This is a genomic window from Tyzzerella sp. An114 (assembly GCF_002161055.1).
GTDB classification, from domain to species: domain Bacteria; phylum Bacillota; class Clostridia; order Lachnospirales; family Anaerotignaceae; genus Fimicola; species Fimicola cottocaccae.
Window position 1 is genome coordinate 173,015 of the sequence record NZ_NFLT01000005.1, and the last position, 57,671, is coordinate 230,685.

Genomic DNA, 57,671 nt, shown 5'->3' on the forward strand with positions numbered 1-57,671 from the left:
GGTAATACTTGATGAGATTATAAATGTTTTTTCACAGAAAAATATTAATATAGATGATATACTCACAGAAAAAATGCTTTCTGATACAGTTAAAAAATATAGTTTAAATAAAGATATAATACTTACAGGTAGAGGCTGTCCAAAATCTATAATTGATATAGCTGATACAGTAACTGAAATGGTTAATATAAAACATGGATATGAAAAGGGCATAAAAGCCTGTAAGGGTGTAGAGTTTTAGGAGGAATTATGAAAGTACCAAGATTTGTTATAGCTGGTACAAACAGTGGTTGCGGAAAAACCACAATTACATCAGCACTTATTTCAGCACTTAAAAAAAGAGGTATGCAGGTACAACCCTTTAAAATGGGACCTGATTATATAGATACAATGTTTCATAGTTTTATAGCAGAGTGTGACGGAAGGAATATAGACTCATTTCTTTTTGATGATGATACATTTAGATATATTTTTCAAAAAAATAGCGAGGAAGCCGATATAGCTGTATGTGAAGGTGTTATGGGAATGTATGACGGAATAGGAAAAACATCTAATTCCAGTACAGCCGAAATGTCAAAGATTATAGATGCTCCCGTTATAATGGTTGTAAATGCAAAGGGAATGGCTGTAAGTGCTGCGGCTATGGTTAAAGGGTTTATTGAATTTGATAAAACTGTAAATGTTTGTGGTGTTATACTCAATAATGTTAAATCTGAAACACAGTATGTATTTTTAAAAAGCATAATAGAGGAACACACAGACACAGAAGTTTTAGGATATTTACAGGAAAATGAAAAAATTAAAATAGGAAGTAGACATTTAGGTCTTATTACAGCTAGAGAAGTATCAAGACTTGAAAAGAAAATGGATATTTTAGCTGATGAAGCTGAAAGAACTATTGATATTGATAGAATACTTGAAATTGCAGAAAATGCATCTGATTTAAAATTTAAAAATATACTTTCAAAGGATTTGAAAGATAAATTTAAGGGGCTTAGAGTAGGAATTGCCTATGATATGGCTTTCAATTTCTATTATCGTGATAATATAGATTTTCTTAATTATCTTGGAATTGAGACAGAATTTTTCTCACCTTTAAAAGATTACAGAATACCTAAAAATATTGATGCTCTTTATATAGGTGGAGGGTATCCCGAACTTTTCCCTGTGGAGCTTACGAACAATATTTCAATGAGAAATTCAATAAAACAGTTTGCCGAAAAAGGCGGATATATATATGCAGAGTGTGGCGGTCTTATATATATGAGTGAGAAAATAAAAACTTTTGACGGAAATGAATACAGTATGACAGGAGTTTTAAAGGGTAGCTGTAAAATGGGAGATAAGCTCCGTCATTTTGGATATGTTGAGCTTAAAGATAGAGAAACAGAAATGGAAATTAAAGGTCATGAGTTCCACTATTCTATTGAAAATATAAGAAATAGAACACTTTTTGAGGTTTCAAAAACACGAGGAAATAGGAAAACTGTTTGGAGAAGTGGCTATAATTATAAAAATGTTATAGCTTCTTATCCACATATACATTTTTATTCTAATATGGATTTTGTTATAAAATTTATAGAGAAAGCTATTAAGGAGGTAAAGAATGCTTGAAAAAATAGAAATGATATCACCTTCAGATATTGAAAATAGAAGTTTTCAGATAATATCAGAGGAGCTTGGAGATAAAAAATTTCCGCCTTTCTGTGAAAATATAGTAAAAAGAGTTATACATACAACAGCAGACTTTGATTATGCCGAAAATCTTTATATAAGTGAAAATGCTGTGGGAAAAGGTCTCAAAGCATTACAATCCGGTTGTACAATAGTTACAGACACAACAATGGCTCTTTCTGGCATAAATAAAAGAGTTTTATCATCTCTTGGAGGAAGTGTTAAGTGTTTTATAGCTGATGAAGATGTAAAGGAAGAAGCTAAAAAAAGAGGAATAACTCGTTCTGCTGTGGCTGTTGAGAAGGCTTCTAAAGACAAAAATATAAAAATATATGTTGTTGGAAATGCTCCAACAGCTTTAATAAGTCTTTATGACCTTATAAAAGAGGGAAAAATGGAAGTTCCAGACCTTGTTGTTGGAGTTCCTGTGGGATTTGTAAATGTTGTAGAGAGCAAGGAGCTTTTTGTAAACAGCGAGATACCTTGTATAATTGCCAGAGGAAGAAAAGGCGGAAGTAATGTGGCGGCAGCTATAATAAATGCCCTTCTTTATATTGTTTCAGAAAACAGGAGGGACTGATTTGTTAAAATCTTTGTATACAGAGATAGCCGGCAAAAAATACAGATTAGGCTATACAACAGGTACTTGCAGTGCAGCGGCAGCTATGGCAGCTGTAATGCTTTTTGAAGGCAAAAAAAGTGAAAGTGTTGTAATAAATACTCCTTATGGAATTGATGTTGAAATAGATATAATATACAGTGAAAAAAATAATAATTATGCTGTCTGTGGTGTTGTTAAAGATGGCGGCGATGATTACGATGTTACAAGTGGTATAAAAATATATGCAAAAGCCCAATTGACAGAGGGTGAAACCTTTGTGACAGGCGGAGAGGGAATAGGTATTGTAACAAAAAAAGGTCTTAAATGTAATGTGGGAGAATATGCAATAAATCCTGAACCTATAAAAATGATTAAAAAAGCTGTGTCTAGTGTATCAGATAAAAATTATAAAATAACTATATATGCCCCTGAAGGTGTTGATATAGCTAAAAAAACATTTAATCCACGTTTAGGCATTCAGGGAGGTATATCTATAATAGGAACAACTGGCATAGTTACTCCTATGTCTGAGGAGGCTTGGAAAGAGTCCTGTTCCTATGAACTTTCTGTCAAAAAAGCCAGTGGCAAAAAAAGTGTTTGTTTTGTATTTGGAAATTATGGTGAAGTTTTTGCTACAAAATATTTAGGAATAAATAAGGATTGTATCGTATCTATAAGTAATTTTGTTGGTTATATGCTTGATACTGCTTTAAATATGGCTTTTGATAATGTTCTCATTGTAGGACATACAGGAAAACTTATTAAAGTTGCAGCAGGTATATTTCATACCCATAGTAAAGTTGCTGACGGCAGAATGGAAACATTATGTACTCTTGTAGCTTTAGAGGGTGGAGATTATGAAGTCATAGAAAAAATATATAACTGTAATACCACAGATATGGCAGAAAAAATACTTAAAGATAGTAATTTGTCTCATATATGGCAGAAAGCCTGTGAAATAGCCAAAAAGAAGTGTTGTGACAGAATTTTTAATAAAATGAATGTAGGCTGTATTATGTTTAATAATGAAAATGAGATACTTGGAAAAAGTAAAAACTGGTCTTATATTATAAATGAACTGAGGTAGAATATGAATAAAGTTTATATAATAGGAATGGGCACAGGTGACGAAAGTCTTTTGACTTTTAAAGCTGTAAAAGTCATTGAAGATTGTGATGTTTTGATAGGCGGAAAACGTCATATTGAAAACTTTAAAAATAAAGAAAAAATTGAAATTAAAAATAATCTTTCTGATATTGTAAAATACATAAATGAAAATAAAGATACAAAAAAAATTGCAGTTCTTGCCAGTGGAGACCCTTTTATGTATGGTATAGGTTCTTATATAATTAAAAATGTTAAAAATGCAGTTTTTGAAAATATAAGTGGTATATCATCTGTACAGTATATGGCAGGAAAATGTGGTATACCATGGCAAGATATGTATATTGGAAGTGTTCATGGAAGAAATGAAAATATTTCTTCTCTTATATCAAACCATAAAAAATTGGCTCTTTTGACTGCTAAAAACACAAAAGAAGTTATAAAAGAAATTTATGACAATGGTTTTGATGATGTGTACATATATGTTGGTGAAAATCTTTCTTATGATAATGAGAGAATAACAGCAGGCTTTGCAGAGGATTTGATTTATAATGAATTTTCAGACCTTTCAGTTATGATTATATTAAATAATAATGAAAAGCCTTATAAATTCATATCCGGCGGAATACCTGATGAAATGTTTAAAAGAGGGAATGTTCCTATGACAAAAGAGGAAGTTCGCTCTGTATCGTTGTCAAAATTAAAACTTTTGGAAGATAGTATTGTTTTTGATATAGGTTCTGGAACAGGCTCTGTAACTGTTGAGTGTGGTTTAATGGCGAAGTTTGGAAAAGTTTATGGCTTTGAAAAAAATAGTGAGGCTGTTGAACTTACAAAATCAAATATAAAAAGATTTGGTGTTTATAACTGTGAAGTTATAGAGGGAGATGCTCTTGAAAGTATAAAAAATATTGATGTAGTGCCTTCAAGAGTTTTTATAGGTGGCACAGGTGGAAATATGAATGATATTTTGAATGTTATTTACGATAAATGCCAAAATGTAAAAGTTGTTATAAATTGCATAGCTGTTGAGAGTATTTATGAGGCTTTGAAAGGTCTTGAAAATATAGGATATAACAACATTGAGTGTGTTTCTGTTTCAGTTTCAAGAAATAAAAAAGCTGGAAGCAAAAATATGATGATAGGACAGAATACCGTATATATTATAAGCGGTGAGAAGGGAGACATAAGTGAAAGGTAAATTTTATGGTGTGGGAGTAGGTCCGGGAGACCCTGAACTTATAACACTTAAAGCAATTAATGTACTTAAAAAATGTGATTGTGTTGTAATTCCAAAGGCTGAAGGTCGTGACAGCACAGTTTTTAAAATAGCGAAGGAATATATAAACAAAGATACTGAAATCTGTGAAGTTTCATTTTCAATGGTAAAAGATAGTGAAAAAAGACAGAAAAGTCGTGAGGAAGCAGCTTACACTATATCAAAACATATTGATATGGGAAAAAATGTTGTTTTTATAACTCTTGGCGATATTTCTGTTTATAGCACTTGTATGTATGTATATAAAATATTAGTTGAAAAAGGTTATGATTGTGAGCTTATTCCGGGAGTTCCTTCATTCTGTGCCGTTGCCTCAAAGGTTGGAGAAAGTTTGGGAGAAGATGGAGAAAGTTTTGGAATAGTTCCTTCAGCATTGGGAATAGAAAAGCTTTCTAAAGCTGCTAAAAATTTTGATACAGTTGTAATTATGAAATCAGCTAAAAATATTGATACAGTTAAAGAGATACTTAAAGAAGAAGGTTTTGATAATGTAAAAGGTGTTATGAACTGTGGTCTTGAAAATGAAAGAGTTTTTATGAACAATGATGATATAGAAGGCGACCTTGGATATTTTACAACACTTATAGCAAAAAGAGGTGGAAAATAATGGTTTATATAGTAGGTGCAGGACCAGGAGATACAGAGCTTATAACTGTTAAGGGACTTAAAAGAGTTGAAAGTGCTGATATTATAATATATGCAGGTTCTCTTGTTAATCCTGAAATATTAAAATATGCAAAAAAAGACTGTGAGATACATAACAGTGCATATATGAACCTTGAAGAAGTTATTGATGTTATAAAAAAAGGTCATAGTGAGGGAAAAGACATTGTGAGACTTCACACAGGTGACCCTTCAATATATGGAGCTGTTCGTGAGCAGATGGATATTTTAAAAGAAAATAATATACCTTTTGAAAACATACCAGGAGTAAGTTCTTTTTGTGGTGCTGCCTCAGCTTTACAAGCAGAATACACATTGCCTAGTGTATCACAGACAGTAATATTGACAAGAATGGAAGGAAGAACAGCTGTACCAGAAAAAGAGAGTATTGAAAGTTTATCTAAACATAATGCTACTATGATTATATTTTTAAGTGTTGGAATGATTAGCGAACTTTCAAAAAAACTTATGGAAGGCTATTCAAAGGATACACCAGCAGCAGTTGTATATAAAGCTACATGGGAAGATGAAAAAATTGTAAGAGGAACACTTGCTGATATAGCAGAAAAAACAGAGAAAGCCGGCATTAAAAAAACAGCCCTTGTTATAGTTGGAAATTGTCTTGGAAATGATTACGAGCTTTCAAAACTCTATGACAAGAATTTTAAAACAGAATTTAGGGGATAATATGAATACAGCAGTTTTTTATATTACTGATAATGGCAAAAAAACAGCTCTTAAAATTTCTGAAAAAATAGAATGTGATGTTTTTGATAAAGAAAGTCTTAAAAATATTAAATTCTATTTTGATAATTATGACTCTTTAATTTTTATTATGGCAACGGGAATTGTTGTTAGAAAAATTGCTGAGTTTTTGAAAAGTAAAAAGACAGACCCCGCAGTTATTGTTTGCGATGATAAAGGAAAATTTGCTATAAGCCTTCTTTCCGGTCATATAGGGGGAGCTAACGAAATAGCTATAAAAATTGCTGAAATACTTGGTGGAACTCCTGTTATAACAACATCAACTGATGTAAATGAAAAAATAGCCTTTGATGTGTTTGCTAAAAAAAATAATCTTTATATAAAAAATATAGAGAATATAAAATATGTAAGTGGTGACATTGTAAATGGAAAAAATGTTGGGCTTTTTTCTGATGTTGATATAAAAGGGAATATTCCTAAATATATTATTGAAAATAAAAAATGTGAAAGTAATGTTTTTATAACAGCTTTAAAAAAGGATATAGACAAAAGAGATGTTTGTCTTGTGCCTAAAAAATATATTTTAGGTATAGGTTGTAAAAAAAATACACCTTTTTGTAACATAAATAATGCTGTCTATGATTTTTTGAAAAATATTGATGTTAAATCAATAAAAGCTGTAACATCAATAGATTTAAAAAAGAACGAAAAGGGTATAATTGATTTTTGTAATAATGAAAATATTGATTTTATAACATTTACATCAAAAGAACTTGAAAAAGTAGAGGGAGAATTTTCAAAATCGGATTTTGTACTTAAAACAACAGGGGTTTCAAACGTATGTGAGAGAAGTATAAAATGTTTTGATGAAAATGCTGTCATTATAAAAAATAAAACTATATATAAAGGTATTACTCTTGCATTGGGAGAGATTGACTTTGTATGTAGATTTTAAAGGAATGATTTTATGGTATATAATGAAACTGTTAAGGCGGTATTTAAAAGCCGCCCTAATAGATTTATAGCGAATGTTATATTAAATGGCAAAGATGAAACTGTTCATGTTAAAAATACAGGAAGATGTAAAGAGCTTCTTTTGGAGGGAGCTACTGTTATACTAGAAAAGAGCAATAATCCCAACAGAAAAACAGCCTATTCACTTATAGCTGTATATAAAGGCGATAATATTGTCAATATGGACTCTCAAGCTCCCAATGAGATTTTTGCTGACGCTATTTCTTCTGGAAAAATTGAAGAAATAGGAGAAGTTGATTTTGTCAAGAGAGAAGTAAAATATAAAAATTCAAGATTTGATATATATTACGAAAAAAATGGCAAAAAAGGATTTGTTGAAGTTAAGGGAGTTACCCTTGAAGAAAATGGATTGGCGAAATTTCCAGATGCACCAACGGAGAGGGGCACAAAGCATATTTTAGAGCTTATGGAGGCTAAAAAAGAAGGTTATGAAACTTCTATTGCCTTTGTTGTGCAGATGAAAGGCGTTAAATCTTTTACACCTCATAAGGAGAGAGACAAAAAGTTTTATGATGCTCTTTATAAGGCTTATAATGAGGGTGTAAATATACTCTTATATGATTGTAATGTTTCTGAAAATTCCATTGATATAGATAAAAAATATATGGCGGTGTTATATTTTAATATCCTTAAAAATATATTATAACAATAATATATATGAGGGGACTTTGATTTGAAGGATATTTTAAAAAAAACAACTGCCTTTTTTATTGCTATTATTTTGATGTTATCAAATATCTCCTGTGTTTTTGCTGAAGATAATGCAAATTTGGGACTTACTTCAAAAAGCTATGTTCTTATGGAAGAAAGCACAGGAAATGTTCTTGTTGAAGGTAACAGCCATGAAAAATTGCCTCCTGCCAGTGTTACAAAGGTTATGACTTTACTTTTGATATTTGAGGCTTTGGAACAAGGGAAAATTAAATATGATGACATGGTTACAGTGAGTAGTCATGCAGCCAGTATGGGAGGAAGTCAAGTTTTTTTGGAAGAAGGGGAAACTCAAACTGTAAAAGATATGATAAAATGTATATCAATAGCCTCTGCCAATGATGCTTCTGTTGCTATGGCTGAGTTTTTGGGAGGTAGTGAGGAAGGCTTTGTTCAGATGATGAATGATAGGGCTAAGGAATTAGGAATGAATGACACAAATTTTGTAAATGCCTGTGGTCTTGACGTCGACGGTCATGTTACATCAGCCTATGATATAGCTGTTATGTCGAGAGAGCTTATTAAAAATCATCCTGAAATAAAAGAGTATTCCACAACATGGCAGGACACAATAGTACATAAAACAAGAAAAGGTGAAAATGAGTTTGGGCTTACAAATACAAATAAACTCATAAAACAGTACAGCAAAGCCACAGGACTTAAAACAGGAAGTACGGGAAAGGCTTTGTACTGCCTTTCTGCCACTGCTGAAAATGAAAACATAAAACTTATAGCTGTAATAATGGCAGCTCCAGACCCTACAACGAGATTTAATGAAGCGGTTAAACTTCTTGATTATGGTTTTGCAAATTATGGCATAGAACAGGCAGGAAAAAAAGGTGATATTGTGGCGGAAGTTCCTATTTATAAGGGAAGTGAAAAAACTGTAAGAGGAAAGACTGCTGAAGATGTAAGTATACTTATTAAAAAAGGTGAAGATGCCAAAATAGAGACAAAAACAGAGACTATTCCAAATATTACAGCTCCTATAAATGAAGGAGATAAAATAGGTGAGATTGTATATATTGCAGATGGAAAAGAACAGGGAAGATGTGATATAGTAGCGGAAAACTCTGTTGATAAAATAAATATCAGTGAAATGATGATGAGATTGCTTTCAATATGGTGTAGATAAAATAGATATATTAAAAAGGCGTGAAGATTTCTTCACGCTTTTTTTATAACATATTCTCTATAAATATACCATAGCCCTTTGAAGGGTCGTTTACAAATACATGGGTGACAGCACCTATAATGTGATTATCCTGTATAATAGGGCTTCCGCTCATACCTTGAACTATACCTCCAGTTTCTTTTAAAAGATTTTCATTAGTAATTCTTATAACCATACCCTTTGAAGGATTTGAACTATTTCTGTCTATATCTTCAATGTTTATCTCATATTTCTTAACTTCATTTCCTGATATATTTGATAATATATAGGCTTTTCCTTCTTTTATATCATCTTTAAAAGCTATGGGAATAGCTTCTGTTCCTGTAAAATCTTCTTTTCCTTCAAATATTTTACCGTAAAGTCCACACTCTGTATTTTGATATATTTCACCTATTAAATTTTTGTTGTTAGTTTCACCTATAAGTTCTCCAGGTTTTCCTTTTTCACTTTTGTTTACTCCTGAAATTGATGTTTCTGTTATTTTACCGTTTTTTATTGATAAAAGGCTTTTGGTATCTATGTCATAAACTCCATGACCTAATGCACCAAATCCGCCGGTTTGTGGGTTATAGTATGTCAAAGTTCCTATACCTTGAGTACAGTCTCTTACCCATGCACCTATTTTTTGTTTTCCGTCATCAATAGATTTTGCGGGAGTTATAGTTTCTGTTTTTTCTTCTCCATTTCTAACTATGTTAAGCTTTAAAGCTCCTGTTGTATTTTCTACAATATCTATAAGTTCTTCTTTTTCTGTTATTTTTTGACCATTTACATGGGTTATAAGGTCTCCTGTTTTTAATATTCCTTTTGCGGGTTCACATACTTCATTTGTATTGTTATTTACAAATCCTGTTCCTAAAACAAGTATGCCGTCTGTATCAACAGAAACACCTACTGCCTTTCCAACAGGTACAAGTTTTGTTTCTGGTACAACATCAACATTTACACTTTTTACAGGTATTATTCCCAAAAGAGATATGTCTATTTTTCCTGTACCTGTCTGTATAGAGTTTATTGACACACTTCCTATGTCGGTTTTTATATTTTCCGTCAAAGGTTTGTTTGAAATACTTAAAACTTCTACACTTTCATCATCAACAGATACTTTTGCTGGTATTCCAACGAATAACTTTTCTTCCTGTCCTTCAACAATGCTTATGTTTGATGGTATTGCAAAATACATAAATATGAATGAAAGAAGGGTGAGAAGTGATAAAACTGCAAAGCCTTTTCTTAAAAATCTTTTCTTTTTCTTTAAAAACATTTATATTCACCCCATAACTTTTAATTTTGGTTTCATATATAAGTTTCCCCTATAAAAAAGGCTTATACAGTAAATTTATTAAATAATTTCAAATTTTTTCAGTATGTTTTCAAAAAGTGTGTCTCCGCTTCTTTGCCAAATATCAAATATTTTTTTTGATGAATTATAAATGTCGTTTCTCTGGGCATTTTCAGATGTCTTTATATTTATTTCTTTTTCTTTTTTGCCATTTATTATTATTTCTGCTTTTCCTATAATTGTGTCTTTTTTAATAGGTGCTTCAATACTATCAGGAAGAAGTATATTAATCATTATGTTTTCTTTTTCACTGTCATTTAAAGGCAATGAAAGATTTTCACACATTTCTGTTGATATAAATTCACTTTTTGACATTGTTACAGGAACATTTCCTGTAAAATCTCCAGATTTAACTATATCAACATTTGAAAAATTTTCAAAACCATAATTTAAAATATTTTTAGTGTCAATCCACTTTTGTTCTTTTCCAGTTGTTCCCCAGCCACTTCCCAAAACAACAGAAATAAGTGTCATTCCATTTCTTTTAGCAGCACCTACAAAACAGTGACCAGCTTTTCCTGTAAATCCTGTTTTAACACCTATTGCTCCTTCATATTCTGTCAAAAGACGGTCTTTATTTGTCACATCAAAAGTCCTTGTTCCTTTTACAGTGTAGGCAAGTGTTTTTATAACTTCTCTAAATATATCATTTTTTAGAGCGTAAGCTGTTATTATAGCCATGTCTTTTGCTGTTGAATGGTGATTTTCAAGGTCAAGACCGTTGGGTGTTTTAAAAACTGTGTCAGTGCAACCTAAATCTTTTGCTTTCTCTGTCATAGTTTCACAGAAATTTTCAACAGTTCCACCTAAATGTTCAGAAATGGCAACTGCTGTATCATTGTAAGATGAAAGCATCATAGCATATAATAAGTCTTTTAATGTGTATTGTTCTCCTTCTTTTATACCCATTTTTACTTCCGGTGCAGACTGGGCACGTTTGCTTACAGTTATTGTTTCATCTAGTTTTCCACTTTCTATGGCAATTATTGCTGTCATTATTTTTGTTGTGCTTGCCATTGCTAAAGGTTCATTTTCATTCTTTCCCCAAAGTATTCTACCTGTATCCATATCCATTAAAACAGCACCTAGAGCCTTTACTTCTGCTTGTTCTTTAGCTTTTATATTTAATGAAAATGAAAACATTAATATAAATGATAATATTATTGATACTGTTTTTTTCATAAAAAAACTCCTATCTAAATTTTGATAGGAGTATTTTTTGTAATAATTAAGTTAATATGTATTTTTTAATTTTTTTCTGTATTTTCCAAAGATATTTTTTCATCAAGGGGAGGAAGTTCCTTTACTGATGTAAAACCGAAATATCTTAAAAATTCCTTTGTTGTTCCAAAAAGAATAGGTTTTCCCGGTGTGTCAAGTCTTCCTTTTTCACATACAAGTTTTTTTTCAACAAGTTTGTTTACTGCATGGTCAGAGTTTACACCTCGTATTTCTTCTATTTGAGTTTTTGTTATAGGCTGTTTGTAGGCTATTATTGCCAATGTTTCAAGTAAAGCCTGAGTTAAACCCTGTCTCTGAGGGGATTTATACATATTTCTTATATATTCAAAACAGTTTGGTGAAGTACACATTTGATATGAATTTTCATATTCTACAATCTGTATTCCTCTTTTTTCTGTTGAGTATTTATCAGACAGAGAACGTACAATGGCTTTTGTTGTGGCTTTGTCCATATCTATTGTTTGAGCAAGAACTGATATAGGTACAGCTTCACCAGATATAAAAAGTAATGCTTCTATTACCGCCTCAAGTTCGCTAAGTTTCAATATAAATCACCTCCGTTATTTTTTGTTATTGTTATATCTCCAAAGGCTTTTTCCTGTGTAATAATAACGTCTTTCATTTTTATAAGTTCTAAGAGGGCGAGAAATGTTACAACTATCTCCATTTTTTTTGCACCACTCCTAAATATTGATTTAAAGATAATTTTTGGAGTTATAAAAAGCATATCACGAATATAGTTTATTTTTTCATCTATTGTGTAAAGGTCTCTCTCAACAGATTTGAAAGAACTTCTCACTTTATCCACCTTTGTCTCTTTTCTCTGCATAACTTCCTGAAAGGTATTAAATATATCTTTTAATGTGACACCATTAAAAAAACTGTCTAAATCATCATTTTTTTCAATGTCATCAAAAAGTTTTTCAAATTCTTCATTTTTTTTATAAAGAACTTGGGAGGCTTCCTCCTCATATTTTTTGAAATCTTCAGTTATATTTTTGAATTTTTTATATTCAATAAGTTTTTTAACAAGTTCTTCTCTTGGGTCTTCTCCTTCTTCCTCTGTTTTATCGTTTTTTTGTGAAGGAATAAGCATTTTTGATTTTATTTCAAGAAGGGTGGAAGCCATTATTAAAAATTCGCTCATACTTTCCATGTTTTTGTTTTGAGCCTTTTCTATGTATTCTATGTATTGGTCTGCAAGAGAAGATATTGGTATATCATATATATCTATTTCATTTTTTTCTATAAGATGATAAAGAAGGTCCAAAGGACCTTCAAAAGCATCAAGATGAACTGTTATTTTTTCCACAGAATTTACTCTCCTTTATCATAAACCGGCAAGAAGGCTTAAAATACTCATTAAACCGTTTATTACAGGTGTAAATATAAAGTCTGTTGTTCCTATAAATAAGAAAAGTAAGAATACAGCCTGTATAACTTTTTCATACTGTATATATTGGAAATATTTGTTTGAAGGTATTATGTGAGCTAAAACCTTAAGTCCGTCCATAGGTGAAACAGGCACAATATTATATACAGCAAGACTTATATTATATACAGCAATTTTTGAGAAAAGTGAAAACACAACTACATTTCCTGTTTTTATAAATAAATTTGCCAATATAAGACTTATATAGGCTACAATTATATTTGCTATATCAGGCATAATTGCTGTTAAAAGAGTATCTCTCTTTCTATTTTTATAGTATAAAGATGTTGTGTCAACAGGTTTTCCCCAACCGAAACCACCAGTTGCCAGCATAAGTATAAATCCTATTGGTTCAAAATGTTTAATTGGATTTAATGTTAAACGTCCTTTTTGTTTTGGCAGAGTGTCGCCTAAAATTGTTGATGTTAAAGCCCTTGTAAATTCGTGTACTGTTGTTGCAATTATAATTGCTATTAGTGCAAATAATATAAAAAGAAAACTGTTTATATTTACCATAAATTCAACTCCGTAATATTATTTTTTAAACTTAGACTGTAATAAATATAATATCAAAGTTATCATATTTAGTCTATACCTGTGATTTTAATTATATGTATATACGCATTATTATTAGTTAAATACTAAAAATTTTTATAATAAATTATATCAAAGTATTAAATATTAAAAAATTATGTATTTTATTCTATAATTAGATGATAAAACTATTTTATCATTTATAAGTATTATTTTCTACAATATACTTTCAATAAAAATGGTGTCTGTGTCGATATAGATGTTATATGTGCCGTATATATGGAATTTTGTATTTCTCATGCTTATAATATCTTTTGTAAAATATTTCGCCAAAAAAATAAGAGGAGAGTGGTGTATTAAGGGGGCGTTTTAAAAGGATAAGTTATGTGAAATATTTTATTAATATAGTGTACTTTTTATTTAGGGGGGCTTATAAAATGATTTCTGATAGGTTGATTAAGGTGCTTATTGCCGATAACAATGAGGTTTTTAGAAAAACCATAATTAACTGTCTGGAAAAAGAAAATGATATTAAGGTTTTAGGAGAAGTTTCTGATGGGGAGGAAGCTTTTAAATTTGTACTTAATAATGAAGTTGATATTGTAATACTGGATGTTGTATTACCTAAAAAAGACGGTTTATGGTTTCTTGAAGAACTTGAAAAGTTTGATGGCAAAAAACCAGAATGTATTGTTGTTTCAGCAATGAATTGTGATATTGTTGTAAAAAGAGCTGTTGAAACTGGAGCATCATATTTTTTAAGTAAACCTTTTGAGAGTGGTTTACTTATAAAAAGAATAAGACAGATTTGTCAAAGAGAGGAAGTTGTTTCCGATAGAATGTATTTCAAAGAGTATACAGGAGAAAAAACTCTTGAAATGAGAATAACAGAAGTTTTGAACAGTTTTGGCATATCTCCAAGTATAATGGGATTTCATTATATAAGAACAGCAATAGAAATGGCTGTAGATAATAGAGAGCTTTTGATAGGTATAACAAAAGGAATATATCCGGATATTGCTAAGAAATATAATACAAGTGGAAGTAAGGTTGAAAGGGCAATAAGACACGCTATTGAATGTATTTGGAGGAATGGTTACAGTGATGTCTACTGTCGCACAATAGGAATGTATAGTGTCAAAAAGCCTACTAACAGTCAATTTATATCAATACTTACAGAATATTTTAGACTTGGAATGATAAATGATAAAACAGCATAATAATTTTTTAATAATAAAAGGTGCAGAAATATTCTGCACCTTTTATTTATTCGCCTATTTGAAGTTTTTTGGCTTTTGTCTCGTCAGGATTTATATATACAGACCAATTTTGTTCATATATAACCATACCTGGTTTTGAACCGTTAGGTTTTTTAATATTTCTTCTGAATGTATAGTCAACAGGAACTAAAGTACCGTCTTTGGCTTTACTGTTTAAAACAGCAAGATTTGCCGCTTCAATGAGTGTATTGTCTGGAAGGTCATTTATATCATTACATTTTCCTTCTGTCTTTATTATTACATGGGAGCCGGGTATATTTTTTGTGTGAAGCCATAAATCCCCCGGACCTGCAAAATGGAGTGTAAGGTCATCATTTTGAATATTGCTCTTTCCAACAAATATATCAAATCCCTCTGATGATATATAATGCATAGGTTTTGATTTTTTAATTTTTTGTCCTTTACCTTTTTTAAATGATTTTCTTTTCATATATCCTGCATCAACAAGTTCTTCTCTTATCTCTAAAAGGTCGGAATCGCTGTTTGATGACTCAAGGGAGTTTAATATACTTTCAAGATATATAAGTTCCTCATCATTCTGTTTTTTCTGTATGTCTAAGGCTGCAAGAGTTCTTTTTGCTTTATTGTATTTTGCAAAATATTTTTGAGCATTTTCAGCAGGAGTTTTTACAGGGTCAATTGCTATTTCTATTTCTGGCATATTTTCATCATAGAAATTTATTGTCTTAAATACTGTCATTCCCTTTTCAACAGCATATATATTTGCTGTCAGAAGTTCTCCTTTTACTCGCCAATCCTCTCGATTTTCTATACTTTTTAATGTTTTTTGCTGTATTTCAGATTTTTTAACACAACGCTCAATGTTTGTCAGAATTATTCTTCTCATATCATGGGCTTTTTGCTGTATATGATACATATTGTCTCTCTCAGCATAAAATTCCTCAAGTAAAGCTGATATTGACTCAAAACTTTGCTTTTTAAAGCCTTTTTCAAATTGCGTCATTGGTAAAGATGAAAACTCTGTTATTTTATCTGTATCCTCTGTGTATATTATTTCAGGTGAATAATTTTCTGATTTTATATCATCAAAAACATCACAAAAAGCTTTGTAAAGTCTCTCAATAGAGTTTTCGGCAATTTCACCACAATAAGATGAAGGGTCAAAACCTCCTCTGAAACATATTTCACTTGCCATAACAGGGCTTATTCCTGTGTAGTTTTTATATATAAATCCCTGTAATTTTTGTCCTTCTGTCATTTTTAATAGAGATGTAAATTCATCTATATTTGTGTTTAAAGGATTTTTTTTGTCTTGAGAAGGTGGGAGCATATATTGTTTTCCTGGAAGTACCTCTCTTACAGAGCTTTTATCGTGGGATACTCTTTTTATAGAGTCTAATATAGTTCCGTTTTCATCTATTAATATTATATTACTGTGTTTTCCCATAATTTCTATTATGAGAGTTTTTATACCAATGTCTCCCATCTCGTTTATGCCTTCGATTTTTATATTTATAATTCTCTCAAAATCTGGCTGTTCTATTGATACTATTTTTCCTCCAGCTATATGTTTTCTTAAAACCATACAAAACATAGGAGCTTGTGGTGGATTATCTTTTTGTATTTCTGTTATGTGTATTCTTGGGTGACTTGAATTTGCTGTGGCTAAAACTTTTAAGTTTTTTCCAAGACTTCTAACTGAAAATATTATCTCATCATGAAGGGGTTGATATACTTTGTCTATTCTTCCGCCTAAAAGTTTTTTGTTAAGTTCTGATACTATATTTGAAACGGCTATTCCGTCAAGTGCCATGGATTGTTACCTCCCTTTGTACTTTTTAAGAGTAGTATATCATTTTATAAAAAAATTTAAAAGTGTGTCTTTTCTTCTTGATAAATAGAAGGTGTCTAATATATAATAAAATATAATGCATATTAGAATTCAGATAAAAAAAGGAATGAAACAGTTATGATAAAAAGTATGACAGGTTACGGAAGAGGTGAAAATACAGCGGAAGACAGAAAGTTTACCGTTGAAATAAAATCCGTTAACCATAGGTATAATGACATTTCAATAAAACTTCCACGTTCAATGATATTTCTTGAGGACAAAATAAGAAAGACTGTTGCTAAAAGTATTTCAAGAGGAAAAACTGATGTTTATATTGGTTTTGAAACTCTTTCAACAGATGATGTCTGTGTAAAATTAAATGAGGCTCTTGCAGAAGCTTATGTTGAAAAACTTAATATTTTAAAAGATAAGTTTGATATTGAAAGTAAAGATACTCTCTCATTAGTTGCAAGATTTCCTGATGTTATAACAGTTGAAAAAGTTCAGAGTGAGGAGGATGTTATTTGGGACTCTTTATATCCTGCATTGGAGGAAGCTTTGACAAAATTCATTGATATGAGAACTGTTGAGGGCGAGGCTTTAAAAGTTGATATACTTAAAAAAGCTGAAAATATAAAAGCTCTTATGGAGTCTGTAAAAGAGAGAGCTCCTCTTGTTGTTCTCGAATATAAAGATAAATTGACAGCTAGACTTTCTGAGCTTATGGGAATGGTTGACATTGATGAACAGAGAATTGCCACAGAAGTTGCTGTTTTTGCTGACAGAGGTTGTATTGACGAGGAGATTACAAGACTTGAAAGCCATATTGTTCAGCTTAATAATATATTAGAAGAAGGCGGACTTGTGGGAAGAAAACTTGATTTCCTTGTTCAGGAGATGAACAGAGAGTCAAATACAATAGCTTCAAAATCAAACGATATTAAGATAACACAGGCTACAATAGAACTTAAAAGTGAGATAGAAAAAATCCGTGAACAAATTCAAAATATTGAATAAAGTAGGTGATATTATGGACAGCATAAGATTTATCAATATAGGATACGGAAACCTTGTATCAGCAAACAGGGTTATAGCTGTTGTTAGTCCAGACTCTGCTCCTATAAAAAGAATTATACAGGAGGCGAGAGAAGAAGGGCGTGTAATAGATGCTACTTACGGAAGAAAAACAAGAGCTGTTATTGTTATGGATAGCGGTCATGTTGTGCTTTCTACAATAATGCCTGAAACTGTGGGAAGCAGACTTTCTTTAAAAGATACGGAATAAAAGGGGTAATATAATTATGAAAAAAGAGGGCATACTTCTTATAATTTCAGGGCCTTCCGGTTCGGGGAAAGGTACTGTTGTTTCAAAACTTATTGAAAAGGGAGATTTTTGTCTTTCTATATCAGCAACTACAAGACAGCCAAGGGATTATGAGACTGATGGAGTTCACTATTTCTTCCACACAAAAGAAGAATTTGAAGATATGAGAGATAAAGGAGAACTTCTTGAATGGGCAAGTTTTTGTGATAACTATTATGGAACTCCTAAGGCTTATGTTGAAAAATGCCTTAAAGAGGGAAAAAATGTTATACTTGAAATAGAAGTACAGGGTGCTTTCCAAGTTAAAAAACTTATGCCTGAAAGTGTTCTTGTTTTCCTTATGGCACCTAATGTTACAGAGCTTAGAAATCGTCTTAACGGACGAGGAACAGAGGCTAGTGACGTTATAGAAAAACGTGTTGCAAGAGCTATGGAAGAAATGGAGCTTGTAAGTGAGTACGATTATGTTATAATAAATGATACCGTTGAAAAAGCTGAGAAAGCTGTAAGGACAATTGTTTCAGCGGAGAGTATGAAAACTTCACGTAACCGTGATATAAATAAAGTTTTTAAAGGAGAGATATAAATGTTACGTCCATCATATTCAGATTTATTAGAAGTTTTAAATAAAGATGCCAGCAAGGTAGACGCTATTAACAGTAGATATACAATAGTTATTGCTGCCGCTAAAAGAGCTAGACAGCTTATTGATAAAGCTGAACCTCTTACAATGAATTACACTGTTGATAAACCAGTTTCAATAGCTGTAAATGAACTTTTTGAAAACAAAATCAAAATTATTCAGAATTCTGAAAAAGCTGCTGATGCTGAAACTTCAGAACAGGAAGAATTTACAGAAGAATAATTAATATTTTGGGTATCGGAAAATTTTTTCAGATACCCTTTTTATTTTGTAAAAGGGGGTGATTTTGTTTGGAAAAATTCGCTAATATTATAATTAATATAAATCATAGTGATGTTGACCGTATATTTGATTATAAAATACCTAAAGCCCTTGAAAATAGAATTAAAAAAGGTATGAGAGTTATTGTACCTTTTGGAAATGGGAATAAAAAAATAGAAGGCTATGTTATAGATATATGTGAAAATACAGATGTGCCCAGTGATAAAATTAAAAGTATAATAAAAGAGTGTGATGATTTCCCTATATTTTCTGATAGTATGTTAAAGCTTGCTTTTTGGCTTAAAGAAAAATATTATACAACTCTTTCATCTTGTTTAAAAACTATAATGCCTTCCGGTATAGGTATAAAATCTAAGTGGCTTGTTGTACTTTTAGATTATGATGAAAATATTGATGTCACCGAAAGAGAAAAAGAAATTATTGAATTTATATTTGAAAATAATAATGTAGTTTATAAAAGTGATATTGAAACTTATTTCGGAAAAAATATATCTAATATATTAAATAGCCTTAAAAATAAAAAAATAATTGCCATTAGACAGAGTGTTACAGGTAAGAGCTTTGAAAAAAAAATAAGATGTGTAAAGCTTAATTTAGATGAGTCTTTTGATGAAAAATATAAATCGCTTTGCAAAAATAAAAGATGTGAAAAACAGAAAGAAATTGTAAATTTCTTGATTGATTATGATTATATAAAAGTGTCTGAATTGAAAAATCATTTTGATGACTGTAATTATTCTATAAAATCTCTTAAGAAAAAAGGCATAGTTACTGTTTTTTATGAAGTTGAAAAAAGAGATGTTTTTGACAGTGAAAATTTTAATAAAACCTATTTTCCCAATTATACAGATGAACAGTTAAAAGCTATTGAAATATTGGAAAATATGAGAAAATCTCATAATAAAAAGCCTGTTTTGCTTTTTGGTGTAACGGGAAGTGGAAAAACGGAAGTTTATATGTCTATTATAGAGAGTATTATAAATGAGGGAAAACAGGCAATAGTTCTTGTTCCTGAAATATCACTAACTCCACAGATTGTAGGAAGATTTATATCAAGATTTGGAGATAAAGTTTCATTTACCCATAGTAGAATGAACCAAGGAGAAAGATTTGACCAGTGGAAAAAGGCAAGAGAGGGAGAAATATGTATTATGATAGGTCCTAGGTCAGCTCTTTTTACACCTTTTTCAAATATTGGTGTTATAATAATAGATGAGGAACATGAAAGTTCTTATAAATCAGACACAAGCCCTAAATATGACACTGTGGAGACAGCAAAGAAACTTTCAGAGATAACAGACTCACTTCTTGTACTTGGAAGTGCTACACCTGATATATGTACTTATTATAAATGTATGACAGGTGAATATGATATGGCAGAGCTTAAACATAGAGCTAATGACAGTAATTTGCCACAAACTTTTATAAAAGATATGCGTTTGGAACTTGAAATGGGAAACCGTTCAATTTTTAGTAGAGACCTTTACCAAGAAATAAAATTAAACCTTGAAAAAGGTGAACAGACAATGCTTTTTATAAACCGCAGAGGTTTTTCTACATTTGTGTCATGTAGAAAATGCGGTCATGTTATGATGTGTGATAATTGTAATGTTTCCTACACATATCATTCAAAATCACAAAGTCTAATGTGTCACTATTGTGGTAAAACTATTAAAAATCCTACTGTCTGTCCAGAGTGTGGTTCTAGATATATAAAATATTTTGGTACAGGCACACAAAAGGTTGAAGATGAAGTTAAAAAATATTTTCCCAATGCTAGAGTTTTGAGAATGGATATGGATACTACTACAAAAAAGAATAGCCATGAAAAAATATTAAGCTCTTTTGGTAAGGGTGAGGCTGATATATTAATAGGAACTCAAATGATAGCAAAGGGACATGACTTTCCAAACGTAACTCTTGTAGGTATAATTGCCGCTGATATTTCACTTAATTCAGGGAGTTATAAGGCGGCTGAAAATACATTCCAGCTTTTGACACAGGTTTCTGGTCGTGCCGGAAGAAGTGAAAGGGAAGGTAGAGTTTATATACAAACTTATAATTCTGATAACTATGTTATAAGACTTTCAGCGAAACAGGATTATAAAGGTTTTTACGATGAAGAAATAGCAGTTAGACGTATTTTAGACTATCCTCCTTTTGGTTGTTTTTTCAATATTATGATTAGTGGGGAAAAGGAAAGAGAGGTTATAGAGTCATCACAAAGGATAAAAGATGTTATGAGTTATTTCAATAAAAATAATGACTTTATAATACTTGGTCCTGTTCCAGCTTTTATATCTAAAATTAAAAATGAATATAGATTTACAATTACTGTTAAATATTCTGATGAGTATAGACTTAAAAAATTTGTTCTCTATTGTATAGATAAATTTAAAGAGAGAAATGGAAAAACAGGTATATATATAAATATTACAATGAATAGAGTAGTGTTTTAAATTGTTGTTTAAATCAATGTTTTATTGTATACTGAAATACAGTTATTAAATTATTAAAAAATTTTGGAGGAAATATATTATGGCTATAAGACAGATAAGATTAAGTACTGATGAAATACTTAGAAAAAAATCAAAAGAAGTTAAAGAGATAACACCTTCTGTATTAACACTTCTTGATGATATGGCAGAGACAATGTATGAAGCTAATGGTGTTGGACTTGCTGCTCCACAGGTTGGTATATTAAAAAGAATAGTTGTTATTGATATTGGGGAAGGACTTATTGAGCTTATAAATCCTGTTGTTGTTGAAACAAAGGGTTCTCAGATTGGTTCTGAAGGTTGTTTAAGTATACCGGGGGCAAGTGCTGAGGTTGATAGACCTGAATATGTAAAGGTTGAGGCACTTAATAGAAATGGAGAAAAAATAGTTGTTGAAGGTACAGAGCTTATGGCTGTTGCTTTATGCCATGAGACAGACCACCTTGACGGAGTTCTTTATATTGATAAAGCTATTGGAGAAATTGAAGGACTTTAATTTTTGGAGGTAGTGTTTTTATGAGAATAATTTTTATGGGTACTCCTGATTTTGCAGTGCCATGTCTTGATATGCTTGTAAAAGAAGGACATGACGTGTGTCTTGTTGTGACACAGCCTGATAAACCTAAGGGCAGAGGTAAAAAAATGCTTTTCCCTCCTGTTAAGGAGAAAGCTTTGGAATATGAAATTGAAGTTTTTCAGCCTGTTAAAGTTAGAGAGACTGAGGCTGTTGAAAAACTCAAAGAGTATAATGCTGATATTATAGTTGTTGTTGCCTTTGGTCAGATACTTCCTGAAAGTATATTAAATATGCCTAAATATGGCTGTGTTAATGTTCATGGTTCACTCCTTCCTAAATATAGAGGAGCTGCTCCTATACAGTGGTCTGTTATAAATGGAGATAAAGAGACAGGCGTAACAACAATGTACATGGAAAAAGGTCTTGATACAGGGGATATGCTTTTAAAAGCATCTTTTGAGATAACAGAAGATGACACTTATGGCAGTGTTCATGATAAAATGTGTGTTTTAGGTGCTGATGTTTTAAAAGAAACTCTTATTAAAATAGAAAATGGAACAATAGAGAGAGAAAAACAGAACGACGCTCTTTCTAACTATGCACCTATGATTTCAAAAGACACAGGTCATATTGATTGGAATAAAACTTCCGATGAAATCATAAATCTTATAAGAGGTCTTGACCCTGTTCCTGCTGCATGGACTGTATATAATGGTGAAGTATTAAAAATATGGAAAGCTGTAAAATATTACAGTGATAATGAAAGTGGAAAATGTGGTGAGATTTCATATATAACTAAAAAAGGCTTTGTTGTAAAAACAGGTGATGGCTTTGTTCTTGTAACTGAAATTCAGGCAAGAGGTGGAAAGAGAATGGCAACAGATGCCTATATGAGAGGTCATGCTATTGAAAAAGGAATAGTTTTGGAATAAATAATATATTTCAGACTAAGAATAATTTAAAACGTACATCTATTTAAAATAAAGTAATATAACTATACTAATTATATATGTATGTTTTAAATAGGAGGTAAAATATATGTTTATGTATCCATATTCTTTTTCTTATTTCTACGTTCTAATTCCGGCTATGATACTTGCTGTTTATGCCCAGTCAAAAGTCGGAAGTACATTTAATAAGTATTCAAGAGTTTCAAACAGTAGAGGATTTACCGGTGCGGAAGTTGCAAGACAGCTTTTAAGTGCAGCGGGAATACATGATGTAACTGTTGAAAGAGTTGGAGGAAACCTTACAGACCATTATGACCCAAGAACAAAAACCCTTAGACTTTCAGACTCTGTATATGGAAGTACATCAATTGCAGCAATAGGTGTTGCTGCCCATGAGACAGGTCACGCTATACAGCATGATGAAGGCTATGTTTTTCTTAAACTTAGAAGTGCCATGGTACCTATGACAAATATAGGTTCAAATCTTGCTATGCCACTTATAGTTATTGGTGTTTTAATTGGTGGTATGGCTGGTTCTTCTTTCGGTTATACAATAATACAGTTTGGTATAGTTCTTTTTTCTTTGGCAGTTGCCTTTTCACTTATAACACTTCCTGTTGAGTTTGACGCTTCAAAGCGTGCTATTGAAACATTGGGAATGTATAACTTCTTAAGTGATGACGAGTTAAAGCCTGCCAAAAAAGTTCTCAGTGCTGCGGCTTTAACATACGTTGCTTCAGCTGCTGTTGCTATATCCAACCTTTTGAGACTTGTTCTTATGTTTGGAAGAAGAGATGATTAAAAATTTAAAAATATTATGGTGGGGCGATTTTGTCCTACCATTTTTTTTGCCAATATTATAAAAATATTTGCGGTATTTTGTTATTTAAGTTAATATAAGATATGAAAATATTCTGGAAAGGCTTGAAAAATATGATTGAAATTAATCCCAGAGAAGTTGCATCAGAGGGACTTTATAGAATTTTTGAGGAACAGTCCTTTAATAATATGGTGCTTAAAACTTTATTAAAACAAAACGGTGCAATGGCTAAAAATGATAAGGCTTTTGTAACTGAAATTGTAAATGGTACACTTAGGAATATATATTACATTGACTATGTAATAAATGAGTTTTCAAAAACTAAAACTGAAAAAATGAAACCATGGCTTTTGGCTGTAATAAGAACAGCTGTATATCAGATAATATTTATGGATAAAGTTCCAGCTTCAGCAGCTTGTAATGAGGCTGTTAAATTGGCTAAGTTGAGAGGTTATGGAAAACTTTCGGGTTTTGTTAATGGTGTTTTAAGAAATATTGCAAGAAATGTTGAAAATATAAAGCTACCTGATTATGGCACAGCTGAATATTTAAGTGTGAAATATTCTCACCCATTATGGCTTATTAAAATGTGGCTTCATGAGTATGAATATGATTTTGTAAAAGAGTTGTGTGAAAGCAATAATACAGCTCCAGACGTTACAATAGCTGTAAATACTCTTAAAACAGACAGAGAAAGTCTTAAAAAATACCTTGGAAGTAAAGGTGTTTCTGTTGAATATGGAAAGTATCATAAAAATGCTTTACATATAAGAAAGACTTCTGATATATCAGCTTTAGAAGAATTTAAAAATGGTCTTTTTCATATACAAGATGAAAGCTCTATGACAGCAGTAAAAATTCTTGAACCTAAAAAAGGTGAAAAAATACTTGATGTATGTGCTGCACCGGGAGGAAAAAGCCTTCTTTGTGGTGAGTATATGGAAAATGATGGTCTTATATCATCAAGAGATATATATTTCCATAAAATAGAGCTTATTGAAAATTCGGCGAAAAGACTTGGAATTGATATTATAGAGCCTTGCGAAAAAGACGCTCTTGAATTTTATGATGAAGACGTTGAAAAATTTGATAGAGTTATTGTTGATGCTCCTTGTTCCGGTTTTGGAATAATAAGAAAAAAACCTGATATAAAGTTTAGAAGAACAGGAAATGATATTGATGAGCTTATAAAAATACAGAGAGGTATACTTGAGAATGCCTCAAAGTATGTTAAAAAAGGCGGAGTTCTCCTTTACAGTACCTGTACAATATGTAAAAAAGAAAATATAAAAAATGTTGAATGGTTCCTTGAAAATTTTGATTTTGAGGCTGAAAGTATAGAAAATATTTTGCCTGAGGGTATGAAAGAGGACAGATTAGGTTGTGTTTCACTCTATCCAAATGTAAATGGTACAGATGGATTTTTTATAGCTAGATTTAGAAGAAAGGGGAATTTATAAATGTCAAAGGCTGACTTAAAGTCTATGTCTCTTGAAGAACTTCAAATTTTTATGGGAGAGATTGGAGAGGCTAAATTTAGAGCAAAACAAGTTTTTGAATGGCTTCACAAAAAACAAGTTTCAAGTTTCGACGAGATGACAAATCTTTCAAAATCTTTGAGAGAAAAACTTAATGAGACTGGAAAAATAAGTTTTGCTCATGCTGTTGAAAAGTATGTGTCAAAACAGGATAACACTACAAAATACTTGTTTGCTCTTGAGAATGATAATATAATAGAGAGTGTCCTTATGAGATATAGCTATGGTAATGCAGTTTGTATTTCAACACAGGTAGGCTGTCGCATGGGTTGTACATTCTGTGCATCTACTCTTGATGGTGTTGAAAGAAATCTTACTGCGGGAGAAATGCTTTCTCAGATTTATGAGATACAGAAAGATACAGGGGAGAGAGTTTCAAGTGTGGTTCTTATGGGAAGTGGAGAGCCTCTTGATAACTATGATAATGTTTTAAAATTTATACGTCTTGCTAATGACAAGAATGGTTTAAATCTTGGACAGAGACATATAACACTTTCAACCTGTGGACTTATAGAAAAAATGTATCTCTTAGCTGATGAAAGTCTCCAAATAACTTTGGCAGTATCTCTCCATGCACCTAATGATGAAATAAGAAATAGAATTATGCCTATTTCAAAGAAAAACGATTATGAAAGACTTATTGAGGCTTGTAAATATTATTCTGATACAACAAAGAGAAGAATAACATTTGAATATGCTATGATAAGCGGTGTAAATGACAGTATTGATTGTGCAAGAGAACTTTCTGAAAGACTTAGAAATATGCTCTGTCATATAAATCTTATACCTGTAAATGATGTTAAGGAAAGAAATTATAAAAAGAGCAGTAGCGAGACTGTTGAAAGTTTTGCTGAGTTTTTAAATTCAAGAGGTATAGAAACAACTGTAAGAAGAAAATTGGGAAGTGATATTAATGCTGCCTGTGGTCAGCTTAGAAAAGGCTACCTTGAAAAAAGGCAGAAATAAAAAGAAGGTGTTACAATGAAAAGTATTTGTAAAAGTGTAGTTGGAATGTGCCGTAAAAACAATGAGGATTCTGTTTTTTGCGGAGAGAATGGTTTTTTTGACCTTTTCATTATTGCAGACGGTATGGGAGGTTGTAATGGTGGTGAAGTTGCAAGTTCACAAGCCATAGAAGCCTTTTTGGATAGTCTGAGAGACAACAATGATTTTATAAGTGATGAAAATGTTCTTGATGCACTTGTGTCAGCATTACAACATAGCAATGAGGTTGTTTATAGAAAATCTTGTGAAGTTCCTGAACTTGCTGGTATGGGAACAACTATTGATGCTGTTGTTATAAGAAATGGAAAGCTTATAGGTGTTCATGTAGGTGACAGCCGTATTTATATACTTAGAAATGGAAGTCTTAAACGTATAACAGATGACCATTCTTTTGTGATGGAGCTTGTAAGAATGGGAAAACTTACAGAGGCTGAGGCGGAAGTTCATCCGGGAAGAAACATAATAACAAGAGCTTTAGGTACAAGAGACACAATAGAGATTGACACTGTAATAAAAGATGTACAGCCTAAAGATATAATTCTTCTTTGCACAGATGGTCTTACAACAATGATTGATGACAAGAGAATAGAAGAAATACTGTGTTATGAAAAAAGTATAGAAGAAAAACTGGATATATTGGTAAATGAGGCTAATAATGCTGGTGGTTATGATAATATAACAATTATTTTAGTAGAACAGGAGGTGGAGGAATGATTTTAGCAAACGGGACATTGCTTAATGACAGATATGAAATTCTCGAAAAACTTGGTGCCGGAGGAATGGCTGTTGCATACTGCGGTCGTGACAAAATGCTTGATAGATTTGTTACTATAAAAGTTCTTCGTGAAGAATTTTCATCTGATGATGAGTTCAAAGAAAAATTTAAGTTTGAAGCACGTTCTGCTGCAAGTCTTTCTCATCCTAATATAGTAAATGTTTATGATGTAGGAGAATATAACGGTATAAGTTATATAGTTATGGAGTACATACATGGTGATACTCTCAAAAAAGCCATAAAGGAGAAAGCTCCTTTTGATACAATATCTATTGTAAATATATCTTTACAGATGGCTTCTGCCATATCCCATGCCCATAAAAATCATGTAGTCCATAGAGACATAAAACCACAAAATATACTTGTTGGTTCTGACGGTATAATAAAGGTTACTGATTTTGGTATTGCTAGAGCTGCAACAGGTGCTACTGTTGAGACAACAGCTAATGCAATAGGTTCTGTTCATTATTTTTCACCGGAACAGGCAAGGGGTGGCTATGTTGATGAAAAGAGTGATATATATTCTCTTGGTATAACAATGTATGAAATGGCTACTGGTAGAGTTCCTTTTGACGGTGAAAATGCTGTAACAATAGCTCTTAAACATTTAAGTGATGACCTTCCGGACATGAGACAGTTTAATCCTAATTTATCAAAAAATGTTGAGCGTATCATAAAGAAGGCTACTGAAAAAAGAGCAAGTGATAGATATGCAAATGTTGACCTTATGATAGAGGACCTTTTAAAGGTTAAAACAACGGGAGACGCTGAACCGGAAGAAGAAAAACATGATGAAAATAAAATTGAGGAAGAAAATATTATTCCGGTTCCTTCAAGAAGAAGAAGCAGAATGGAAAGAAGAAATGATGCTTCTGATAAAAATAGTAAACTTAGAATTTCAAAAGATACAGGAGATTTTGAGCCTGAGTATGTTGAAGAGGAAGATGATAAAACTGTGCGTTCTTCTTACAGAAAAAATTCTAATAAACCAAAATCAAAAACTGTTTCAGAAAAGAGCAGTATAAAAAGCTCAAAATCAAAACAAAAACCTTCTGAAAGTAAATACAGAAAGAAAAATAATGATGACTATTATGAAGAAGATTATGATAAAGGACAAGAAAAGAAAGTAATAATAGCTGCTGTTATAACAGCTCTTATTATTATCGGAGCAATATCTTTTGCAGGATTTAAGTTCTTGGGAAGTAGTCTTTTTGCAACAGGAGAACCTGTGACAGTTCCTTATTTTGTAGGTGTAAATTATGAGACAGCAAAAAGCACAGCTGAAGATATGGGAATTGAGCTTGTTGAAAAAGGAAAAGATTACAGCAACTATGAAGCTGGTGTAATATTTGCTCAGAATGTTGAAGAAGGGGATACCATAAAGAAAGGTCAGGAAGTTGGCGTTAAGGTAAGTCTTGGATATGCTGAGTATAAAATGCCTAGTGTTGTTGGAAAAGATGAAAATGATGCAACAAATTCAATAAGCGAGAAAACAGGAATTGAGCCTAAAATAACTTATGAGTTCAGTGAAGAAGTTGAGACAGGAAAAGTTATAAGTCAATCTCCTTCTGAGGGAACTACAATTACAGCAAAATCAACTGTAAGTCTTGTTATAAGTAAGGGCGAAGAATTTAAAAAAGTTGCTGTTCCTAACCTTGTAGGTCAGACTGAAGACGGAGCGAGAAAAATGCTTGAGTCTAAAGGACTTATTCTTGGAAATGTGACAAAGACAGAAAGTGAAAAAGTTGCAGAGGGAAAAGTTATAACTCAGACAATATCTGCTGGTGAAGAAGTTGCAAAAAATAGTGTTGTTGATATTGTTATTAGTACAGGAGCACCAAAGGAAGAGGAAAAACCTGAGAATAATGAAGATAATAATAATTCTTCAACAAATAATAATGATAATAATAACACAAATAATAATTCAAGCAATAACAATAATAATAACAACACTGAAACAGATAATACAGAAAATACAAACACAGGAAATAATAATGAGAATACAACTTCAGATGAAAATACAGGGGCTTCATCAACAAAGAATTTCCCTATATATCTTAAAAATGATGGACAGTATGGAGACACAGTCCATGTTAAAGTTGTAAAAACAGGTTCTGATGGAAGTACAACTGTTGTTAAAGACTCTAATCAGTCTGTTTCATCTTTCCCACAGCAAATTTCAATCACTGGCACAGGTAGTGCAACAATAGAATGTTATATAGACGGAAATCTTCTCTGGAGTGAGAATGTAGATTTTTGAAAAGGTGGAAATGAATGATAAGTGGTACAATAATTAAAGGAATAGGCGGATTTTATTATATAGATACTGAACAGGGAGTCTATGAATGTAGAGCCAGGGGTATTTTTAGAAAAGAAAAACTTAAACCTACTGTTGGAGACTTTGTTAAAATATCAGTGTTAGATGAAAAAAATAAAAAAGGAAGTCTTGACTTTATAGAACCAAGAAAAAATATGCTTATAAGACCTAGAGTTTCAAATGTTGAGCAGGCTGTAATAGTTTTTGCTGCTGTAAGCCCTAATATAAATGTTGACCTTTTAGATAGGTTCCTTATACTTGTGGCAGAACAGAAACTTGATGTTTTAATATGTATAAATAAAATCGACCTTGATACTGAAAAGAATTATGAAAGTATCAAAAAGATTTACGAAACTTCCGGTTATAAGGTTATATGTCTTAGTGCTGAAAAGGGGATAGGCATTGAGGAACTTAAAAAAGAACTTAAAAATAAAATATCTGTTTTTGCTGGTCCTTCTGGTGTCGGCAAAAGCAGCCTTATAAATGCTGTTGCTCCAGATTTAAAACTTAAAACCGGAGAGATTAGTGCAAAGATTGAGAGAGGAAAGCATACTACACGCCACGCAGAGCTTATGCAGATAGAAGAACATAGTTATATTGTTGATTCTCCTGGATTTACTTCTCTTTTTCTTGAGCATATACCGGCGGAAGAACTTCAATATTATTTTAAAGAGTTTGAGCCTTATCTCAATGGTTGTAGATACACAGGTTGCAGTCATATACATGAGCCTGACTGTGAAGTAAAAGAACATGTTGGTGAAGAGATACCTAATGAAAGGTATGAAAGATATGTCAACTTATATAATGAACTTAGAAAGGACAGGAGAAAATAATGGAATACAAACTTGCACCTTCACTGCTTTCAGCAGATTTTGGAATTGTAAAAGAACAGCTTGAAATAATGGAAAAAGCAGGAGCTCCATATATTCATCTTGATGTTATGGACGGAGTTTTTGTACCAAATATATCTTTTGGTATGCCTGTTTTAAAATCATTAAGAAAATATACAAACATGGTTTTTGATGCACATCTTATGATTGTTGAGCCTGAAAGATATGTTGAGGAGTTAGCAAAAATAGGTTGTGATATTATAAATATCCATGTTGAAGCTACAAAAAATCCAAAAGAAGTTATATCAAAAATAAACAGCCTTGGTGTTAAATCAGGTATTACAATAAAACCTGCAACACCTGTTTCTGCAATATATGATGTTTTATCTGATGTTGATATGGTTCTTGTAATGAGTGTTGAGCCGGGATTTGGTGGTCAGAAATTTATGCCAGAACAGCTTGATAAAGTCCGTGAGCTTAAAAAGATAAAAGATGAAAAAGGCTATAAATATGATATACAGATTGACGGCGGAATAACTCTTGACAATGTAAGAGAGGTTATTGAAGCTGGTGTAAACTGTGTTGTTGCTGGTTCATCTGTTCTTGGTAAAGAAGACATTGGAAAAGCAGTAAAAGATTTTAATAGTATTTTTGAGGAGTATTAATATGAGAGCTATTGTTTTTGGTGGTGCTGACATAGATGATTACAGTTTTTGTAAAAAATACATCAATTCTGAAAACATTATAATATGCTGTGATAGAGGACTTTTACACGCAGATAGACTTGAGGTAAAACCAGATTATATTGTTGGAGATTTTGACTCTGTTGCAGATACACTTTTAAAGGAATATAGAGAAAAAAACTTTGATATAGAGGAGTATCCTTCCCATAAAAATTATACAGACCTTGAACTTGGAATTAATATTGCTATTGAAAAAGGTGCTGATGATATAATTATTATGGGTGGTATAGGTTCAAGAATTGACCATACTTTTGGCAATATGCATCTTTTATATATGCTTCTTAAAAAGAATATAAAAGCCTGTCTTATAAATGAACATAATTACATTACTCTTACAAATTCTAAACTCAAATTAAAGGGAGACAAAGGCGAAACTGTTTCTGTTCTTCCTTTTATGGGTGATGCTTTCGGTGTAACACTTAAAGGTTTTGAATATCCTTTAAATGACGCTACTATGAAGTGTGGAGAGTCTTTGGGAGTAAGTAATGTTGTTGTAGATGATGAAGCTTTTGTTGAAGTAAAAGAAGGTTGTCTGGCTGTTATGAAAGCTAGAGATTAATTTAAAAAACACAGAGTTATATTTTAACTCTGTGTTTTTTATTTGAATATAATATACCAACAAATTTTTATGGTGGTGGATTATATTGAAATGTATAAATAAAGATGCTTTGGGTTTTATATGTATAGGTTTTGGTGCTGGAATAATACTTGTTGCCTTTGTGCCTAAATGGTGCTTTTTTTGGGGTGGAATATTTATATGTTGTGGAATAAAAATTTTGAATGAATAAATAAAAAAGGCTTCTGAAATTTTCAGAAGCCTTTTATCTCTTTATTATAAAAGATTAGATTGCACGAGTTACTTTATTTGAACGTAAACATCTTGTGCAGATGTAGATTGATTTTACTGTTCCGTTATCTACGATTTTAACTTTTTTTACGTTTGGTTTCCATGTTCTGTTAGCACGTCTACTTACCTGACTACGGTTGATGCTAATTCTATGTCCTGTACGCATACCTTTTTCACAAATTTCACACTTTGCCATTTTAAATGCACCTCCTCGAATTCTTTGTGTGACACAACAAAAGTATTCTATCAGAAAAAAAAGAATTTTGCAACATTTTTAATGTTTTTTTTAAAAAAATTTTATAAAAAATAATTGCAGTAATTAAAGTATTCAATTACAATATAGATTGTATCGTCATAAATAGTTGTTTGTATACTTTGTGAATTAAAATAATGTTTTAAAAAATATGTTTTTAGTGTTATAATAAAGAAAATTATTATTTTGGGAGGTAGATTTATGTCAGCTAAGCTTGAAAATGATTATGGTGTCATTACAATAGAAAACGAAGTTATTGCGAGGATAGCAGGCTATGCTGCCATGGACTGCTATGGTATAGTTGGTATGGCTGCTAAAAATGTAAAAGACGGCATTGTCCAGCTTTTAAAGAAAGAAAGTCTTACAAAAGGAATTAAACTCACAGTCAATGAAAATAAAATTTCACTTGATTTTCATATTATTGTTGAGTATGGCACAAATATTACTGCTATTGCAGATAATATTATAAGCACTGTAAAATATAAGGTTGAGGAATTTGCCGGCCTTGAAGTGGAAAATGTCAACATATTTGTTGAAGGTGTCAGAGTAGACAATTAAGGAGGAGCATTACCTGTGGGTATTACTAGTATTAATGGATTATTATTGAAAAAAATGATTATTGCGGGAGCTAATAAGCTTAACAGTGAAAAACAGCTTGTAGACTCTCTCAATGTTTTTCCTGTGCCAGACGGTGATACAGGTACAAATATGTCTCTTACAGTTATTGCAGCAGCAAGAGAAATTGAAAAAAATAACAGCCTTAACATAGGTGAGATAGCAAAAGCTGCAGCAAACGGTGCTTTACGAGGAGCTAGAGGAAACTCTGGTGTTATAACATCACAGCTTTTCAGAGGTTTTTATAAAGGTCTTGAAGGCAAAGAGGAAGCAAACACAAAAGATATTGCTTTAGCAATAGCAAAAGGTGTAAAGACAGCTTATAAGGCAGTTATGAAACCAAAGGAAGGTACTATTCTTACAGTTGCAAGAGCTTGTGCTGAAAGTGCTGAAAAATATGCTGATGAAATAACAGACATTGAAAAATTTATTGAACAAATACTTGAAGACGGAAATGCTATGCTTCTTCAAACAACAGATATGCTTCCAGCATTAAAACAGGCTAATGTTGTTGATGCAGGAGGAAAAGGTTTACTTTTCATTCTTCAGGGAGCTTATGAGAATATACACACAGAGGGAGAAATTACTGTTGATGAGCCTTTAAAAACTCAGGTTCCAGATTTCTCTGCTATTACATCTGTTGACAATGACAGTATAACTTTTGGATATTGTACAGAATTCTTTATAAATGTAAATAATGCAGATAATAAGATTGTAACAAATCTTAAAGCATATCTTGGAACAATAGGAGATTCTATTGTTTGTGTTGCTGATGATGATATAATAAAAATTCATGTTCACACAGACCATCCAGGACTTGCCCTTGAGAAAGCTCTCACAATAGGAAGTTTAAGTGGTCTTAAAATTGAAAATATGCGTGAACAGCACACAAATATAATTGACTTTGGAGGAAACAAAAAATCAGAAGCTCCAGCTCCTGTTGAAAAGAAAGATGAACCACCAAAGGAAATTGGTTTCATATCTGTTTCTGTTGGTAGTGGTCTTTCTGAAATATTCAAAAACCTTGGTGTTGATGAAATTATTGAGGGTGGACAAACTATGAACCCAAGTACAGAGGATATTTTAAATGCTGTTGAAAATATAAACGCAAAAAATATCATTGTACTTCCTAACAATAAAAATATAATACTTGCTGCTGAACAGGCTGCAAAACTTTCAAAGGATAAAAAAGTTTTTGTTGTTCCTTCAAAAACAATACCTGAAGGTATAACAGCTATGATAAACTTTAATCCTGCTGAAAGTGTTGACAGTAATGTTTCTGATATGACAGAAAGTTTATCAACTGTGAAAACAGCCATGGTTACTTATGCTGTCAGAGAAACTTCTATTGATGATAAGCAGATTGAGGAGGGAGATATCCTCGGTATGCTTGGAGGAAATATTGCTGTTGTTTCAAAAGACTTGATTGAAGGCACAAAAGAGCTTATTGATAAGGCTGTTGATGATGACAGTGAAATGATAAGCGTTTATTATGGAAGTGATGTAAAAGAAGATGAAGCAAATGAAATTGCTGCATATATTGAGGAGAAATATCCTGATTGTGAAGTTGAAGTTCAGCTTGGAAATCAGCCTCTCTACTACTACATTATTTCAGTTGAATAAAATATAATTAAAAATAAATATTTAAGGGGCAGTTTAGCTATATATTTTATTATATTGGCTTATCTGCCCTTTTTTTGGAGGTGAATATATGTTTTTGGAAAGTCCTGTTACAGAGATAAAAAGTATAGGCGAGGAGAGAAGCAGGAAACTTTCAAAACTTGGAATATTTACTGTTAAAGACCTTATTGAACATTTTCCAAGAGATTATGAAGATAGAAGCCAAATAAGAAATATATCTGATATACAGATTAATGAGGAAAATACATTTATAGGAAAAGTTAAGGGTGTTCCCGATGATATACGTGTCAAAAATTTGAGAATGATTAAAGCTAAAATTGAGGACTCAACGGGAAAAGTTACTGCTGTATGGTACAATCAACCTTATATGAAAAAAGCCTTTAAAGAGGGTGTTGATTATATTTTTACAGGAAAAGCAGTTAAAAAATATAGTAGAATAGAAATACAGTCTCCAGAGTTTGAGGTAGTTTCTGAAAATGATACGCTTTCAGGAGGTAGAATTGTTCCTGTATATCCTGCTACCAGTGGTATTTCTCAAAAGATATTGAGAGGTCTTATAAAAGACACTATTGATGCTACGGGAAATCAGCTTTGTGATTTTATGCCTTTGTGGGTGAGAAAACAATATAAATTGTGTGATAGAAATTTTGCTATTCAAAATATACATTTTCCTGAAAACAATGATAGCTTTTTTATTGCCAGAAGAAGACTTGTTTTTGAAGAACTTTTTATACTTCAAACTGCTCTTTTGAGAATGAAAACAGCCTTTAAAGAAAATAAAAAAGGTATTGTTTTTGAAAATACAAAGTGTATAAATGATGTTTTAGATATTTTACCCTTTAATTTGACTGATGCTCAAAATAAAGTTTTGGGAGAAATAATGTCTGATATTAAAGAGGGCAAAGCTATGAACAGACTTGTACAGGGTGATGTTGGAAGTGGTAAAACTGCTGTTGCTCTTGTTGTGGCATATATGGCAATAAAAAATGGTTTTCAGTCAGCTTTAATGGTTCCTACTGAAGTTTTAGCAGGTCAGCATTATGAGTTTTTTTCTGAAATGTTTGGAAAACTTGGAATTGAAACTGTACTTTTGACAGGTTCACTTAAAAAGAAAGAAAAAGATTTAATATTAGATAAGGTTAAAACAGGACAGGCTAAAATGATAATAGGAACTCATGCTGTTATACAGGAAAATGTTGAGTTTTACAATTTAGGTATGGTTATTACTGATGAACAACATCGTTTCGGTGTAAGACAGAGAGGAACTTTAAGTGAAAAGGGAAATAATCCCCATGTTCTTGTTATGACAGCAACACCAATTCCAAGAACTCTTGCCCTTATACTTTATGGTGACCTTGATATATCAATAATAGACCACTTACCACCAGGACGACAAAAAATTGATACTTTGGGAGTAAATTCATCTTACCATGATAGAATATATGGATTTATAAAGAAAGAAGTTGATAGGGGAAGACAGGTTTATATAATATGTCCAATGATTGATGATAATGATAAATTAGATGTTCAATCTGTAACAAGTTATACTGAAAAACTTAAAAATGAAATATTTAGTGAATATTCTGTTGAATGTCTTCATGGAAAAATAAAGCCTAAAGAAAAACAAGACATTATGGATAGATTTTCAAGAAATGAAGTTAATATACTTGTATCTACAACAGTTATTGAGGTTGGTATAAATGTTCCAAATGCAACTATAATGCTTATAGAAAATGCGGAAAGATTTGGACTTGCGCAGCTTCATCAGCTTAGAGGGCGAGTTGGCAGAGGTAATGAGAAATCTTATTGTATACTTGTAAGTGACTCAAAAAGTAAAGTTGCAATAGAGAGAGTTAAAATGATGACAAAATCTTCAGACGGTTTTGAAATATCTGAAATGGACTTGAAACTTAGAGGTCCGGGAGAATTTTTTGGTACAAAACAACATGGTTTGCCTGAAATGAAAATTGCAAATCTTTATAAGGATATGGATATTTTAAAAGAGGCTCAAAAAGCCGCTTTTGATATTATAAAATATGATGAAAATATGGAAAAAGAGGAAAATGAATTGCTTCTTAGAGAGTTACAAAATATCATTAATGTTGACAAAGTTAATATATAATTTCATTTTAGTCATATTATATATTTTATTAATTTGAAAAAAATGATATAATTAAATTCATTGTTGTATTTTAAAGGTTTTTTTGCTATACTCTATTTGTATTTTTTAGATTAATTAAATTTTTTGGAGGTTTTTTATGCGTGTTATTTCAGGAATGGCAAGAGGCCATAAACTTTTAGCACCTGAAGGAATGGATACAAGACCAACTACTGACAGAATAAAAGAAACTCTTTTTAATATAATTGCTCCGGATTTGCCACAGTCAAGATTTCTTGACTTGTTTTCAGGTTCCGGAGCCATAGGAATTGAGGCTTTAAGCCGTGGTGCACAAAAGGCTGTTTTTGTTGATGAGTCTTCAAAATGTAGAGAGATTATAGAACATAATCTTAAACATACAAAACTTATTGATAATGCAGATTTATATTGTATGGACGCTGTTTCAGCAATAAATATGCTTGGAACAAAGGGTGAGAAGTTTGACATAATTTTTCTTGACCCACCTTATAATATGGGATTTTATGAGCCTGTTATTATTGCTATTAAAAATTCCGGTATACTTGATAAAGAAGGATATATTATAGCAGAGCGTTCACCAAAAGTTTCTATACATGAAATTGAAGGTATTACAATACTTCGAGAGAAAGAATATAAAACAACAGTTATGACCTTTATGGCGTTGGAGGATTAATATGATAAAAGCAATATATGCAGGGAGCTTTGACCCTGTAACTCTTGGCCACCTTGATATTATAAAGAGAGCAGCAAAAATTTCAGACACTCTTGTTGTTGCTGTTTTGGAAAATCCAAATAAACACTGTCTCTTTACTGTGGAGGAGAGAAAAAGACATCTTGAAATGGTTACATCAGATATTAAAAATGTAGAGGTTGCTTCCTTTCAGGGACTTTTAGCTGATTTTGCAAGAAAGATAGATGCAAATGTAGCTATAAGAGGGTTAAGAAATGCTGTTGATTTTGCTTGTGAACAGCAAATGCAACTTATAAATGGTAGACTTAATGATAATATAGAAACTATTTTTCTTGCTGCTGATGAAAAACATATATCTTTAAGCTCAAGTGCTGTTAAAGAAGTAGCTGTTTTTGGTGGAAATATTGATTTTATGGTTCCTAGTGAGATAATTGGTTTTGTTGAGGAAAAATATATGAAACGAGGTGTTTAAATGGACGATACAGTTTTTAAATTACTTGATGAGATAGAAGAAATTATAGATGGTAGTCATGCAACACCTTTCTCTGGAAAGGTTAAAGTCGATAAAGACGAAATTTATGCAATATTGTCTGAAATAAGAACTAATCTTCCTAAAGAGATTGAACAGGCTAAATGGGTTATTGAGGAGAGAAACAAAATACTTATTGATGCCCAAAAAGAAGCTGATGAAATGCTTAAAAATGCAGAAGCTCATATAGAAAAACTTATAAATGAAGATGAAATTACAAAAAGAGCTTATGAACAAGCTGCTGTAATAAGTGAAAACAGCAAAAAAATGGCTAAAGAAATGCGTCTTGGTGCTATGGAATATGCTGATGAAGTTCTCTCTCTTGCAGAACAGAGAGTCAAAGACCTTATGGAAGCCATGAAAGAGGAGTCCATAAAGTCAGAACAGTTCTTTAATCAGACTCTCAACATTATATATGAAAACAGACAGGAACTTCGTGGAGTTAAAAAATAATTATTATCTTTTTGTTTTAAAATATATACAGTTTATAAAAGACAGAATAACGACTAAATATGAAAATACTATACATAATATTGAAATGTTATCAGTGCCCTGTATAAATACAGTAGGCACTGTTTTTTGTATGTGTTTTTCTAACAATCCATAAAATAATACAGTATATATCAGTGCAAAAACTGTGTTTAATATTTTTGAAATTATGTATATAAAAGGGCTTAAATCTGTATTTGAAAATACACTTATAGTCTGTAAATTTATAGAAATACCACTGAAAGATATAACTAAAATAATACCTATTATTTTTGAAAATAAATCTATATTACATTGGCTTAAAATATTACAGCCACAAGTCATTTCCATTATGCCTGATACAATTCCCTTTGAATATTCATTTGAAATTCCTGTTATATTATATATTAAATTTGATATATTTGAAAATATTCCCCATATTTCCAATGTACATATTATTACGGAAAATAAAACTATAAATCCACCTATCATTATTATTGTCTCTGATGATGAATATATGCTCTTTTTTAAAATTTCTCCCACAGTATAATATCTGTTTTCTCTATTTTTTAATGTGTAGTTTTTTTTATTTGTTTCTTTTATATCTATAAACTTAAATATAAATCCTGTTGAAATTGATGATATAATTACTATAAATATTATAAAATATCCAGCCATATGAAAGCCTAACATTGATGTTGCTACTGTTCCTGTTATAAAAAGAGGACTGGCATTACTTGAAAATGAAAGTGTCCTTTGAGCATCTTTTCTTGTTATAACACCTTCGTTATATAAATCAGCTATTATTTTTGCACCTGTTGGACAGCCTGAAATTAGCCCCATAATCCATGGAAAAGCACATTCTTTTGATACACCGAAAAGGGGAGTCATTATATTTTTAAATAGTTTTCCGAATGTTTTTGAAAATCCTGTAAGTGAAAGTATTGAAACCCCTGTCATAAATACAAAAAGAGAGGGAATAACATTTTTATACCATAGTATAAGACCGTTTTTTGATGACTCAAGTATTTCTTTTGGAAATATTATAACTGTTATTAATATTGAAACTGTTATAAAAGAAAATACTGACATTTTTATTTTGTTCATAAAAAAATCCCCCTTTCTTATAATGAATATGAAAAAGAGAGAATTTTTATGAATTATATCATAACCATAGGCGTTGAATATTCTGTTTTTAATTGTGAAAAATTTTTGTTTGGACTTAAAGCTTTGTAAATATCTGTTGATTGTATTTCTTTTTCAAGCATTTTTAATCCTCTTTCATTTAAAATTGAATTTGCATTTTTGATATTTGTTATTATAGGTAATTTTGATTTTTTTGACATTTCTTTTAAAAGTATAGAGGCTTCACGTCTAAAGCCTAAGACACGTATATATTGTGAAAAACCATTGTCAATAAATTCTTCTGTGTCTGATTTTTTAATATCAAGAACAGTGTGGAGTAATGCTCTTTGAATTTTTGTATAGGTGTATCGTTTTGATTTTATAAAGTCACACATTTGTGAAAATGTATAGTTTTCAGAAATAGCTTTATATATTCTGTTTTCCAAGCCTTCTGTAATATCTGAAATCTCTGAAATATATTCTGGCGATGACATTATTATTTTATAATTTAAAAAGTGTGATAAATCATCAGCAAAAACAGGGGATTTTCCTAAATTCAAATTTTCTGAATATATTCTTTTGCAATTTTCAGGTACAGCATATAAAGCCTTTTGGATTTGATTTTGTTTTATATACTCTCTTATTGCTGTGGCTGATGCTATTGTACTTTCTATTGTTTTTGAATTGTAATGAGCCTGTTCTCGTTTTATTGTGGAGGCTTTTATATTACTTTTAATTTTTTTTAGTGATTTTAAATATTCTATACCTAATATATTATTAGGATTTTCAAGTATATCTTTAGGTATGTGTGTTATTTTTTCTAAAGCTTTTGAGCGAGCAGAAGGGAAAACAATTCCCTTTGAAAGTTCTTCTTTTATTATGTTTTTAAATTCTTCGGGCTCGTTATAAAGTATATCAGCAACTTTTTCTATATATTCAATTTTTCCCGCCTCTGAACCAAATGATATTGTATCTATTATACCTGTACTGTCCATAATTCTTACAGCGCATTCGGAAAAAAATTCTGCACTGGCTGTGGCAAAATATAAAGGTATTTCTATAACCATATCAACACCATTTAATAGAGCACATTTTGTTCTTGTCCATTTATCGAATATTGCCGGTTCTCCTCTTTGAACAAAATTACCACTCATAATTGCTATTATAAAATCAGATGATGTTTCTTTTCGTGTTTTTTCTATGTGAAATTTGTGTCCATTGTGAAATGGATTATATTCTGACACTATTCCCGTTATTTTCATGTTAAAAAACCTTCCATGTGATAAATTTTTGAGTATTTTTATTTGGTATAATTATTATAACAAATAAAATCTTTTTTGTTCAGTATTATGACTTTTTTCTATGGAAAAAAAGAACTTAAGGATATATACTTTTAATATAGAATTTTTATAAATAATTTTATTATATTAATAAAGCAGGGATTGATTTATGGAAGATGAACTGGATTTATTGAGTTATGTTTTTATTGATGAATGTCGAAATCATATAGCTAAAATAAGCGAAATTCAAATGAATGCAGTATCAAAAATGAATTTTTCTGATTATGAAATGAATAAAATACTGAGAATACTTCACAGTATAAAGGGTTCTTCTTCTATGATGGGTTATATGGGCATAGCACAAGTTTCTCACTCTCTTGAAGAACTGTTTATATATTTTAAAGATAACAGTTTTTCAGATAAAGAGTTTAACTATGTTATAAGTCTTTCAAAAATGGCCTTAAATTATATTAGTACAGAGATAAATAATATTGAGATGAAAAGTATAACCTCTGATTATGGATACAGTATTACAAAATTTATAAATAACTTTCTCATGGAAAAATCTTTTGAAAGTGAAAATTTTTCAAATGATTTTTGTAATTGTGAAGGAGTAAATTTTAAACCTTATATAATCAGAAAAAATGATTTTAGATTACTAGAAAGAAAAGTAAAAAGACTTGTACACATACTTTCAATAGAGCTTAATAAAGATGTTAATGTTATTATGAATGGTACAGACACTGTAATAAGTGATAATATAAATGATAAAGTTTCTATATCTGTTATTCAGATGATTAACAACAGTATGGACCATGGAATAGAGTCTTCTGAGAAGCGTTTAAAGCTAGGTAAAGACCCTAAAGGCACTATTAAAATTGATATAAATAAATATGATGATTTTATAGAAGTTTCTGTAAGTGATGATGGAGCTGGTCTTGATAGAGATGAAATAGCTGCTATTGCCTTTAAAAAAGGTTTTATAAAAGACAGTGAATATACTGACAGTGAAATATATTCATTTATAATGTATCCTGGATTTACAACAAGAAGTAATCCATCACTTTTTTCTGGTAGGGGAATTGGTCTTGATACAGTTAAAGCAGCAATAGGTTCTGTTGGTGGGTGTATAACAATTTTAAGTGAAAAAAATAAAGGTACAAATTTTATTATAAAAATTCCATTAAAATAACTATTATTTGTGTTATAAAAATAGTAAAAGAGACTTGTATACAATAAACCTTTTGTATATAATATATAATGTAATGTATTAGGAATTTTATTGTGCAGGTTTCAATAAAGAGTAATAAAAAATTTAAAATTTATTTTAGGAGGATTTTAAAATGGACTTTTTAAACATTATGAAGGAAAAAGCAAAAAATGATATTCAGACAATAGTATTGCCTGAGTCTTATGAAAAGAGAAACCTTGATGCAGCTGCTGCTGTTCTTAAGGAAGGTCTTGCAAATATTATCCTTGTTGGTGAGAAGGATAAAATTATTGCGGCTGCCGGAGATGCTGATGTATCAAAAGCAACATTTATAAATCCTGATGACTGTGAAGAAATGGGTGACTTTGTTGCTACATTCTGTGAGCTTAGAAAGAGTAAAGGTGTTACTGCAGAGCAGGCTTTAAAAGCTCTCTCAGACCCTCTCACATTCGGTGTAATGCTTGTTAAAAAAGGAATTGCAGACGGTATGGTTTCAGGTGCAATTCATGCAACAGCTGATGTTCTTCGTCCTGCTCTCCAGATTTTAAAAACAGCTCCTGGAACAGATATTGTTTCTTCGTTCTTTGTAATGGTATGTAAAGACGGAACATATGGAGATGACGGCGTTCTTGTATTCGCAGACTGTGCTTTAAATCAGAACCCTAATCCAGCAGAACTTGCTTCAATAGCTGGTGACTCTGCTAAATCATTTGAAGCTTTTGTTGGTGGAGAAGCTAGAGTTGCTATGCTTAGCCATTCAACAATGGGTAGTGCAAAACATGCTGACGTTGATAAAGTTGTTGAAGCTACAAAGATTGCTAAAGAAAAATATCCAAATGTTAAACTTGATGGTGAATTACAGCTTGACGCTGCAATCGTTCCTTCAGTAGGTTCATTAAAAGCACCTGAAAGCTCAGTTGCTGGAAAAGCAAACGTTCTTGTATTCCCTGACATTGATGCTGGAAATATCGGATATAAACTTGTTCAGAGATTTGCTGGTGCAGAGGCTTATGGTCCTGTATTACAGGGTATTGCCAAACCTGTAAATGACCTTTCAAGAGGTTGCTCTGCTGAAGACATTGTTGGTGTTGTAGCAATAACAGCTGTTCAGGCTCAGGTTCTTAAAGCTGCAAAATAATTTTGTTTATTTATTTTATATGGTAAATATTTGACTAAGGAGAGAAGAAAATGAAAATTCTTGTATTAAACTGTGGTAGTTCATCATTAAAATATCAGCTTATTGACGGAGATACAGAGGCTGTTCTTGCAAAAGGTCTTTGCGAAAGAATTGGTATTGAAGGTTCAAGACTTAAACATCAGCCAGCAGGAAAAGAAGACTATGTATGTGAAGAATATATGGAAGACCATACAGTAGCTGTTCAGATGGTTATTGATGCTCTTCTTGATACTGAACATGGTGTTATAAAATCAGTTAAAGAAATTGGTGCTGTTGGACATCGTGTTGTTCATGGTGGAGAATACTTTGCAAGTTCTGTAATTATAACAGAAGAAGTTAAAGAAGCTATAAGAAAATGTTGTGACCTTGCACCATTACACAACCCAGCAAACCTTATTGGTATTGATGCTTGTGAAAAAATTATGCCAAATGTTCCACAGGTAGGTGTATTTGATACAGCTTTCCATCAGACAATGCCTGAAAGAGCTTATCTTTACGCTCTTCCTTATGAATACTATGAAAAATATAAAATAAGAAGATATGGTTTCCATGGTACAAGCCATAAATATGTTGCTCAGGAATGTGCAAAAATGATGAATAGACCAATCGAAGAGTCAAAAATCATTACTTGCCATCTTGGAAATGGTGGAAGTATCTGTGCTGTGAGAAATGGAAAATCAATTGACACATCAATGGGCTTTACACCTCTTGAAGGTCTTGTTATGGGAACAAGAAGTGGTGACGTTGACGCTGCTGTTGTAACATATCTTATGCAGAAAGAAAATCTTACACCTTCTGAGATGGATACTATACTTAATAAAAAATCTGGTGTTCTTGGTATATCAGGTGTTTCAAGTGACTTTAGAGATGTTCAGTCAGCTGGTTCAGAAGGAAATGACAGAGCAAACACAGCTCTTGACATATTTGCATACAAAGTTGCAAAATATATCGGTGAATATGCCGCTGCAATGAATGGTGTTGACGCTATCGTATTTACAGCAGGTCTTGGAGAAAACTCTGGTGTAATTAGAAGAGCAATTTGTGACTACTTAGGTTTCCTTGGAGTACACATTGATTCTTATAACAACAGTTTAAGAGGAAAAGCTATGGAGATTTCAGCTCCAGACTCAAGAATTAGAGTTTATGTAATTCCTACAAATGAGGAATTAATGATTGCAAGAGATACAAAAGAGCTTCTTGACAAATAAACAATGAATATGTATAATATCATAGGTATACGACAATAGGGGTGATTTGTGTGCGTGTAGATATATCGCAGTTGTTTGGTCATAGAGGGAAAAGTATTCCCATAGACCTGTCTATTGATATTAACGATACAGAGGGTTATCCCGATGTTGTTGGATTTCTGGAGCCTGTTAAAATAAAAGGTACCTTGACAAATATTGATGATATTATAGTGCTTGATGCAGAGGGAGATACACTTTTAAACGTTTCTTGCAGCCGTTGTCTTGCACCCGTCAATGTTAAGTTAAACTTTAAGTTATATGAGATGTTTAGTAAGACAGGCAATATAGATGAAGATATCGAAGCTGTTACAGAGGACAGTATTGATTTGTATCCTTATGTAAGGAATGAGGTTTTTGAAAATATTCCTATGAAAATTGTCTGTAAAGATGACTGCAAAGGACTTTGTCCTTCCTGTGGAAAAAATCTTAATGAAGGCAATTGTGATTGTGATACTTCATATATTAATCCTAAATTTGACAGCTTAAGAGCTCTTTTCAACGTTGATGAGGAGGTGTAGAAAATGGCAGTACCAAAGGGAAAGGTTTCTAAATCAAAAAGAGACAAAAGAAAAGCACAGAGCTGGACAATCAAAACTCCTGGCTTAGTAGCTTGCAGCAAATGCGGTGAGTTAATGATGCCTCATAGAGTTTGTAAGGCTTGTGGTTCTTACAATAAGAAAACAGTTATCAAAGTTGACTAATTCTGTCAGCTGTGGGGACAGCAGGTTTTTAACTTGCTGTCCTTTCTTGTAAATAAAAGTATTTTTACAGTGGGTTTATAATTATATCATTATAAAAATAATGTAATTATAAAACTACTGATATATTTAATTTTTGAGAAGGGTTGGTTACAGATGAACAGAAATATCACTGTTGCAGTTGATGCTATGGGCGGAGACAATGCACCTTTTGAGATTGTTAAGGGTGCTGTTGAGGCAGTAAATGAGCTTGGGGTTAATATAAAACTTGTAGGTCAGGAAGATGCTGTTAATGCAGAATTAAAAAAATATAATTATGATAATTCTAAAATTCAGGTTGTCAATGCCACAGAGGTCATAACAACAGATGAAGCTCCTACAACAGCTATAAGACGTAAAAAAGATTCTTCTATGGTTGTTGGTCTTAACCTTGTTAAAAATAATGAAGCAGACGCTTTTGTTTCAGCAGGAAGTACAGGAGCGGTTTTGACAGGAGCAACAGTAATTGTTGGAAGAATAAAGGGTATTGAAAGACCTGCTTTGGGAACTTGCCTTCCTACAATAAAAGGTTTTACATTCCTTCTTGACAGTGGTGCAAATGTTGATTGTAAACCAAAATATCTTGAACAATTTGCAAAAATGGGTTCTGTTTATGTTGAACATGTTATGGGTGTTAAAAATCCTAAAGTTGGACTTGTAAATATAGGTGCTGAGAAAGAAAAGGGAAATGCTCTCACAAAAGAAACTTATGAGTTACTTGAAAATTCATCAATTAATTTTACAGGAAATATTGAGCCTAGAGAAGTTCCTTTCGGTGAAGCTGATGTTATAGTATGTGATGGCTTTGTTGGAAATACTATACTTAAATTTGCAGAAGGTCTTAGTATGGCTTTACTTAAAATTATAAAAGGTGAAATTACAAAGGGTATTTATAAATTTGCAGCCTTGGCTCTCAAAAAACCTTTTGGCAGTGTAAAATCAAGACTTGACTCTGAGGAAGTTGGCGGAGCTCCTTTCTTAGGTCTTAAAGCTCTTGTTGTAAAAGCTCATGGCAGTTCTAAGGCAAAAGGCATACGAAATGCTATAAAACAGTGTACAATTTTTGTTGAAAATGATATAGTTTCAAAAATTGAAGATAATTTATAATTTTATAAAGACAAATTAATAATATGGGATTATAATAATATACAAAAAAGAAACATTTTTAATTTCAGGAGGATAATTATATGGACAGTTCAGTAGTAATTAGTATTATAGCGGAGCAGTTAGGAATTTCAGAATCAGAACTTAATGAGGAAACATCATTTGCAGATTTAGGTGCAGATTCTCTCGACCTGTTTCAGATAATCTCTGCACTGGAAGAAGAATTTGATGTTGAATTTGAAAATGATGATGCTGAAAAAATTAAAACAGTGGGAGACGCAATTGAATTCTTAAAAGCAGCAGTGGAGCAGTAATAATTATGAATGCTTTGGACACAGAGTCCTTTGAAAAAAGGATTAACTACACTTTTAATGATAAGGATAAAATAAAACTTGCATTTACCCACAGCTCTTATGCCAACGAGCATAAAAATTTTGTTTCAGAAAATAACGAAAGACTGGAATTTTTGGGAGATGCCGTCCTTGATATGATTGTAAGTGAGTATATTTACAAAAAATTCCCTAAAATGCCTGAAGGTGAACTTACTAAACTTAGAGCTGGTGTTGTCTGTGAAGGTTCATTGGCAAAAATAGCTAGAGAGTTTGAGTTTGGAAAATATCTTCTTCTTGGTAAGGGTGAGGAGAGCACAGGCGGAAGAAACAGAGATTCCATACTTGCAGATGCTTTTGAAGCTGTCATTGGTGCTATATGCCTTGATGGTGGAATTGAATCTGCTGGTAAGTATATTATGAGTTTTATGGAAAAGGTTATTGATGATATGAAAATTTCTTTCAGAACCCTTGACTGTAAAACACATCTTCAAGAGCTTATACAGAAAAACAGCAAAAGTCCTATAACTTATAAAATAATTGATGAAAAAGGACCTGACCATGATAAAGTTTTTATTGCGGAAGTATATCATGATAAGAAAACTCTTGGTTGTGGTGAAGGAAAAAGCAAAAAAGAGGCAGAACAAAATGCTGCTTTTGATGCTCTTGAAAAACTTGAAAATAATAATTGATATACAGCGGTTTTTTAACCGCTGTATTTTTTTATTTAAAAAATTAAACTTTTTAACTATTGCAGATAATAATATTTGTGATATAATAAGAACGAATGTTCTATAATAAGAGGTGTTATATGGGTGTAATAGGAGGTTCTGACGGACCAACAGTAGTTTTTATATCTTCAAGTTTAGATAAATTTTCAATTTTTTTATTTCTATTTATTTTATTAATTGCTTTAATTATAATATTTGTTTTTTATAAAAACAGGAAATAATATATTTTTGAGGAGGTGTCATTTTGGCTGAATTTAAAATTGTTTCTGATTATAAACCCACAGGTGACCAGCCAGAAGCCATAGAAAAACTTGTAAAAGGATTTAATGAAGGTAAAAAATTTCAGACACTTTTAGGTGTTACAGGTTCTGGAAAGACCTTTACAATGGCTAATATAATTGAAAAACTTCAAAGACCTACATTAGTTATAGCTCACAATAAAACTCTTGCAGCACAGCTTTATAATGAGTTTAAAGAGTTTTTTCCAAATAATGCAGTAGAGTATTTTGTCAGCTACTATGATTATTATCAGCCAGAGGCTTATGTTCCCAGCACTGACACCTATATAGAAAAAGACTCATCTATAAATGATGAGATAGATAAACTTCGTCACTCTGCAACAGCAGCTCTTTTGGAGCGAAGAGATGTTCTTATTGTTGCCAGTGTATCATGTATATATGGCTTGGGAGACCCAGAAGATTATAAAGAACTTATGATTTCTCTCCGTCCAGGAATGGAGAAAGACAGAGATGACGTTATAAGAAAACTTATAGAAATACAATATGATAGAAATGATATGGATTTTCAGCGTGGTACATTTAGAGTAAGAGGAGATGTTTTGGAGATTATACCGGCGGATAAATCTGAAAGTGCTATACGAATTGATTTTTTTGGTGATGAGATAGAAAAAATAACTGAAATTGATATTTTGACAGGTGAATTTATAGGAACAAGAAATCATGTTGCCATATTCCCAGCCTCTCATTATGTTACTACATCTGAAAAAATGAAAGTAGCTATACAGAGAATAGAGGAAGAACTTGAAGAACAATTAAAAAAACTTAAAAGTGAAGATAAACTTCTTGAGGCTCAAAGACTTGAGCAGCGTACAAACTATGATATTGAAATGATGAGGGAAATGGGTTTTTGTTCGGGAATAGAAAATTATTCAAGACATCTTTCATTGAGAGAAGAGGGAAGTACACCAAACACTCTTATAGATTTCTTCCCTGATGATTTTATAATAATTGCTGATGAGTCCCATGTTTCTATACCACAGATAAGGGGAATGTATGAGGGAGACCGCTCAAGAAAAACAACTCTTGTTGATTATGGCTTTAGATTACCTTCTGCCCTTGACAATAGACCTCTTAAATTTACAGAGTTTGAAAGCAAAATAAATCAAATGCTTTTTGTATCTGCAACACCTTCTGTATATGAAAAAGAACACTCTGAAGATACTGTTGAGCAGATTATACGACCTACCGGTCTTATTGACCCTGAAGTTGATGTAAGACCTATTGAAGGTCAGATTGACGACCTTTTAAGTGAAGTGAGAAAAACTGTTGATAAGGGAGATAAGGTTCTCATAACAACACTTACAAAAAAAATGGCTGAAAGACTTACAGATTATATGAAAGAGGCAGGAGTGAAAGTTAGATACCTTCACTCTGATATAGATACTCTTGAAAGACTTGAAATTATACGAGATTTGAGAATGGACGTTTTTGATGTTCTTGTTGGTATAAATCTTTTGAGAGAGGGACTTGATATTCCAGAGGTTTCCCTTGTTGCAATACTTGACGCTGACAAAGAGGGATTTTTGCGTTCTGAAACATCACTTATACAGACAATAGGACGAGCTGCGAGAAATGCTGATGGTCATGTAATAATGTATGCTGATGTTTTGACAGACAGTATGAAGCGTGCCATAGATGAGACTGCAAGAAGACGTAAAATTCAGCAGGAATACAATGAAATTCATGGTATAGTGCCAAAAACAATAAAGAAAAAAGTTCATGATGTTATACAAGCTACAAAAGCTGTTGATGAGAAAACTAAAAAAGGTCTTGAAAAAGACCCTGAGTCAATGAGCATTGATGAACTTAAGAAATATATTAAAAAACTTGATAAAGAAATGAAATTGGCAGCGTCAGATTTACATTTTGAAAAGGCTGCTGCAATTAGAGATGAAATTATAAATTTGAAAAAAATGCTTGATGAATAATTTTTGAAGGTTTTTCAGAAAGGATTGAATATGTCTAAAGATAAAATAATAATAAGAGGAGCAAAAGAACATAATTTAAAAAATATAAATCTTGAGATACCAAGAGATAAATTTGTTGTATTTACAGGAGTTTCAGGCTCGGGAAAATCTTCCCTTGCCTTTGATACAATATACGCAGAAGGTCAAAGAAGATACGTTGAGTCCCTTTCTTCCTATGCAAGACAGTTTTTAGGTCAGATGGAAAAACCTGATGTGGAGTATATAGAGGGACTTTCTCCAGCCATATCTATTGACCAAAAAACAACAAGTCATAATCCTCGTTCAACTGTGGGAACTGTCACAGAGATATATGACTATTTAAGATTGCTTTTTGCAAGAATAGGAATACCCCATTGTCCAAAGTGTGGAAAAGAGATTAAAAAACAGACAATAGACCAAATTGTAGACCAAATTACAGAACTTCCAGAGAGAACTAAAATACAGCTTCTTGCACCTGTTGTGAGAGGACGAAAGGGAGAACATGTAAAACTTTTAAATGATGCATCAAAAAGCGGTTATGCCAGAGTTAGAGTTGACGGTGTTGTCTATGAACTTTCAGATGAAATAAAACTTGAAAAAAATAAAAAACATACAATAGAAATTGTTGTTGATAGGCTTATTATAAAAGAAGGTATGCAAAAACGACTTACAGAGTCAATTGAAAATGTAATGAGCCTTACAGGAGGTCTTCTTGTTGTTGATGTAAATAGTGGTGAAAGTGAACTTACATTCAGTCAAAATTTCTCTTGTCCTGATTGTGGTATAAATCTTTCAGAGATAGAACCTAGATTATTTTCATTTAACAATCCTTCAGGAGCTTGTCCTGAATGTACTGGTTTAGGTATGCAGATGAAATTTGACCCTGTTTTGATTGTGCCTAATCCAAAACTTTCAATATCACAGGGAGCTATAATTGCACCAGGTTATAATTCAATATCAAATTCAGAAAGTATGACAGGTGTGCTTTTTCAATCTTTAGCTGAAAAATATGGTTTTAGTCTTGATGTTCCTTTCGAGGAGCTTTCCGATGAGGCTAAAGATATTATATTTTTTGGAACAAAGGGAGAGAAGGTAAGAATAACATACACAGGAACAAATGGTAAAGGGACTTATGATTATAGTTTTGAAGGTATAATAAATAATCTTCAAAGAAGATATTCAGAGACATCAGAGTTTATGCGTTCTGAGTATGAATCCTTTATGACAAATATAACTTGTCCTAGCTGTAAAGGTAGAAGACTTCGCCCTGAGGTTTTAGCTATTACTATAAATAATAAAAACATTTCGGAAGTAACTGAAATGTCAATAACAGAAATTCAGAAGTTTTTTAATTCTTTAGAACTTACTGAAAGAGAAAATATGATAGCTGAGAGAATACTTAAAGAGATAAACGCAAGAATTGGTTTTCTTGTTGATGTTGGACTTGATTATTTAACTCTTTCAAGGTCAGCCGGAACTCTTTCGGGAGGTGAGTCCCAGAGAATAAGACTTGCAACTCAAATAGGCTCTGGACTTGTTGGAGTATTATATATACTTGATGAGCCTAGCATAGGACTTCACCAAAGAGATAATGACAAACTTTTAAAAACATTAAAACATTTGAGAGATATAGGAAACTCTTTGATTGTTGTTGAACATGATGAAGATACAATGCTTGAATGTGATTATATTGTTGATATAGGACCGGGGGCAGGAAAAGGCGGAGGAGAGCTTGTCTGTGCTGGCACTGTGGAAGATATTAAAAACTGTGAAAAATCAGTTACAGGAGATTATTTAAGTGGTAGAAAGTATATTGAAGTTCCAAAAGAAAGACGCCCTGTGAAAGCTGATATGACGTTAAAAATAAGTGGTGCTTGTGAAAATAATCTTAAAAATATAAATGTTGAAATTCCTTTAGGTATAATAACTTGTGTTACAGGTGTTTCAGGCTCTGGAAAATCATCCCTTGTAAATGAAATACTTTTTAAGAGATTAAATAGAGATTTGAATAGAGGGAAAATACGTCCAGGAAAACATAAAGATATGACAGGTCTTGAAAATCTTGATAAAGTTATAAATATTGACCAATCTCCAATAGGACGAACACCACGCTCAAATCCGGCAACATACACAGGACTTTTTGACCTTATAAGAGAAGTTTTTGCTCAGACAACAGAGGCAAAAATGAGAGGATACCAGAAGGGACGTTTTAGTTTTAATGTTAAAGGCGGAAGATGTGAGGCTTGTTCCGGAGACGGTATTATAAAAATAGAAATGCACTTTTTGCCTGATATATATGTTCCTTGTGAAGTTTGTCATGGTAAGAGATATAATAGAGAAACTCTTGAGGTTAAATATAAAGGAAAAACAATATCAGATGTTCTTGATATGACTGTTGAGGAAGCTTTGGAGTTTTTTGAAAATATTCCTAAAATAAAAAATAAACTTCAAACTCTTTATGATGTGGGGCTTTCATATGTTCAGCTTGGACAGTCATCAACAACACTTTCAGGAGGAGAAGCTCAAAGAGTTAAACTTGCCACAGAATTAAGCAGAAGAAGCACAGGAAAAACAATGTATATACTTGATGAACCTACAACAGGACTTCATACTGCTGATGTTCATAAACTTGTCCACATTCTTCAAAGATTGGCTGAAGGCGGAAATACCGTTGTTGTAATAGAACATAATCTTGATGTTATAAAAACCGCTGATTATATAATAGATTTAGGTCCTGAAGGTGGAAGTGGTGGCGGAATGATTGTTGCTAAAGGAACACCGGAGGAAGTTTGTGAAGTTGAAAATTCTTATACAGGTAAATATTTAAAGCCTGTACTTGATAAAGCTGTTAGAGTTTAATAATTTTATTTAATAGATATTTTTATGTCGTAAAATGTCAAATTTTTATGAAAGATACCTTAATATTTGTAGGGTATCTTTCTTTTTTTTAAAAACTATTGACAAAGACTATTTATAAAAGTAGGATAGTATGTATATAAACAAAAGATTTTCGGAGGGGTAAAATGTTAAAGGATAGTGATTTTGTTCAGAACTTTATTAGTTCGCAAAAAAATTTGATGCAATACTTTGGTTGTGATGGAGATTTTTATGTTAGGCCCCTTGTTGAAAGTTCTTGGACAGTTAAGAATGATGATGATTTTGCAATTCTTTCCTATTGGGACAAAAATGATAAGCGTATAGATGCTGTTGTTGTAAAAAAAGGTGGAAAGCCTATGGTTTATAAAAAAAACGATTTTACAATGATTATAGGCATAGATTGTGTTAAATTGGCATTTATATTTAAAACGGAACTTGAAAGATAATAATATATTTATTTTATACCTTGCGTTATAACGCAAGGTTTTTTACAATTCAAATAAATGTATTTTTTTGTAAATTTTATTTAAAATACTTCTAAAATTAATTTTTTTGAATAAAATTTATTTATCATAAGAAATAATAAAAGCTTTTTAAGCTTTTAAGAGAGGGGTAGAAATAGATGCAGACAGAAGGAATTTTGGAAAACAACTGTGTTAGCATCAGTGGTAATATTGTTGAGGAGTGTGCTTTTAGCCATAAAGTTTATGGTGAAGGATTTTATGTTTTTAAAGTATCTGTTGAGAGACTTAGTGATAATGCAGATATACTTCCAGTTATGATTTCTGAAAGACTTATTGACAGAAATTTACTTAAAACTGGTGCAAAAGTTGAAATTTCAGGTCAATTAAGAAGTTATAATAATTATACCGATAAAAAAAGCAGGCTTGTTCTTACTGTTTTTGCAAGGGATATTCAAATAGTTGATGAATATACTATTAAAAATCCTAATCAAATATATTTAAATGGTTACATATGTAAAGAGCCTGTTTATAGAGAAACTCCTTTTGGCAGAGAAATTTCTGATATACTTGTAGCTGTAAACAGAGCTTATAATAAGTCTGATTACATACCATGTATAGCTTGGGGAAGAAATGCAAGATTTACATCTAAATTATCTGTTGGTTCAAATATAAGACTTTGGGGCAGAGTTCAAAGTAGAGCTTATCAGAAAAAGAAAGATGATGTTATTGAAGAAAAAGTTGCTTATGAGGTTTCTGTATCTAAAATAGAAACTGTTTCTGATGATATTAATAGAGAAAATATAAGAGATTAAAGTTTGTAATGTAATTAAATACATATTAAAAAAGTGTTTTTGGGAATTAAAAAATATGGTTTTTTACATGATTTTTGTTGTAATGTTATAACTATTTTGGTGACTATTCCCATAAGCATTAGAAATATTGACAATTACAATTAAATCTAGTATTATATCCTTGTATTTGTAAAAAATAGAGTTTAACATAACTCGTTTTAAGCTATTTACACAATAGAGGGGGAAATTTTATGAAATCAAAAGTATTTGTTGAATTTCAGGGAGTTCAGTCATCTGTAAAGGATATGGAAGATGCAGTTAAAGAGGCTTGGAAAGCACAGGGCGGTAAAGTAAAAGACATCAAGACAGTAGAAATTTATTTCAAGCCAGAAGAAAAAATGTGCTACTATGTTGTAAACGAAACAGAAACAGGAAGTTTTCCTGCTTAATAAATTTAAAGAGTTAAAATCTATTTTTTTGACAAAACAAAAAGGCAGGTAATAAAAACCTGTCTTTTTATCTATAAGACAGGAGCTGAATTGCTGTGCGTAAAGGAAATATATTTGCATATTATGGTGAAGGTAAAGGTAAAACAACTCTTGCCATAGGTCAAGGTATACGTGCTGTTGGAGAGGGTCTTAGTGTGGTTATGATACAGTTTCTTGATTATAATAATACAAAAGAAGGAATACCTTTAAAAGCCCTTGAACCGGATTTCAGAATATTTAGATTTGAAAAACACAGAGAAAGCATTGACTGTATTGATGAAGATACAAAAAAAGATATTTTATCCGAACTTAGAAATGCTTTTAATTTTACAAGAAAAATAATTGAAACAGGAGAATGTGACGTTCTCATACTTGATGGTCTTATAGATGCCATAGAAAAAGGGTATATAGAAAGACAGGAAATATGTGAAGCTTTTTTAAAGAAACAGTCTTATATGGATATAATTATTACAGGAACAGTTCTTGATGATGAAATAAAAAATGAAGTTGATTATGTATATAAGATATGTACTGAAAAAACTCCATAATATAAAAATATGATATTTATGATATTGAAAATAAAACACCGGAAAATCCGGTGTTTTTTTAATATTATTCCATAACGTTTTTCATTGTATAAAATCCTGCTGGTTTTCCTGCAATATATTTTGCGGCCTTTACAGCACCAACAGCAAAAAGTTCCTTTGAATAGGCTGTATGACTTATTGTTATAACTTCATCACGACCGGCGAATATTACATCATGGTCTCCTACGATTGTACCGCCTCTGACAGCACTTATGCCTATTTCTTTCTGACTGCGTTTCTCACGAACTTGAGAGCGGTCAAATACATATTTGTATTCATTGTTAAACTCTTCGTTTATAGCGTCTGCAAGAGCTATTGCTGTACCGCTTGGAGCATCTATTTTCTGATTGTGATGTTTTTCAACTATCTCAATGTCAAAACCTTCCTCAGCAAGAACAGGAGCAAGCTCTTTTAAAACTTTCATAATAAGGTTTACACCTACTGACATATTAGCTGATTTAAGTATAGCTACGTGTTTTGAATATTCTAAAACTTTGTTGTTTAATTCTTCTGAAAGCCCTGTTGAGCAAAGTACAACAGGTATATTTTTTGATTTTGAATATTCAAGAAGGGCAGGAACAGCAGAAGCTGTTGAAAAGTCTATTATACAGTCAGCTTCTACATTACAATCATCTATATTTTTAAATACAGGATAACCCATTTCAACGTCTCTTGGGTCTATTCCGGCAACTATTTCACAGTTTTCATCGTTGGCAACTATTGATGAAACAACATGACCCATTTTTCCACCACAGCCGTGCATTATAATTTTAACCAATATAAACACCTCTTTATTAATAAAATTATTAAAATATAAAATATATTAAAATTAAGGGCTGCCATGAGACAGCCCTAATATATTTTTTGTCTATTATTTAATTAAACCGTAATCTTTCATAGCCTCTTTAAGTCTTTCAAAGTTTTTATCTTCCATTGAGCAGAGAGGCATTTTGCATTTTCCTGCATTAAATCCCATAAGGTTTACAGCAGCCTTTATAGGGATAGGATTTGTCTCACAGAAAAGGGCATTAATAAGATTAAGTGTATCAAGTTGTAATTTAGTAGCTCTCTTTGAGTCTCCCTCAAGATAGCTCATAACCATATCATGTGTATCTCTTGGAGCTACATTTGCAAGAACTGATATAACACCTTTTCCACCGAGAGAAAGGAGAGGAAGAACTTGGTCGTCATTTCCTGAATAAATATCAAAATCCGGTCCACAGAGAGCAGCTATTTCAGCAACCTGTGAAATATTTCCGCTAGCTTCTTTTATAGCTACTATGTTTTTAATTTTTGAAAGTTCATAACAAGTCTTTGGTGTGATGTTAAGACCTGTACGACTTGGTACATTATAAAGTATTATAGGAATGTTTATGCTTTCAGCAATCATTTTATAGTGCTCTATAAGTCCCTTCTGAGTTGTCTTGTTGTAGTATGGTGTAACGAGAAGTACAGCATCAGCACCAGCTTTTTCACAACCCTGTGCAAGTTCTATTGCATGAGCTGTGTGATTGCTTCCTGCTCCAGCGATAACAGGAATTCTCTTGTTTACTACTTCAACAGCGTAACGAACACAGTCAATCTGTTCTTCATCTGTAAGAGTTGAAGCTTCACCAGTTGTACCACATATAATGATAGCGTCTGTACCATTTTCAATCTGAAACTCAATAAGTTTTTTTAATTCAGGATAGTTGATAGTTTCATCTTCGTTAAAAGGAGTGACAATAGCAACTCCTGAGCCTGTAAAAATAGACATATAAAAGCACCTCCAAAATTAATTACTGCATTTTTGCAATTATTTCCTGAGCAATCTGTACTGCGTTAGTAGCTGCACCTTTACGGATATTGTCTGCAACAACCCAAAGATTTACACCATTTTCAACACTTTCATCACGGCGAATTCTTCCAACATAAACTTCGTCATGACCTGCTGCATTTATTGCAAGAGGGTATACATTGTTTTCTGGGTCATCTTCAACAACAACACCAGGAGCATTTTTAAGAACTTCAATAAGTTCATCTAATTCAAATGGATTTTCAAATTCAACATTTATTGATTCACTGTGACTGTCGAATACAGGAACACGTACTGTTGTTGCTGTAACTTTAAGGTCATCATGGTGAAGGATTTTTCTTGTTTCCCAAATCATTTTCATTTCTTCTTTTGTGTATCTGTTATCCATAAATACATCAATGTGTGGGAGGCAGTTGTTTGCTATTGGGTGAGGGAATTTCTTTGGAGCTTCTCCCTTAAGACCATTTTCAAGGTCTTTCCAACCAGCAACACCAGCACCAGAAACAGCCTGATATGTAGAGTAAACAACACGTTTGATTTTGTATTTGTCATCAAGTGGTTTTAATGCAACCATAGCCTGTATTGTTGAACAGTTAGGATTTGCAATTATACCTTTGTTCCATTCAATATCTTCTGGATTTACTTCAGGTACTACAAGAGGAACTTCTGGGTCCATTCTCCACTGAGCACTGTTGTCAATAACAATACAACCATGTTCTGCTGCTATTGGAGCAAATTTTGCACTTGTTGAACCACCAGCAGAGAAAAGAGCAATATCAATTGGTTTGTCAAATGAATGCTCTGTAAGCTCTTCAACAACATATTCTTTTCCGTTAAATGTAAGAGTTGAACCTGCTGAACGAGCTGAAGCCATTACATAAAAATTTTCAATTGGAAGCTGTCTTTCCTCAAGAACTTTTAAGAAAGTTCTTCCTACCATACCTGTTGCACCTACTACTGCAAGATTTACTTTTTTCATAATAAATTTTCACTCCTATTATAACATATTATTCTGTTACGATAAACACACCGCAAACTTTGATTTAAAATAAAAAAAACCGACATAAACGCCGGTATAATAATTGCCTTATCACAGATATAAACACTACGCTGTGTTAAAATAATCATTATAGTAGCGCTCCACCAAAAATGATGACAGTTCATACAGATATTATCCATAAAAACCAGAAAGAATATTGTAAGGAATAATTCTAACTTCGGCATTGTCCCCTTTTCTTATTTATCATATGCACCTTACTGCATCAAAATAAGTACTTATGAAAAATGCACCTCTACTAAAAAATTATGTTTTGTTTGTATATCGTAACACTAAATTAAGTGTGTGTCAAATGCTTTTATCAAATTTTATGTATATAAATGCATTTTTATTACATGCATATAATTTTGATAAAAAAATCATAATAATAATGTTATTTTGGACAGAATTTTGAAACCCAAAAAATAATATGCACAATTTAAGGAGGTTTTTTTGT

General features: G+C 31.8%; 60 protein-coding genes and 1 riboswitch (2 of these 61 running past the window's edge). Of the genes, 48 read left to right on the plus strand and 12 right to left on the minus strand.

What is annotated here, in order from left to right; translation table 11 throughout:
• The 10 genes in view from B5E58_RS06540 to B5E58_RS06585 are tightly spaced (at most 27 nt apart) and all read left to right on the plus strand, a layout consistent with a single transcriptional unit that may run on beyond the window.
• Positions 1-241: the end of a cob(I)yrinic acid a,c-diamide adenosyltransferase gene (locus B5E58_RS06540; RefSeq protein WP_088108885.1), read on the plus strand. The gene continues 293 nt to the left of window position 1, outside the view; the window shows 241 of its 534 coding nt (coding positions 294-534); the start codon falls outside the window, past its left edge; it ends in the stop codon at positions 239-241.
• An 8-nt stretch (positions 242-249) separates the two neighbouring features.
• Positions 250-1,614: a cobyrinate a,c-diamide synthase gene (locus tag B5E58_RS06545; RefSeq protein ID WP_088108886.1), complete on the plus strand. Its 1,365-nt coding sequence runs from the start codon at positions 250-252 to the stop codon at positions 1,612-1,614.
• On the plus strand, positions 1,607-2,254 hold the full coding sequence (locus tag B5E58_RS06550; protein WP_088108887.1) for a precorrin-8X methylmutase: 648 nt from the start codon (positions 1,607-1,609) through the stop codon (positions 2,252-2,254). The genes B5E58_RS06545 and B5E58_RS06550 overlap by 8 nt, the downstream gene beginning before the upstream one ends.
• Position 2,255: 1 nt before the next feature.
• Positions 2,256-3,362 (plus strand): cobalt-precorrin-5B (C(1))-methyltransferase CbiD, encoded by a 1,107-nt coding sequence (gene cbiD / locus B5E58_RS06555; RefSeq protein WP_158097687.1) that lies wholly within the window; start codon positions 2,256-2,258, stop codon positions 3,360-3,362.
• Between the two features lie 3 nt (positions 3,363-3,365).
• Positions 3,366-4,580 (plus strand): precorrin-6y C5,15-methyltransferase (decarboxylating) subunit CbiE, encoded by a 1,215-nt coding sequence (gene cbiE, locus B5E58_RS06560; protein WP_088108889.1) that lies wholly within the window; start codon positions 3,366-3,368, stop codon positions 4,578-4,580.
• On the plus strand, positions 4,570-5,265 hold the full coding sequence (cobI, locus tag B5E58_RS06565; protein ID WP_088108890.1) for a precorrin-2 C(20)-methyltransferase: 696 nt from the start codon (positions 4,570-4,572) through the stop codon (positions 5,263-5,265). The genes cbiE and cobI overlap by 11 nt, the downstream gene beginning before the upstream one ends.
• Entirely contained in the window at positions 5,265-6,008 is a 744-nt protein-coding gene (gene cobM, locus B5E58_RS06570; RefSeq protein WP_088108891.1) for a precorrin-4 C(11)-methyltransferase, read from the plus strand. The genes cobI and cobM overlap by 1 nt, the downstream gene beginning before the upstream one ends.
• A gap of 1 nt (position 6,009) precedes the next feature.
• Positions 6,010-6,981: a cobalt-precorrin 5A hydrolase gene (locus B5E58_RS06575; protein WP_158097688.1), complete on the plus strand. Its 972-nt coding sequence runs from the start codon at positions 6,010-6,012 to the stop codon at positions 6,979-6,981.
• Positions 6,982-6,993: 12 nt separating this feature from the next.
• Positions 6,994-7,707, plus strand: a complete 714-nt coding sequence (gene sfsA, locus B5E58_RS06580; protein ID WP_088108893.1) for a DNA/RNA nuclease SfsA — start codon at positions 6,994-6,996, stop codon at positions 7,705-7,707.
• 27 nt (positions 7,708-7,734) lie between these two features.
• Positions 7,735-8,907, plus strand: a complete 1,173-nt coding sequence (locus tag B5E58_RS06585) for a D-alanyl-D-alanine carboxypeptidase family protein (protein ID WP_242956616.1) — start codon at positions 7,735-7,737, stop codon at positions 8,905-8,907.
• A gap of 43 nt (positions 8,908-8,950) precedes the next feature.
• On the opposite strand, the gene spoIVB is transcribed toward B5E58_RS06585, so the two are convergent.
• From spoIVB to B5E58_RS06610, 5 genes are all read right to left on the minus strand, one after another.
• Positions 8,951-10,210, minus strand: coding sequence for a SpoIVB peptidase (gene spoIVB / locus B5E58_RS06590; protein ID WP_088108894.1), 1,260 nt, complete (start codon positions 10,208-10,210; stop codon positions 8,951-8,953).
• A 78-nt stretch (positions 10,211-10,288) separates the two neighbouring features.
• Complete coding sequence (locus B5E58_RS06595; RefSeq protein ID WP_088108895.1) at positions 10,289-11,470, minus strand: D-alanyl-D-alanine carboxypeptidase family protein; 1,182 nt, start codon at positions 11,468-11,470, stop codon at positions 10,289-10,291.
• A 65-nt stretch (positions 11,471-11,535) separates the two neighbouring features.
• On the minus strand, positions 11,536-12,075 hold the full coding sequence (gene scpB, locus B5E58_RS06600) for an SMC-Scp complex subunit ScpB (RefSeq protein WP_088108896.1): 540 nt from the start codon (positions 12,073-12,075) through the stop codon (positions 11,536-11,538).
• A complete protein-coding gene (locus B5E58_RS06605; protein WP_088108897.1) occupies positions 12,072-12,842 on the minus strand; it encodes a segregation and condensation protein A in 771 nt (256 codons plus the stop codon). The genes scpB and B5E58_RS06605 overlap by 4 nt, the downstream gene beginning before the upstream one ends.
• A gap of 18 nt (positions 12,843-12,860) precedes the next feature.
• Positions 12,861-13,478: a site-2 protease family protein gene (locus B5E58_RS06610; RefSeq protein ID WP_088108898.1), complete on the minus strand. Its 618-nt coding sequence runs from the start codon at positions 13,476-13,478 to the stop codon at positions 12,861-12,863.
• 455 nt (positions 13,479-13,933) lie between these two features.
• On the opposite strand from B5E58_RS06610, the gene spo0A reads away from it, so the two are divergent.
• Positions 13,934-14,716, plus strand: coding sequence for a sporulation transcription factor Spo0A (gene spo0A, locus B5E58_RS06615; RefSeq protein ID WP_088108899.1), 783 nt, complete (start codon positions 13,934-13,936; stop codon positions 14,714-14,716).
• A 46-nt stretch (positions 14,717-14,762) separates the two neighbouring features.
• On the opposite strand, the gene B5E58_RS06620 is transcribed toward spo0A, so the two are convergent.
• Positions 14,763-16,550, minus strand: a complete 1,788-nt coding sequence (locus tag B5E58_RS06620; RefSeq protein ID WP_088108900.1) for an Rqc2 family fibronectin-binding protein — start codon at positions 16,548-16,550, stop codon at positions 14,763-14,765.
• A gap of 156 nt (positions 16,551-16,706) precedes the next feature.
• Between B5E58_RS06620 and B5E58_RS06625 the strand changes: the two genes are divergently transcribed.
• The 16 genes from B5E58_RS06625 to B5E58_RS13430 all read left to right on the plus strand — a co-directional run bounded on the left by B5E58_RS06625 (position 16,707) and on the right by B5E58_RS13430 (position 31,598).
• Complete coding sequence (locus B5E58_RS06625; RefSeq protein ID WP_088108901.1) at positions 16,707-17,585, plus strand: YicC/YloC family endoribonuclease; 879 nt, start codon at positions 16,707-16,709, stop codon at positions 17,583-17,585.
• Positions 17,578-17,853, plus strand: coding sequence for a DUF370 domain-containing protein (locus B5E58_RS06630; protein WP_443080047.1), 276 nt, complete (start codon positions 17,578-17,580; stop codon positions 17,851-17,853). The genes B5E58_RS06625 and B5E58_RS06630 overlap by 8 nt, the downstream gene beginning before the upstream one ends.
• Positions 17,854-17,869: 16 nt before the next feature.
• Complete coding sequence (gmk, locus tag B5E58_RS06635) at positions 17,870-18,478, plus strand: guanylate kinase (protein WP_088108903.1); 609 nt, start codon at positions 17,870-17,872, stop codon at positions 18,476-18,478.
• Positions 18,479-18,757, plus strand: a complete 279-nt coding sequence (rpoZ, locus tag B5E58_RS06640) for a DNA-directed RNA polymerase subunit omega (protein WP_088108904.1) — start codon at positions 18,479-18,481, stop codon at positions 18,755-18,757. It abuts the gene before it with no gap.
• A 68-nt stretch (positions 18,758-18,825) separates the two neighbouring features.
• Entirely contained in the window at positions 18,826-21,276 is a 2,451-nt protein-coding gene (priA, locus tag B5E58_RS06645; protein WP_088108905.1) for a primosomal protein N', read from the plus strand.
• A gap of 79 nt (positions 21,277-21,355) precedes the next feature.
• Positions 21,356-21,811 (plus strand): peptide deformylase, encoded by a 456-nt coding sequence (gene def / locus B5E58_RS06650; RefSeq protein ID WP_088108906.1) that lies wholly within the window; start codon positions 21,356-21,358, stop codon positions 21,809-21,811.
• Between the two features lie 20 nt (positions 21,812-21,831).
• Entirely contained in the window at positions 21,832-22,764 is a 933-nt protein-coding gene (fmt, locus tag B5E58_RS06655; RefSeq protein ID WP_088108907.1) for a methionyl-tRNA formyltransferase, read from the plus strand.
• Positions 22,765-22,876: 112 nt separating this feature from the next.
• The gene (locus B5E58_RS06660; protein WP_206608558.1) at positions 22,877-23,584 is read left to right on the plus strand and encodes a zinc metallopeptidase; all 708 of its coding nucleotides are present in this window, start codon (positions 22,877-22,879) and stop codon (positions 23,582-23,584) included.
• Between the two features lie 101 nt (positions 23,585-23,685).
• Positions 23,686-25,062 carry a 16S rRNA (cytosine(967)-C(5))-methyltransferase RsmB gene (rsmB, locus tag B5E58_RS06665; RefSeq protein WP_088108909.1) on the plus strand — a complete coding sequence of 459 codons (1,377 nt, stop codon included), beginning with the start codon at positions 23,686-23,688 and terminating at the stop codon, positions 25,060-25,062.
• Positions 25,063-26,106: a 23S rRNA (adenine(2503)-C(2))-methyltransferase RlmN gene (gene rlmN / locus B5E58_RS06670; protein ID WP_088108910.1), complete on the plus strand. Its 1,044-nt coding sequence runs from the start codon at positions 25,063-25,065 to the stop codon at positions 26,104-26,106.
• Between the two features lie 15 nt (positions 26,107-26,121).
• Positions 26,122-26,859: a Stp1/IreP family PP2C-type Ser/Thr phosphatase gene (locus tag B5E58_RS06675; RefSeq protein WP_088108911.1), complete on the plus strand. Its 738-nt coding sequence runs from the start codon at positions 26,122-26,124 to the stop codon at positions 26,857-26,859.
• Positions 26,856-29,180, plus strand: a complete 2,325-nt coding sequence (locus tag B5E58_RS06680; protein ID WP_088108912.1) for a protein kinase domain-containing protein — start codon at positions 26,856-26,858, stop codon at positions 29,178-29,180. The genes B5E58_RS06675 and B5E58_RS06680 overlap by 4 nt, the downstream gene beginning before the upstream one ends.
• Positions 29,181-29,197: 17 nt before the next feature.
• Positions 29,198-30,070 (plus strand): ribosome small subunit-dependent GTPase A, encoded by an 873-nt coding sequence (rsgA, locus tag B5E58_RS06685; protein WP_088108964.1) that lies wholly within the window; start codon positions 29,198-29,200, stop codon positions 30,068-30,070.
• Positions 30,070-30,732 (plus strand): ribulose-phosphate 3-epimerase, encoded by a 663-nt coding sequence (gene rpe / locus B5E58_RS06690; RefSeq protein ID WP_088108913.1) that lies wholly within the window; start codon positions 30,070-30,072, stop codon positions 30,730-30,732. The genes rsgA and rpe overlap by 1 nt, the downstream gene beginning before the upstream one ends.
• Position 30,733: 1 nt before the next feature.
• Complete coding sequence (locus B5E58_RS06695) at positions 30,734-31,369, plus strand: thiamine diphosphokinase (RefSeq protein WP_088108914.1); 636 nt, start codon at positions 30,734-30,736, stop codon at positions 31,367-31,369.
• Between the two features lie 85 nt (positions 31,370-31,454).
• Entirely contained in the window at positions 31,455-31,598 is a 144-nt protein-coding gene (locus B5E58_RS13430; protein WP_158097689.1) for a hypothetical protein, read from the plus strand.
• Positions 31,599-31,652: 54 nt separating this feature from the next.
• Here B5E58_RS13430 and rpmB read toward each other — a convergent pair whose 3' ends face one another.
• On the minus strand, positions 31,653-31,853 hold the full coding sequence (gene rpmB, locus B5E58_RS06700) for a 50S ribosomal protein L28 (RefSeq protein WP_088108915.1): 201 nt from the start codon (positions 31,851-31,853) through the stop codon (positions 31,653-31,655).
• Positions 31,854-32,111: 258 nt separating this feature from the next.
• Between rpmB and B5E58_RS06705 the strand changes: the two genes are divergently transcribed.
• The 6 genes from B5E58_RS06705 to B5E58_RS06730 all read left to right on the plus strand — a co-directional run bounded on the left by B5E58_RS06705 (position 32,112) and on the right by B5E58_RS06730 (position 37,976).
• Positions 32,112-32,468: an Asp23/Gls24 family envelope stress response protein gene (locus B5E58_RS06705; protein ID WP_088108916.1), complete on the plus strand. Its 357-nt coding sequence runs from the start codon at positions 32,112-32,114 to the stop codon at positions 32,466-32,468.
• Positions 32,469-32,483: 15 nt separating this feature from the next.
• Positions 32,484-34,148: a DAK2 domain-containing protein gene (locus B5E58_RS06710; RefSeq protein ID WP_088108917.1), complete on the plus strand. Its 1,665-nt coding sequence runs from the start codon at positions 32,484-32,486 to the stop codon at positions 34,146-34,148.
• Between the two features lie 88 nt (positions 34,149-34,236).
• On the plus strand, positions 34,237-36,288 hold the full coding sequence (recG, locus tag B5E58_RS06715) for an ATP-dependent DNA helicase RecG (RefSeq protein WP_088108918.1): 2,052 nt from the start codon (positions 34,237-34,239) through the stop codon (positions 36,286-36,288).
• Between the two features lie 136 nt (positions 36,289-36,424).
• Positions 36,425-36,976: a 16S rRNA (guanine(966)-N(2))-methyltransferase RsmD gene (gene rsmD, locus B5E58_RS06720; protein WP_088108919.1), complete on the plus strand. Its 552-nt coding sequence runs from the start codon at positions 36,425-36,427 to the stop codon at positions 36,974-36,976.
• Position 36,977: 1 nt separating this feature from the next.
• On the plus strand, positions 36,978-37,466 hold the full coding sequence (coaD, locus tag B5E58_RS06725) for a pantetheine-phosphate adenylyltransferase (RefSeq protein WP_088108920.1): 489 nt from the start codon (positions 36,978-36,980) through the stop codon (positions 37,464-37,466).
• Complete coding sequence (locus tag B5E58_RS06730; protein WP_088108921.1) at positions 37,467-37,976, plus strand: ATPase; 510 nt, start codon at positions 37,467-37,469, stop codon at positions 37,974-37,976.
• A 3-nt stretch (positions 37,977-37,979) separates the two neighbouring features.
• On the opposite strand, the gene B5E58_RS06735 is transcribed toward B5E58_RS06730, so the two are convergent.
• Entirely contained in the window at positions 37,980-39,098 is a 1,119-nt protein-coding gene (locus B5E58_RS06735; RefSeq protein ID WP_088108922.1) for a nucleoside recognition domain-containing protein, read from the minus strand.
• Positions 39,099-39,151: 53 nt separating this feature from the next.
• Entirely contained in the window at positions 39,152-40,378 is a 1,227-nt protein-coding gene (locus tag B5E58_RS06740; RefSeq protein WP_088108923.1) for a nucleotidyltransferase, read from the minus strand.
• A 187-nt stretch (positions 40,379-40,565) separates the two neighbouring features.
• On the opposite strand from B5E58_RS06740, the gene B5E58_RS06745 reads away from it, so the two are divergent.
• From B5E58_RS06745 to B5E58_RS06810, 14 genes are all read left to right on the plus strand, one after another.
• Positions 40,566-41,588 carry an Hpt domain-containing protein gene (locus B5E58_RS06745; protein ID WP_088108924.1) on the plus strand — a complete coding sequence of 341 codons (1,023 nt, stop codon included), beginning with the start codon at positions 40,566-40,568 and terminating at the stop codon, positions 41,586-41,588.
• Between the two features lie 151 nt (positions 41,589-41,739).
• Positions 41,740-42,744 carry a phosphate acetyltransferase gene (gene pta, locus B5E58_RS06750; protein WP_088108925.1) on the plus strand — a complete coding sequence of 335 codons (1,005 nt, stop codon included), beginning with the start codon at positions 41,740-41,742 and terminating at the stop codon, positions 42,742-42,744.
• Between the two features lie 50 nt (positions 42,745-42,794).
• A complete protein-coding gene (locus B5E58_RS06755; protein WP_088108926.1) occupies positions 42,795-43,991 on the plus strand; it encodes an acetate/propionate family kinase in 1,197 nt (398 codons plus the stop codon).
• 50 nt (positions 43,992-44,041) lie between these two features.
• Complete coding sequence (locus tag B5E58_RS06760; RefSeq protein ID WP_158097690.1) at positions 44,042-44,548, plus strand: YceD family protein; 507 nt, start codon at positions 44,042-44,044, stop codon at positions 44,546-44,548.
• A gap of 3 nt (positions 44,549-44,551) precedes the next feature.
• Complete coding sequence (gene rpmF, locus B5E58_RS06765; protein WP_088108928.1) at positions 44,552-44,731, plus strand: 50S ribosomal protein L32; 180 nt, start codon at positions 44,552-44,554, stop codon at positions 44,729-44,731.
• Positions 44,732-44,884: 153 nt separating this feature from the next.
• Positions 44,885-45,874, plus strand: coding sequence for a phosphate acyltransferase PlsX (plsX, locus tag B5E58_RS06770; protein WP_088108929.1), 990 nt, complete (start codon positions 44,885-44,887; stop codon positions 45,872-45,874).
• Between the two features lie 80 nt (positions 45,875-45,954).
• The gene (acpP, locus tag B5E58_RS06775) at positions 45,955-46,185 is read left to right on the plus strand and encodes an acyl carrier protein (protein ID WP_088108930.1); all 231 of its coding nucleotides are present in this window, start codon (positions 45,955-45,957) and stop codon (positions 46,183-46,185) included.
• A gap of 5 nt (positions 46,186-46,190) precedes the next feature.
• Positions 46,191-46,892: a ribonuclease III gene (gene rnc, locus B5E58_RS06780; RefSeq protein WP_088108931.1), complete on the plus strand. Its 702-nt coding sequence runs from the start codon at positions 46,191-46,193 to the stop codon at positions 46,890-46,892.
• A gap of 283 nt (positions 46,893-47,175) precedes the next feature.
• Positions 47,176-49,158 (plus strand): excinuclease ABC subunit UvrB, encoded by a 1,983-nt coding sequence (uvrB, locus tag B5E58_RS06785; RefSeq protein ID WP_088108932.1) that lies wholly within the window; start codon positions 47,176-47,178, stop codon positions 49,156-49,158.
• A 30-nt stretch (positions 49,159-49,188) separates the two neighbouring features.
• Positions 49,189-52,035, plus strand: coding sequence for an excinuclease ABC subunit UvrA (uvrA, locus tag B5E58_RS06790; RefSeq protein WP_088108933.1), 2,847 nt, complete (start codon positions 49,189-49,191; stop codon positions 52,033-52,035).
• A 164-nt stretch (positions 52,036-52,199) separates the two neighbouring features.
• The gene (locus B5E58_RS06795) at positions 52,200-52,499 is read left to right on the plus strand and encodes a hypothetical protein (RefSeq protein ID WP_088108934.1); all 300 of its coding nucleotides are present in this window, start codon (positions 52,200-52,202) and stop codon (positions 52,497-52,499) included.
• A 176-nt stretch (positions 52,500-52,675) separates the two neighbouring features.
• Positions 52,676-53,329, plus strand: a complete 654-nt coding sequence (locus B5E58_RS06800) for a single-stranded DNA-binding protein (RefSeq protein WP_088108935.1) — start codon at positions 52,676-52,678, stop codon at positions 53,327-53,329.
• Between the two features lie 230 nt (positions 53,330-53,559).
• Complete coding sequence (locus B5E58_RS06805; RefSeq protein ID WP_088108936.1) at positions 53,560-53,757, plus strand: DUF6465 family protein; 198 nt, start codon at positions 53,560-53,562, stop codon at positions 53,755-53,757.
• A 95-nt stretch (positions 53,758-53,852) separates the two neighbouring features.
• Positions 53,853-54,344 carry a cob(I)yrinic acid a,c-diamide adenosyltransferase gene (locus B5E58_RS06810; protein WP_158097691.1) on the plus strand — a complete coding sequence of 164 codons (492 nt, stop codon included), beginning with the start codon at positions 53,853-53,855 and terminating at the stop codon, positions 54,342-54,344.
• A gap of 64 nt (positions 54,345-54,408) precedes the next feature.
• On the opposite strand, the gene dapB is transcribed toward B5E58_RS06810, so the two are convergent.
• From dapB to B5E58_RS06825, 3 genes are all read right to left on the minus strand, one after another.
• Positions 54,409-55,161: a 4-hydroxy-tetrahydrodipicolinate reductase gene (dapB, locus tag B5E58_RS06815; RefSeq protein ID WP_088108938.1), complete on the minus strand. Its 753-nt coding sequence runs from the start codon at positions 55,159-55,161 to the stop codon at positions 54,409-54,411.
• A gap of 93 nt (positions 55,162-55,254) precedes the next feature.
• Positions 55,255-56,139, minus strand: a complete 885-nt coding sequence (dapA, locus tag B5E58_RS06820; protein ID WP_088108939.1) for a 4-hydroxy-tetrahydrodipicolinate synthase — start codon at positions 56,137-56,139, stop codon at positions 55,255-55,257.
• A gap of 22 nt (positions 56,140-56,161) precedes the next feature.
• Positions 56,162-57,157, minus strand: coding sequence for an aspartate-semialdehyde dehydrogenase (locus B5E58_RS06825; RefSeq protein WP_088108940.1), 996 nt, complete (start codon positions 57,155-57,157; stop codon positions 56,162-56,164).
• A 146-nt stretch (positions 57,158-57,303) separates the two neighbouring features.
• Positions 57,304-57,481: riboswitch (Lysine riboswitch) on the minus strand.
• Positions 57,482-57,669: 188 nt separating this feature from the next.
• On the opposite strand from B5E58_RS06825, the gene B5E58_RS06830 reads away from it, so the two are divergent.
• Positions 57,670-57,671, plus strand: a 2-nt sliver of a protein-coding gene (locus B5E58_RS06830) for a small, acid-soluble spore protein, alpha/beta type (RefSeq protein WP_330395616.1). 181 nt of this gene lie beyond the right edge of the window; a 2-nt sliver of its 183-nt coding sequence is all that appears in the window; the start codon is cut by the window's right edge — 2 of its three bases fall inside, at positions 57,670-57,671; its stop codon lies beyond the right edge, outside the window.

Bases quoted from the DNA above. Each gene is read 5' to 3' on its own strand.
- B5E58_RS06545 (WP_088108886.1), top strand. From the start codon at position 250: ATGAAAGTACCAAGATTTGTTATAGCTGGTACAAACAGTGGTTGCGGA.
- B5E58_RS06550 (WP_088108887.1), top strand. From the start codon at position 1,607: ATGCTTGAAAAAATAGAAATGATATCACCTTCAGATATTGAAAATAGA.
- cbiE (WP_088108889.1), top strand. From the start codon at position 3,366: ATGAATAAAGTTTATATAATAGGAATGGGCACAGGTGACGAAAGTCTT.
- cobM (WP_088108891.1), top strand. From the start codon at position 5,265: ATGGTTTATATAGTAGGTGCAGGACCAGGAGATACAGAGCTTATAACT.
- B5E58_RS06575 (WP_158097688.1), top strand. From the start codon at position 6,010: ATGAATACAGCAGTTTTTTATATTACTGATAATGGCAAAAAAACAGCT.
- sfsA (WP_088108893.1), top strand. From the start codon at position 6,994: ATGGTATATAATGAAACTGTTAAGGCGGTATTTAAAAGCCGCCCTAAT.
- spoIVB (WP_088108894.1), bottom strand. From the start codon at position 10,210: ATGTTTTTAAAGAAAAAGAAAAGATTTTTAAGAAAAGGCTTTGCAGTT.
- B5E58_RS06595 (WP_088108895.1), bottom strand. From the start codon at position 11,470: ATGAAAAAAACAGTATCAATAATATTATCATTTATATTAATGTTTTCA.
- B5E58_RS06610 (WP_088108898.1), bottom strand. From the start codon at position 13,478: ATGGTAAATATAAACAGTTTTCTTTTTATATTATTTGCACTAATAGCA.
- spo0A (WP_088108899.1), top strand. From the start codon at position 13,934: ATGATTTCTGATAGGTTGATTAAGGTGCTTATTGCCGATAACAATGAG.
- B5E58_RS06620 (WP_088108900.1), bottom strand. From the start codon at position 16,550: ATGGCACTTGACGGAATAGCCGTTTCAAATATAGTATCAGAACTTAAC.
- B5E58_RS06625 (WP_088108901.1), top strand. From the start codon at position 16,707: ATGATAAAAAGTATGACAGGTTACGGAAGAGGTGAAAATACAGCGGAA.
- gmk (WP_088108903.1), top strand. From the start codon at position 17,870: ATGAAAAAAGAGGGCATACTTCTTATAATTTCAGGGCCTTCCGGTTCG.
- rpoZ (WP_088108904.1), top strand. From the start codon at position 18,479: ATGTTACGTCCATCATATTCAGATTTATTAGAAGTTTTAAATAAAGAT.
- def (WP_088108906.1), top strand. From the start codon at position 21,356: ATGGCTATAAGACAGATAAGATTAAGTACTGATGAAATACTTAGAAAA.
- fmt (WP_088108907.1), top strand. From the start codon at position 21,832: ATGAGAATAATTTTTATGGGTACTCCTGATTTTGCAGTGCCATGTCTT.
- B5E58_RS06660 (WP_206608558.1), top strand. From the start codon at position 22,877: ATGTATCCATATTCTTTTTCTTATTTCTACGTTCTAATTCCGGCTATG.
- rsmB (WP_088108909.1), top strand. From the start codon at position 23,686: ATGAAAATATTCTGGAAAGGCTTGAAAAATATGATTGAAATTAATCCC.
- rlmN (WP_088108910.1), top strand. From the start codon at position 25,063: ATGTCAAAGGCTGACTTAAAGTCTATGTCTCTTGAAGAACTTCAAATT.
- B5E58_RS06675 (WP_088108911.1), top strand. From the start codon at position 26,122: ATGAAAAGTATTTGTAAAAGTGTAGTTGGAATGTGCCGTAAAAACAAT.
- B5E58_RS06680 (WP_088108912.1), top strand. From the start codon at position 26,856: ATGATTTTAGCAAACGGGACATTGCTTAATGACAGATATGAAATTCTC.
- rpe (WP_088108913.1), top strand. From the start codon at position 30,070: ATGGAATACAAACTTGCACCTTCACTGCTTTCAGCAGATTTTGGAATT.
- B5E58_RS06695 (WP_088108914.1), top strand. From the start codon at position 30,734: ATGAGAGCTATTGTTTTTGGTGGTGCTGACATAGATGATTACAGTTTT.
- rpmB (WP_088108915.1), bottom strand. From the start codon at position 31,853: ATGGCAAAGTGTGAAATTTGTGAAAAAGGTATGCGTACAGGACATAGA.
- B5E58_RS06705 (WP_088108916.1), top strand. From the start codon at position 32,112: ATGTCAGCTAAGCTTGAAAATGATTATGGTGTCATTACAATAGAAAAC.
- recG (WP_088108918.1), top strand. From the start codon at position 34,237: ATGTTTTTGGAAAGTCCTGTTACAGAGATAAAAAGTATAGGCGAGGAG.
- rsmD (WP_088108919.1), top strand. From the start codon at position 36,425: ATGCGTGTTATTTCAGGAATGGCAAGAGGCCATAAACTTTTAGCACCT.
- coaD (WP_088108920.1), top strand. From the start codon at position 36,978: ATGATAAAAGCAATATATGCAGGGAGCTTTGACCCTGTAACTCTTGGC.
- B5E58_RS06730 (WP_088108921.1), top strand. From the start codon at position 37,467: ATGGACGATACAGTTTTTAAATTACTTGATGAGATAGAAGAAATTATA.
- B5E58_RS06735 (WP_088108922.1), bottom strand. From the start codon at position 39,098: ATGAACAAAATAAAAATGTCAGTATTTTCTTTTATAACAGTTTCAATA.
- B5E58_RS06740 (WP_088108923.1), bottom strand. From the start codon at position 40,378: ATGAAAATAACGGGAATAGTGTCAGAATATAATCCATTTCACAATGGA.
- B5E58_RS06745 (WP_088108924.1), top strand. From the start codon at position 40,566: ATGGAAGATGAACTGGATTTATTGAGTTATGTTTTTATTGATGAATGT.
- pta (WP_088108925.1), top strand. From the start codon at position 41,740: ATGGACTTTTTAAACATTATGAAGGAAAAAGCAAAAAATGATATTCAG.
- B5E58_RS06755 (WP_088108926.1), top strand. From the start codon at position 42,795: ATGAAAATTCTTGTATTAAACTGTGGTAGTTCATCATTAAAATATCAG.
- rpmF (WP_088108928.1), top strand. From the start codon at position 44,552: ATGGCAGTACCAAAGGGAAAGGTTTCTAAATCAAAAAGAGACAAAAGA.
- plsX (WP_088108929.1), top strand. From the start codon at position 44,885: ATGAACAGAAATATCACTGTTGCAGTTGATGCTATGGGCGGAGACAAT.
- acpP (WP_088108930.1), top strand. From the start codon at position 45,955: ATGGACAGTTCAGTAGTAATTAGTATTATAGCGGAGCAGTTAGGAATT.
- rnc (WP_088108931.1), top strand. From the start codon at position 46,191: ATGAATGCTTTGGACACAGAGTCCTTTGAAAAAAGGATTAACTACACT.
- uvrA (WP_088108933.1), top strand. From the start codon at position 49,189: ATGTCTAAAGATAAAATAATAATAAGAGGAGCAAAAGAACATAATTTA.
- B5E58_RS06795 (WP_088108934.1), top strand. From the start codon at position 52,200: ATGTTAAAGGATAGTGATTTTGTTCAGAACTTTATTAGTTCGCAAAAA.
- B5E58_RS06800 (WP_088108935.1), top strand. From the start codon at position 52,676: ATGCAGACAGAAGGAATTTTGGAAAACAACTGTGTTAGCATCAGTGGT.
- B5E58_RS06805 (WP_088108936.1), top strand. From the start codon at position 53,560: ATGAAATCAAAAGTATTTGTTGAATTTCAGGGAGTTCAGTCATCTGTA.
- dapA (WP_088108939.1), bottom strand. From the start codon at position 56,139: ATGTCTATTTTTACAGGCTCAGGAGTTGCTATTGTCACTCCTTTTAAC.
- B5E58_RS06825 (WP_088108940.1), bottom strand. From the start codon at position 57,157: ATGAAAAAAGTAAATCTTGCAGTAGTAGGTGCAACAGGTATGGTAGGA.